Below are 57,671 nucleotides of genomic sequence, written 5' to 3' on the forward strand. Positions count from 1 at the left end.
CTCAGTTGGTAGAGCACCTGACTTTTAATCAGGGTGTCGAAGGTTCGAGTCCTTCATGGCTCATCAGAAGTCATCAACTATAGGTTGATGGCTTTTTTTGTATTATTTTAAGTTATGTTTTTATATAGCTTTTTTATTTTACGGTATCGACAGGTTATAATGAGTTCATTATGTTCGCTTAGTGCCTATTCTATATTCTAAAAAAAGTGAAGTGGTGATCGCGTGACTCTGGATACAGAATGGATTCAGCAACAGCTTCAGAATATTATTCAAGCGCCTTTTACCATAGTGCCTTGGTGCCCGGAAATGATGGCAGAAGGAGAGACAGCCGATTCAGTTATTCCGGATAGATCGTTTGTACGTGACAACAAGTTATATTTTCCGTTTCGTGCGTCAGCAGGTGAACTGGCTGCCTTTGTGGTAGAGGCCAGATATTTGACGGATCGAGAACGGAAACTGGTAGAAGCGCTATTGGGGAACATGGAGCAGGTCTGGCAGAACGGTCCACAATTGTCAGATAACCCGGTTTATAGCGAGGAAGAGCGGATGAATCGTTTTGGACAATGGCTCATACAGCAGGCTGCCAATCTAAACAGGGAAGAAGAGGTTCCTGATGAATTGCAGCTTCGTGATTCGCTATCAGCGTGTATGGTTCCGATTTTACTGAATGGAGAGGGAACACAGGAGGGGGCTATTACTTATACGCAGCTCCATCGATTGTTCGCGAGCTATTTTGGAGGGGATGTGTTACTTACTCCATTGGACGAACAGTCTTGGCTGATTATGGCTAAAAAGGAGCTTTTATTAGGAGCGGACGATGAACGGGATAAAGACACTGAGTCCAGGGATGCAGATTTTACGGAATCGCTGGAAGAGGTTCTTACGGCTTTTAGCTTGGGCCTATATGAGCTTATTGCGAATGAGTGGGTGGGTGTATTCCATTTGGCGGTTTCTAAGCCTTCGATCCCTTTGCAAAGTCTTCCCCAAGAGCTGAATTTGTTATGGGAGACGATACATCTGGGCAAGATTTTTCATGTAACAGAGCACATCCACTTTTCATGGGAGCTTCATTTGGAAAGGCTGTTAAACCGCATTCCCAAGGAACAACGTGTACTATTTTTAGAGCAGGTAATGAAATCATCTGTCATACTGGAAGACTCAGAAACGATGGCTACATTAGATATCTTTTTTCAACTGGATTGTAATGTGAGTGAGACAGCTAAGCGTCTCTATGTGCATCGAAATACATTGATTTACCGTTTGGACAAGATCAAACAGGAGACCGGATTGGACGTGCGGACGTTTAATGATGCAGTTTTGGTCAAGCTCTATCTGCTATTGTACAAAGTGACAAAAAGGAAATAGCATCTTTGTGCAGTTTGCGAATAGCCACGCTACGTGGACTAGGGTAAGATACAAGTAAGAAATGTATTCGATTTCATAACTTGATCTTAGGGAGGCAGAAGCTATGGCTGGTGTACGTTTAGAGCATATTTTCAAAAAATATCCGGGTGCAGATAAAGCTACGGTTGTTGATGTCAATTTGGACATTCGAGATAAAGAATTCCTCGTATTGGTTGGTCCCTCCGGTTGCGGGAAGTCTACTACACTTCGTATGATTGCTGGTCTGGAGGAAATTTCAGATGGTAAATTGTACATTGGGGATCGTGTTGTGAATGACGTGGCTCCAAAGGACCGCGATATCGCGATGGTATTCCAATCCTACGCCCTGTATCCGCACATGAGCGTGTACCAGAACATGGCGTTCGGTCTGAAACTGCGCAAAGTGAAGAAAGAAGAAATCGACAAGAAAGTACGCGAAGCTGCCAAAATCCTCGATATCGAGCACTTGCTGGAACGTAAACCTAAGGCGCTGTCCGGTGGTCAACGCCAACGTGTCGCTCTGGGCCGTGCGATCGTCCGCGATCCTCAAGTCTTCCTGATGGATGAGCCGCTCTCCAACTTGGATGCTAAACTTCGTGGTCAAATGCGTGCTGAAATCACTAAACTGGTTAAACGCCTTGAAACCACTTGTATCTATGTAACACATGACCAGATTGAAGCCATGACGATGGGTGATCGGATTGTCGTTATGAAGGATGGTATTATCCAACAAGCTGCATCCCCAGATGAACTGTACAACCGTCCAGTGAATCTGTTCGTAGCTGGTTTTATCGGCTCTCCTACGATGAACTTTATCACAGGTAAGCTGGTTGAAAAAGAAGGTGCATTGCACTTTAATGCGCCAGGTCTGGATCTGTTCGTACCAGAAGGTAAAGGACAGATTTTAAAAGCGAAGGGCTATATCGGCAAAGAAGTGATCTTGGGTATCCGTCCTGAGGATATTCATGAAGAGCCTGTATTCTTGGAGGCTTCTCCGAATACGATCTTTACATCCACTGTGGATGTAACGGAAAATCTCGGTCATGAAATGCTGTTGTACCTGAGCGGTGCTGGAAACGATACGATTATTGCCCGTGTAGACGGACGCTCCAATACTCGTGATGGTGTTAAAGCGAAGTTGGCTGTTGATATGAACAAGGTTCATATTTTTGATAAAGAATCGGAATTGAGTATTCTGGTTGGCGAATAAGATTTGCCTCTGGAAGAGAGTCGCAGTTTCCCCCAAGCGGAGAACTGCGACTCTTTTTGTATATCGCATACGGCTACTAGCTTCGGCATTGCATTCATTGGAAAATTCCGATACGATGGGTACAATGGTACAGGTCTAGATGCAGCAGGGTTCGTTGGCAGGAGTCCTAGATGGGATCAACCCAGCTGTCGGAATAGAGTTAGCCTGGAACCATAGTGTTAAATCAAGTAGAGTGTGGATTGGTGCAGTGCAGCATAGACTGGCGTTGGGCTGTATGGTTAATAGGGTAAAGCTACATAAATCAAATGACGTATAGAATCCGGTTTTGCAGATGAAGGGGAGAATACAATGGCTAAACAGGTAAAGGTATCCGAGCTTGTACAGCAGTTTCAAATGGAAGTTATTTCCGGTGAAAAAGGTCTGCGAAGACTGATCACAGTGGACGATTTGAATCGCCCAGGTCTGGAGATGGCCGGGTATTTTGAATATCATACACAGGAGCGGGTACAGCTTCTGGGAAGGTCTGAGTTGGCTTTTCTGGGGATGCTGCCACCTGAGGAGCGACGGGATCGGATGGAGCGTCTGTGTACAGAGCTGACTCCATGCATTATCATCACACGTGGTCTGGAGGTACCGGCTGAGTTAGTGGAGGCGAGCGCAGAGCGAGATATTCCTGTACTGCGTACTAATATGGCGACGACGATTTTATCAAGCCGCATCACAGGCTTTCTCGAAAGAAAGCTGGCTCCTACGGCGACTATTCATGGTGTACTGTGTGACGTGTATGGCGTGGGAATGCTTATCACAGGAAGTAGTGGAATTGGTAAAAGTGAAACGGCACTGGAACTGGTTAAACGTGGACATCGCTTGGTAGCAGATGATGCGGTAGAAATTCGGCAAACGTCCGATTTTCAGCTGCATGGTACAGCACCTGAGCTGATCCGTCACCTGTTGGAAATTCGTGGCGTGGGCATTATTAATGTGATGACGCTATTTGGTGCTGGTGCAGTTCGTAATAATAAACGGATTACATTGGTTGTCCGTCTGGAGGCATGGCAGCAGGACAAACAGTATGACCGTCTTGGTCTCGATGAGGAAACGACACGCATTATTGATACAGATGTTCCACTGGTTACGATCCCAGTTCGTCCGGGCCGAAACTTGGCTGTTATTATCGAGGTTGCGGCGATGAACTATCGTTTGAAACAAATGGGTGTTAATGCAGCCCTACAATTTACAAACAAGCTGACTGCTACGATTTCTGAAGATATGGAAGAGATGGATTAAGGTTTGTTCGTTTGCAAGGAAGAACGAGGAGTGAGAGAAACATATGTCAACGGCAACATTACTGCTGAATCCGATCGCTTTTTCAATCGGGGCAATCAAGGTCCACTGGTATGGGCTTATTTTGGGGCTGGCGGCGCTTGTGGGTTTATATCTCGCCATCCGTGAAGGAAAAAGATTCGGTATTCCGCAGGACTTTTTTATGGATATGCTGCTTCTGGGTGTTCCATCAGCAATTATTGGAGCGCGTATTTATTATGTAGCCTTCAAATGGGAAGACTACCGAGATAATCTATGGGATGTTTTTAAAATTTGGAATGGCGGTATTGCGATATACGGTGCCTTGATCGGGGCCATTATATGTGCGGTCATTTATTTCCGGTATAAAGGGTATAATTTCTGGCGTATCGCTGATATTTGCGCACCAGGTCTACTAATCGGTCAAGCGATTGGACGCTGGGGTAATTTTGTCAATCAGGAAGCCTACGGTGGACCGACGGAAGAGACTTTTTTGCGAAATCAACTGCATCTGCCGGACTTCATTGTGAATCAGATGAACGTTAACGGGGTGTTCCATCACCCTACATTTTTATATGAATCACTGTGGAGTATTGTAGGTGTGATTTTGCTGCTTGTCATTCGTCGTATGAAATTTGTACGTGCAGGCGAAATGTTTGCTTTTTACTTCATTTGGTACTCGATTGGTCGTTTTTTCATCGAGCGTGTACGGACGGACAGTTTGGCTTTTCAGGGACCGGATTGGCTCGCTTCCTTTGTAAATGCCCTGTGGTCTCCTATGGTATGGTTAGGGTTTGAACCAGGGCATCTGGACCCAAGTTACGGTAACGTACGGATATCACAATTGCTGCCTATTTTCATTGTGGTGGCTGCCGTGATTTTCATTTTGGTTCGTCGCCGGAAGGGCACATCTATTGCTCGGTATAGTGATCCGATTATCTCTAGCAAAGCAGGGATTGATCAGGTACCTGACGTGACGCCAGAACAGGTATCCCGTCCAGGACAAGATGCGGTTCCTCCAACAGCTACGGCGGATAAGCTACCTAAGGAAGACACGGACGAGGACAAGAAGGAGCATCTATGATAAATACGATTTTGTTTGATTTAGACGGCACCATCATGGATACGAATGAGTTGATTATCAGCACATTTCTACACATTTTGAATCATCCGGATGCTGATCCGCTGACGCGGGAGCATATTATTCCTCATATGGGTGGAACGCTGGACGATCAACTCCGTACTTTTTCGGGATTAACGGATGTATCTGGGCTAGTTAAGGACTACCGTGCTTATAATCAGATTCATCATGATCAAATGGTGAAGCCATTTCCATATGTCATTGAGGTTATTCAGGAGTTGCGTGCGAGAGGAATTAAGCTAGGGGTTGTGACCACTAAAATACGACCATCCACGATACGTGTACTTAATCTGTTCAATCTGACTTCCTCTATGGATTATATTGTGACGGTGGACGATGTAGAGCATCCTAAGCCACACGCTGAGCCAGTCCTTAAGGCCTTAGCAGGCTTGAATGCTGAAGCAAAGCATACATTGATGGTCGGAGACAGTTCTTTTGATATTTTGTCAGCTCAGGCAGCAGGTGTGAAATCGGCTGGTGTAGCTTGGTCGCTCAAGGGCGAGGAAACTCTGCGCGGATATGGGCCTGACTACATGTTGCATGATATGCGGGATTTGCTGAAGCTGGAGCTTCAAGGTGTCAACGTATCGTGAGAAAGGTGAACCGCTATCCTGTAGAAGGTCCCAATGCGTTGTGGCAGATTTATCGGACGGTGAGCCGCTGGAAAGGCGTTAAGAACTTTATTTTTATACAGATTGCCCGGTATTGTCCTGTGCTTTCTCTGAAAAACGTCATTTACCGCAGAATGCTGGGAATGAAGGTGGGGCAACATGCGGCCTTCGGCCTGATGGTGATGGTGGATGTTTTTTTTCCGGAGCATATTACGATAGGGAACAATTCGGTCATTGGATATAACACGACGATACTGGCTCACGAATACCTCATTGAGGAGTATCGTATCGGTAAAGTGGTGATTGGTGATCATGTGCTGATCGGCGCCAACACAACCATTCTGCCGGGTGTCACCATTGGTGACGGAGCTATCGTAGCGGCTGGAGCGGTCGTGCATAAAGACGTGCCCGCAGGTGCATTTGTGGGTGGCAATCCGTTGCGTGATTTAAGACGCTCTGGTGTGGATGAGTAGTAAATAGCACAATAAGAAAGACCCCTTATGTATTAAGGGGTCTTTCTTGTGTTGTTTTTCTGTATAATAAGTGGGGTAATGCATGTTGATTATGTTTAAAAATTGATAAAAGACATATTTGCAAGGCGATATGGGAGCGTGTTGATTTGGTCAAAAAAGAACGTATACCAGAGCTTGATATCTACCGGGGAATATTAATTGCAGCCGTTGTTACCATTCATGCGACTTCAATGGCTTTAATTGATGCGCGTCATTCTCTATTGTTTTATCCTTTTTTATTTTTAAATGTGTTTAGTAGCTTTGCAGTGCCCGTATTTATTTTTGTGAGCGGGTTTGTTTTATTTTACAATTATGTCGATAGGCCGCTTCGTGGTAAGAATATGCTTATATTTTTCCGAAAAAGACTGATGTTTATTGTGTTACCGTACGTTTTGTTTTCTCTTGTGTATTATTTGACCTTGGTAACACGCGGGTTGATGCCGCTCAGTGATCTTCCGCTCGTGCTGTTAACGGGAAAGGCGTACACACATTTGTATTATGTCATCATCATCATCCAATTTTATTTGGTCTTCCCGCTGTTGTTGTGGGGAGTGCAGCGCTTATGTCATTGGATATCGAGTCCACGGAGAGCAGCCTGTATCATTTTGGCAGTAGGGTTAGTCATTCAATGGGGGTTTGTATTGCTGAACAAATACGTTTGGCAAGAGGAAAGAGGAAGTCTTGCGATTACGTATATCAGTTATTTTGCCTTGGGCGCAGCTGTAGCGATTGGATATGAAGGGTTTAAAAAGTGGCTTTTTCCAGTGTCAGGTACAGTAATTAGACGTGGTCAGTTGATCAGTTGGTGGGGGTTGTGGGCGGCTTGGTTACTCCTGGGTATAGCTTATGTACAAATATGGTTTGTAGCATATCGCAAAGACATCTATGCAGATTCACTGATCTATGAACTACTCCGTAATGCACATGCCCTCGTATCTGCGTTAGTGTTGTTTCAGTGCTCGGTTTTATTATATCGTCATACTAACGATAGACTGCGAATGTTAATCAGTTGGTTGGGGGCATGTTCTTTCGGTATTTATTTACTTCACCCGGCGTTACTGCGGGTGTATCGCAAGTTGGATTTGCATGGATCACCGATAGAATATATCTTCTCCGCTGCCGGTGGATGGTTGTTGGCACTGTTTGGCTCATGGCTGATTGTGACGTTGTGTTTTCGATATGTACCATTTGCATGGATCGGTTTGGGCACGGTTCCGAAGTTTCCTTCCCGGAGTAAAGATGAACAGGTGAATAGCTAAATATTTTGAATTTGGACTGTTAGCTTAAGCTAGCAGTCTTTTTTTTAGAGTATAGAATTTATAAATTTTTAGTGGAGCTGAACAACTCTATATGCACAAGAAAAATTAACGTAAGCGCGGTCTTGCTCCGTGAAAATACGTTGATAGATGTTTTTCATATAGGATTCATGTATTTTGCATTGGATAAAATATAGAGAGGGGCAGCTGCTTGGCGAATCTGTAAAAAAGGGCTGCGCCGTTCGGTTGACGTTCACAAGTAGGGCATGATAATATATCGAATATACTTTAGTTTGTTAGCACTTTACCATGATAAAGATATTGTGAAATCATGAGGTGATAGAGATGTCTAAGCCAAAAGGATTCGAGATCCCTGTAGGGGTTCGAGATTATCTTCCGCGTGCAGTGTCGAAGCTGCGGGCCATTGAACTGAATGTACTCGAATGCATGGAGCGTTGGGGCTACCGCCAGATTATGACGCCTACGATGGAATACTACGATACGGTGGGAGTGGCTAGTTCTACTTCCGATCGGAAGCTGTTTAAATTGCTCAATAACCGGGGGACCACGTTGGTGCTGCGATCGGATATGACCGCTCCAATTGCACGGGTGGTATCTTCGTTGCTAAAGGAAGAGGAAGTACCGCTCCGACTTTCCTATCACGCAAATGTATTTCGGGCGATTGAGGAAGAGGCAGGAAGAGAAGCGGAGTTTTTTCAAACAGGTGTGGAGCTGGTGGGTGATGATTCGCCTGAGGCTGATGCAGAAGTTGTAGCATTGGCAATTGCATCATTACAGGCAGCAGGGGTGGCCTCTTTTAAAATTGCCATGGGACATGTGGGATTCCTGAACGGCTTATTTGAGGAAATCATTCCAGGCCGTCAGGCTGAACAACAAGCGCTAAAGGAACTGTTGCTCAGTCGTGATGTAGTGGGCTACCGAACAGCGATTGAAGCTTTGGGCTTGGCTCCCGAACATCGGGATAAACTTGAGGCTATTCTGCGGCTGCGCGGTGGAAAAGAAATTTGCGAACAGGCTACCCGTCTTAGTGTGGAGCAGCAGACGATTCAATCCATTGCACATTTGTGCGAGGTATGGGAAGTGCTGGAGGCTTACGGCGTATCTGAGCATGTGTTAATCGACCTTACCATGATTGGGGATTTCTCATATTATACAGGAATGACTTTTGAGGGCTATGCGGCGGAGATTGGGTTTCCCGTATGCAACGGAGGTCGCTATGACAATCTGCTTCAGCAGTTTGGTCGATCCGTACCTGCAACGGGATTTGCATTGAAGACAAACCGGATCGTCGATGGTGTGGATGGTATCCAAATGGAGACGAAGCTTCCTGTACTTATCCGTTATGACGAACAGGGACGCCAAGAGGCGTTATCCGTAGCGGCACAGCTACGCGCAACAGGTCTTACTGTGGTGACAGGGCTTACGGGCGGACCGGAAGACCGACGTCGTGAGCAGCAGGGCCTGTATGCAGAGGTATACAGCTATACAGCTGAAGGAAGACAGCCAGTACAAAGGGGGGAATTGCCATGACGGAAACATTGAAGGTAGCCATGCCAAAGGGACGGATTTATAAGCAGGCTTCTGAGCTGTTTCGCCGAGCAGGGGTTCCCATTCCGCTGGATGTGGACGAAACGCGCAAGCTGGTCATTCCACTGCCCGAGCTGGGAATGGAATTTATCATGGCGAAGCCCGTTGATGTTCCTACGTATGTGGAGTACGGAGCGGCGGACATCGGCATTGTGGGCAAGGATGTTTTGCTGGAAGAAAACAAGGATGTGTATGAACTGCTGGATCTCGGGATTGCTCGTTGCCGGATGTCGGTGATTGCTTTACCAGATTGGCAGCCAGGTATTCGTCAGCGGGTCGCTACAAAATATCCGAATGTGGCTTCCCAGTATTTTCGGGAGCAAGGCCAGCAGGTGGAGGTTATTAAGCTGAATGGCTCCATTGAGCTGGCGCCGTTAATTGGTCTGGCAGACCGCATCGTTGATATGGTGGAAACGGGGCAGACCTTGCGGGAGAATGGATTGGTCGAGCAGATCAGCATACTGGATATTACCAGTCGTCTGATTGCCAATCGGGTCAGCTACCGGATGAAAAACAGCTCGATTCAGGCATTGTGTGATCGATTGCATCAGGTGATTCCAAATGCGGTGGCACCCCAGGAGTAAATGAACTAAAGGAATAAGCCAATGGTAAAGGTGCATTCTGCAAGCTGCAAGTAAGGGGGAATGGACAAATGAAGATCGTATCAGCCCGTGATTTCAGTCTCCAACGGGAGGTGGATTACGGCACACCTGAGCAAAATGAGGCTGTGCGTACCATTATTCAGTCGGTACGCCAAGAGGGGGATGAGGCTGTCCTGCGGTATACGCAATCGTTTGATGGTGTATCGCTGATAGCAGAGCAACTTCGTGTGACGGAGGAAGAATTGAAGGCGGCATATGACAAGGTAGAGCCTTCTTTTTTACAGGCGATTCGAGAGGCGGCGGATAATATCCGTGCTTTTCACATGAAGCAAAAACGTAATTCGTGGATGGATTTACAGCCGGATGGTAGCTTGCTCGGCCAAATTATCCGACCGTTGAAACGTGTAGGCGTGTATGTTCCGGGTGGTAAAGCAGCCTATCCATCCTCGGTGCTGATGAATGTCATTCCCGCTCAGGTGGCTGGTGTACCGGAGATTGTCATGGTGACACCCCCGGCGACAGGCGGCAAGGCAGGGATAGATCCATATACACTGGTAGCTGCAGCAGAGGCTGGTGTAACGGAAATATATAGGGTTGGCGGAGCGCAGGCGATTGCCTCTCTCGCTTACGGAACACATAGCATTGAGCCAGTCGATAAAATTTGCGGTCCCGGCAACATTTACGTAGCGCTAGCGAAGCGCGAGGTGTACGGCGCGGTGGATATCGACAGTATAGCGGGACCAAGTGAAATTGTTGTGTTGGCTGACGACACGGCGAATGCCTCTTATGTAGCGGCTGACCTGCTTTCACAGGCGGAACATGACGAAATGGCCTCAGCCATACTGGTTACGCCCTCGCAACGCTTGGCCGAAGAAGTATCAGCTGAAGTACAACGCCAATTGGCGGAGCTGCCGCGCAGAGATATTGCTGCTGCATCGGTGGAGGCATATGGGGCTATCATTGTCGTCGACACTTTGGAAGAGGGTATCCATATTGTAAACCGACTGGCGCCAGAACATTTGGAAATTATGACAGAGCAGCCGATGGAGCATGTGGGTCTGATCGAAAACGCGGGAGCTATTTTCCTGGGAGCGTACAGCTCGGAGCCGGTAGGCGATTATTTTGCTGGACCTAACCACATTATCCCGACGAATGGAACGGCGCGGTTTTCTTCGCCAGTGGATATTGATGATTTTATCAAGAAGTCGAGTATGATCTATTACAGCAAGGAAGCGCTACTGCGCAATGGAGAGACGATTATGCAGCTTGCCCGCCATGAAGGACTGGAAGGTCACGCACGGGCGATACAAGTTCGATTGGACAATGAAAAGAAGGCGGTGGATGGCGATGGGGAACGAAAATAACGTAACAGAACGTACAGGCAGCGTCAGCCGAAAGACGAACGAAACGGATATTCAGCTATCTTTTGCAGTAGACGGCACAGGGCAAGCTGAGATTGAAACGGATGTTCCTTTTCTGAATCACATGCTGGATTTGTTCACCAAGCACGGACACTTTGACCTGAATGTACAGGCCAGAGGGGATGTTGATATCGACGATCATCATACCGTAGAGGATATTGGTATTTGTCTGGGACAAACCTTGCTGGAAGCGTTGGGTGATAAAAAAGGAATCAAGCGCTATGCCAGCGTCTTTGTACCGATGGATGAGGCGCTCGCGCAGGTTGTCATTGATCTGAGTAACCGCCCTCACTTTGAGTATCGTGCGGAGTATCCGTCACAGCAGGTAGGGAGCTTTTCGACGGAGCTGGTGCATGAATTTCTGTGGAAATTTGCGTTGGAGGCTCGCATGACGCTACACGTCATCGTTCACTACGGGCAAAATACCCACCATATGATTGAGGCGGTGTTCAAGGCACTGGGACGTGCACTGGATGAAGCAACATCCATTGATCCGCGGGTGACGGGAGTGCCTTCAACGAAGGGAGTGCTGTAGCCCATGTCTATTGCCATTGTGGATTACGGCAGAGGCAATCTGCATAGTGTGAGCAAGGCAGTTGAACGTCTTGGCTATGAGGCTGTAGTAACGGGAGATGCCCAAGTGATTCGTTCCTCCAGCGGTGTGATTTTGCCGGGTGTAGGGGCATTCGGGGACGCTATGGAGCATTTGCGTTCCAGCGGATTGGATCGGGTGATTCAGGAGGTTGCCAGCGCTGGACAACCACTGCTCGGTGTTTGTCTAGGAATGCAACTGTTGTTCACTCGTGGTGAAGAATACGGCAGTCACGAAGGGCTTAATATTTTGCCAGGCGAGGTCGTTCGGTTTGCTCCTGATCTGGGGGTTAAAGTGCCGCATATGGGCTGGAATCGTCTGCGTATGACTCAGCCGGATCACCCGTTGTTACAGGGCTTGGAGGAAGGACATGTGTATTTTGTGCATTCCTATCATGCGAAGCCGGAGGTCGAAAGTGACCTGCTGGCGGTGACCGACTACGGTGGGCCCGTAACGGCTATCGTGGGCAGAGGCCATGTATATGGCATGCAGTTCCACCCAGAGAAAAGCGGGGAAATGGGGATGCGCCTGCTTCGTCAATTTTTGGAACTAGCAGAAGCGGAAAAGCGAGCGTAACGATTCGTGAGTATGCAGTTGGTGGTACGCCAACTTTGGTCGTTGATTGATGTAAAGGCATATAGATGTTGAATAGCTCACAAGGGGGTCATACTTTGTTCACGATATACCCGGCGATTGATATTCGCGATGGCAAATGTGTACGACTGGTACAAGGAGATTATAACCAGGAGACGATATACAACGAAAACCCGGTGGAGGTTGCCCAAGAATGGGAGCGTTTGGGCGGCTCCTACATTCACTTGGTTGATTTGGACGGTGCTAAAGCAGGTCAACCGGTGAACGATGAACTCATTGGGCGCATCGCTTCTGCGGTGCAAGTGCCTGTACAAGTGGGTGGCGGCTTGCGTACACGTGAACATGTGGAGCGGCTGTTGTCGCTGGGCGTGAGCCGTGTGATCTTGGGTACGGCAGCGATTGAGGATCGTGCTTTTACGGAAGCGGTATTGGGTACCTACGGTGATCGGATCGCCATTGGTCTGGATGCACGGAATGGCTATGTGGCCACGCGCGGATGGCTTGAAACCTCGGATGTTCGAGCGGATGAATTGGCTGCTGAGTTGGCCTCCAAGGGAGCGGAAATGTTCATTTTTACAGACATTTCCCGCGACGGAATGATGCAAGGCCCGAATGTGGAGGCGATCGTAGCGCTTGCGAAAAGCAGTGGACGAACCGTGATCGCTTCCGGCGGTGTCAGCAAGATGGACGATCTAATCACGCTGAGCACCTATGCGAAAGAGGGTGTAGGCGGTGCTATTGTGGGTAAGGCATTGTATACGGGCAGCATTGATTTACAGGTCGCCGTACAAGCTGTAGCAAAGGCATAGGGGGAGTAGGCATGCTGGCTAAACGTATTATTCCCTGCTTGGATGTAAAGGATGGCAGGGTGGTTAAGGGCGTTAATTTTGTGAACTTACGCGATGCAGGCGATCCGGTGGAATTGGCGGCACTTTATGATCGGGAAGGGGCGGACGAAATCGTATTTCTGGATATTTCTGCTTCTGTTGAAGGGCGTGCCACCATGGAAGAAGTAGTTCGTCAGACAGCCGGGGAAATTGCCATTCCTTTCACCGTAGGTGGCGGGATATCTCATGTCGATGATATGAAACGCATTTTGCGTGCCGGAGCTGATAAAATCGGCGTAAATACGGCGGCTGTCCGTAACCCTCAGCTGATTGCGGAGGGTGCGCGCAGCTTTGGCTCACAATGTATCGTTGTTGCCATTGATGCCAAGTACAACGAGGCGTGGGGCGAATGGGAAGTGTATACACACGGAGGCCGCACGCCATCTGGTATCCGCGCCTTGGCCTGGGCCAAGGAAGCTGAACAGTTGGGAGCCGGTGAGATTCTGCTGACCAGCATGAATGCGGACGGAACCAAGGACGGCTTTGACCTGCCACTGACTTCCGCGGTATCGGATACCGTCGGGATTCCAGTTATCGCTTCTGGCGGAGCAGGCAAACAGGAGCATTTCTATGACGTGTTTACGGCGGGCAAAGCGGATGCTGGATTAGCAGCAACGATTTTTCACTATAAAGAAATAGGAATCCCTGAGCTAAAACGGGATTTGAAGCGCAGAGGAGTGGAGATACGATGAGCAACGAATTGAACCAACAGCTATCTCTGGAGCAGATACTGGATAATGTACGCTGGAATGAGGCAGGACTTGTCTCGGCGATTGTGCAGGATGATGCTACGCTTCAGGTGCTTACGCTGGCCTATATGAACCGCGAGTCGCTGAAACTATCTTTGGAGTCGGGAGAGACCTGGTTCTGGTCACGTTCCAGACAGGAGCTGTGGCACAAGGGGGCTACTTCGGGGAATACGCAAAAAATCACCTCCATCCAGCTGGATTGTGACGGTGATGCCCTGTTGGTACGTGTCATTCCGAGCGGTCCTGCCTGTCATACAGGAGCAACGAGCTGCTTTTTTCGTGATATTTCCGCGCCAGGAACGGCTGTAGCACCTGTTGCAGGAAATGCAGGAGACCACATGTTGGTAAATAAAACCGATCATATTTCCAGTGCTTCAGCAGACCGCTTTGAGGTACTTGCCCAGCTGGAGGCGATTATTAGGGAACGTGAAGAGACACGTCCTGAAGGGGCCTACACGACTTACCTTTTTGATAAAGGTGTAGATAAAATCTTGAAAAAGGTTGGCGAAGAAGCATCCGAGACAATCATTGCCGCCAAAAATAAAGATAATGACGAACTACGCCTGGAGGTCAGCGATTTGATTTATCACCTGCTGGTGCTGTTGCAGGAGCGCAAGCTACCGCTCGATGACGTGCTGGCTGAGCTGAATCGCCGCCATGAACGTCCTCGTCGTGATTAGTACGGTTTGTTGTAGTGTTGAAAGGGGGAGGGTCGCATGAAAATTGACTATCATACGCATCACGCCCGCTGCGGGCATGCCATAGGGAGTTTGGAAGAGTATGTACAGCAGGGAATTCGGCTAGGTCTAGGTCAGCTCGGCTTGTCCGATCACATGCCACTACTGCATGTAAAACCGGCTGACTATTACCCGGAAATGGCAATGCCTATGGAGGAGCTGCCCCGATACGTGGAAGAATGTTTGGAACTGAAGGAACGTTTTAAAGGGCAAATTGATATTCGTGTTGGCTTGGAAGGTGACTACATCGAGGGCTGGGAACGAGAAATCGAAGACATCATCACCGCGTATCCCTGGGATTATGTGATTGGTTCCGTCCACTTTCTCGGTGAATGGGATGTCACGGACTTCCGTCAGGTACACCATTGGGAAGGCAAAAATGTGCTTGAGGTGTACCGCACGTATTATGATGCGATTTCCAAGGCGGCAGCTACCGGTTTGTATGATATCATGGGTCATTTGGATGTCATTAAGCGCTTCGGCTATCATCCGAGGCCGGAGGAAATGGAGGAGCTGCGTGAACTGGAGCGCGCCGCAATCTCAGCCGTTGCCCGTAGCGGTCGGGCGATGGAACTGAATGCATCAGGGCTTTCGAAGCCCTGTGCCGAGATGTTCCCGAGCCGCCGCATGCTGGAAGAAGCTTTTTCGCTAGGCATCCCGCTGACCGTAGGATCGGATGCTCATGATCCGGCGAAGCTGTCCGAGCACTTGGAGAAGGCACGCGCGCTTCTATATGAAGTCGGCTATCGCGAGCTTGCCGTATTTCAGCATCGCGAGCGTTCGCTGGTGCCGCTGAGACTTTAATTATTACGTTTATTGGGTCTAAGTATCGTATCCAGTGGTTAGCCGAACGCTCCCTATTTATACAGGGAAAAAGCGCTCGGCTATTTAGCGTATTCTTATATACATATCTATAGGTATACAAGAGTGTATCCGTTTTTTGGAATGAGGCAGGATCGACTGTCAAGTCGTTTTGAAGTTGTGGTATACTGAAGGGTATGAACATGCCAGTTACTTTTAAAGGAGGTGCCTTGGTTATTTATGAAAGGGAAACATCTGCGAGTATCGGAACCTAGCCCTAAAATTATTGCTTTGCGTTTCGACGCATCTTTCTTTTTTGAGAAAGCTGTGCGCTCGCTTGATCGCAATCATTATGACAAGGCATTGAAATATTTTCGCAAAGCCGTTGAATATGAACCGGATAATCCGGTGAATCATTGCAATATGGCGGGTATATTATCAGAGATGGGGGATTATGCAGGTTCGAATGAGATCCTGTCCTCTGTTCTGAGTGACGTAGACTCGTCGATGACAGAGTGTTATTTCTATATGGCGAATAATTACGCTAATATGGAGCAGTTTGAAGAAGCGGAGAAAGCATTGGTCACGTACCTGGAGGAGGACGAAGAAGGCCAGTTTCTTGATGAAGCGGAGGAAATGATGGAGCTGCTCTATTATGAGCTGGACCGTCCAACGAAGCTGAACCGCATTAAGGCCCGGCAGGGAGTAGTAGAGCATGATCAGGCTCGTGTCCTGCTGGAGGAGGGGAAATTTGCTCAGGCAGCCCAGTTGCTCAAGCAAATTTCAGAGGAACAACCGGATATGTTCGCTGCGCGGAATAATCTGGCGCTGGCGTATTACTACATGGGATTGTTCCAAAATGCTAAGGCTACCATTATTCAAGTGCTGGAAGATGAGCCGGGTAATTTACACGCATTGTGCAACTTGGCGATCTTTTATCAGCACGAGGGCGGCGGCCCGGAATTGGATCGTCTGGTGCAGACTTTGGCGGTTACTATACCGTTTCAGGAGGAGCAGGTATTCAAGCTGGCGACCACTATGGGGATTCTCGGACTCCATGAGGAGGCCTACAGACATTTCCGCAGGTTGCTTCATGGCGATGGAGAGAACAATGCGGATGCTTCTTTGTACCATTACACGGCGGTAGCTGCTAGCAATACCGGAAGATATGCGGAAGCTCGGCGGTTGTGGAGTCATTTGCAAAAGCAGGATGCTTCCTCGGAAGTTCCGCGGTTTTTCCTGTCCCGACTGGAGGAACTCCAGCAGGAGGGTACACCGCTGCAAGTGCTCAGCTATCATTATCATCTCCCGTTTGAGGAGCAATTCCGCATGTGGGAGAAGTTTGGTGCTGACCAGGTGCCTGACAGTATGAAGAAGGACCCGCTAATCCGGTCATCCTTCTTCTGGGCCTTGCGCCACGGGGATCGGGCGACTCAGCTTCAGGTCATTCAGGCGTTAAGCTTGATCGGTGATGATGAGGTGCGTCAGGCACTGGAGTCCTTCGTAGAAGACCCGGACCAGGAGGATGAGCTGAAACGCCGTGCCTTGCAAGTATTGCAAGAACTGGCGGAGCAGGGTGAGCAGGAAATGTACCCGGAAACGGAACATTCTGATCAGTTGGAGGTTGAGAACGATCCGCATACAATTGAAGGTGGTGTATCTGCTTCCCCGGTCGATCCACAATGGCAGGCAGTGCTGGATAAGGTACTGACCGTCATGAGCAAGCCATCAGATCCGGCCATGCAGCACGATTTGAGATCGCTTTGGCTGGAGTATTTGGATCGGCTTGCTCCGGAAGTTCCGATGGTTCAGCATACTGAGGGATGGGCAGCGGCGCTGGAATATTTGACAGCTAAAATGCATCATCATTCAGTCACCTATCAGGAAGTAGCCGATCGTTATGGTATTTCCGTATCGACCGTAAGCCGCTATGCACGCCAGATTGACAGCGTGTGTGGTATCAAACAGAAGCTGAAGCAACCGCTCTCCACGTTTAAAAAGCAGGTCTGAGACCTGCTCCAAACATCACTTAAAGGAGGCAACAAACGTATGTATAAATCCATAATTATTGGTACAGGTCCTGCAGGCTACACAGCCGCTATTTATTTGGCACGCGCTAACATGAATCCGCTAATCATTGAAGGAATGCAGCCCGGTGGACAGCTTACTACAACGACCGAAATTGAAAATTTCCCGGGTTTTGAGCAAGGTATCCTCGGGCCTGAACTGATGGATAATATGCGCAAGCAGGCTGAACGTTTTGGCGCTGAATTTACTTCCGGTTGGGTTGAGGAAGTGGATTTCAGCAAACGTCCTTTTAAAGTGAAGGTAGAGGGTAAAGGCATCATTGAGGCGGAGTCGGTCATTATTGCTACAGGTGCGTCCGCCAAATATCTAGGCATTCCGGGTGAGCAAGACAATGTAGGTCGCGGAGTCAGCACGTGCGCAACTTGCGATGGCTTCTTTTTCCGCGGGAAAAAGATTGTCGTGGTTGGTGGTGGCGATTCAGCCATGGAGGAAGCGAGCTTCTTGACCCGTTTTGCTTCCAGCGTAACCTTGGTCCATCGTCGCGATGAGTTGCGAGCATCCAAAATTATGCAGGATCGCGCGCGTGAGAACGAAAAAGTACATTGGGCATTAAACCGGACTCCTCTGGAAGTTGTGACGGGAGAAGCTGGCTTAAAGGGTTTGAAGGTACACAATAATGAGACCAATCAGGATGAGCTGATTGAGGTAGATGGCGTATTCGTAGCCATCGGGCATACACCGAACACAGGTTTCCTGAACGGACAAATCCATACCGATGAACACGGCTATATTGTGGTGAAGCCAGGCACAACAGAAACGAACATCCCCGGAGTTTTTGCCTGTGGGGATGTACAGGATAACCGTTACCGGCAAGCTATTACGGCTGCGGGAACGGGCTGTATGGCGGCTATGGACTGCGAGAAGTATCTCGAAGGCAGTGCTGTTCACGACTGGAGCGAAACACTGGATCAATAAAAGCGTGTCTATAGTACACAAAAAGGTAACGGGAGAGCGAAGGAAGCCTCTGTTATGCCGTATCTTTTGTTCAGGAAGAGAAAGCCTGCTGCGTTTGCACAGGCTTTCTCCTTTTTATGGGTGCATGAGGTGAAAAGTTCCGCTAATCGTACACTTTTCGACAAGGAAGTGTCCTTGACCGTAACGGGGGCTTCAATTATAGTTGGAACGTAGGATTACTATTATGAAGTAGGAATTGTAAGCATATATTTCATACCAGGTTTTTAAGTAAACATAAAGGTGGCTTGGAACATGTCTGAAAGTATCTATGTAGGTGTCGATTTGGGCGGTACCGCGATTAAAGTCGGCATTTGTAATGAAAACGGACAGCTTTTGCACACATATGAGGGACCAACCGAAACCGATAAAGGTGTAGACGTTGTCATCGGTAATATCGAAAAATATGTGCGGCATATTGTTGAGCAATCTCCTTATGAGTGGGATCAACTAAAGGGTGTCGGTGCAGGCGTTGCAGGTTTTACGAATGTTCGTGATGGTATTATTGTCCTCGCTCCTAATATTGGCTTTCGTGACGTACCGATCCGTGCGCTCCTAGAGAACCGGATTGGCAAGCCTGTGAAAATAGACAATGATGCGAATGTTGCTGCGCTGGGTGAGGCTTGGGCTGGTGCAGGCAAAGGCATCGAAAACTGCGTATGCTATACCCTGGGAACAGGAGTAGGTGGCGGTATTATTATAAACGGTAAAATATACCAAGGCTCTTCGGGCATGGCCGGAGAAATTGGCCATATCAGTGTCGTACCTGATCTGGAGGCTATTCAGTGTGGGTGTGGCAAAATGGGTTGCTTGGAAACTGTATCTTCCGCAACAGGCATCATTCGTATGGCCAAGGACGCTGTGGAACGTGGCGACCGGACCTCTCTGGCGCTGGAAGATCAAATTGCTGCCAAGGAAGTATTTGATGCTGCTAAAGCTGGAGATGAGGTTGCGCTGCGTATCGTGAACCGGGCTGCCTTTTATTTGGGGAAATCCATGGCAGCGGTTGCCGCTGTGCTTAATCCAGAGTTGTTTATTATAGGTGGCGGTGTTTCCAAAGCAGGCGACTTTTTGTTTGAAGAGATGCGTCGCGTGTACACCAAGCTGGCACCTGAGCCCCTTCAAAAAGGGGTATCGATTGTTCCAGCTGTGCTGGGCAATGACGCAGGTATCGTAGGGGCAGCTGGTTTGTTGCTACGCTCCTGATCCACAGGTTACTGATAATACGGGTACTGGTATAGAGCGAAGAAGCAAAAGGAGAGGGAAGTCCATATGACAGACAACCTAAAAAATGCTGCGCCGTGGGCAACGCTCATTATTATTACGGGGATGTCAGGCGCAGGGAAGACCATTGCGGTTCAGAGCCTGGAAGACTTGGGCTTCTTCTGCGTTGATAATTTGCCCCCTGTACTGATTCCGAAATTTGCCGAGTTGATTGAGCAGTCGAACGGTAAAATAGGCAAGGTGGCACTCGTAATTGATTTACGCGGACGAGAATTTTTCACTGCCTTGTCGGAATCTTTGAATTATATTAAAGATCATTTTACGATTCATTGTGAAATTTTATTCTTAAATGCGAATGATGGCGTTCTCGTACAGCGGTATAAGGAAAGCCGTAGACGTCATCCGTTGGCTCCAGACGGCATGCCTTTGGATGGGATTCGGTTGGAGCGTAAGATGTTAGAAGAACTAAAAAGCTCAGCTACACAGGTTATTGATACAAGTGTGATGAAGCCTGCAACCTTAAAGGCGAGGATTATTTCACGATTTTCTCATCTGGAGAGCAGTATGCTTTCCGTGAACATTACTTCTTTTGGCTTCAAGTATGGTATTCCCATTGATGCCGATCTTATATTCGATGTGCGCTTCCTGCCTAATCCCCACTATGTGGACCAACTACGTCCTCACACGGGACAGGATAGCGATGTATATGATTATGTCATGAAATGGCCCGAGACTCAGGCATTCTTGACTAAGTTGCTGGATATGTTACACTTTTTGATTCCGCAATATCGCAAAGAAGGCAAAAGCCAGGTCATTATCGGCATTGGCTGTACTGGCGGTAAGCATCGTTCTGTTGCAATATCGGAGTATTTAGGAAAAATGCTGGGTGCCAGCGAGACAGAATCTGTTTCTGTTTCGCATCGGGATGCTGATCGGGACCGGCATTAATGAGGTGAAATCATGAAAGAGACCGGATCACAACGGGAGCGCCCACGTATTGTTGTTATGGGCGGCGGAACCGGCTTGTCCGTCATGCTGCGGGGCTTAAAGCAAAAGCCGCTAGATATTACGGCTATTGTTACAGTCGCTGACGATGGCGGAAGTTCCGGGATTTTGCGCAGTGAGCTGCAGATGCCCCCTCCAGGGGATATTCGCAATGTGCTGACTGCCTTGGCTGACGTGGAACCAGTGATGTCAGATATGCTGAAATACCGTTTCGGTGCGGGATCAGGATTGTCAGGCCATAGCCTAGGTAATCTGATTTTAGCAGCGATGACCGATATATCGGGAGATTTCGTAACGGCGGTGCGTGAGCTTAGCCGTGTATTTGCTGTCCGGGGACGTGTGCTACCGGCAGCCGAGGAAGGCGTTGTGTTAAGCGCTGAGATGGAAGATGGCACGGTGATTACCGGGGAGTCCAAGATCCCGGAAGCGGGCGGACGAATCAAACGCGTCTTTCTTGAACCGACTCACGTGGAGCCGTTGCCTGAGGCTGTAGAGGCCATTAATGAAGCCGATGCGATTTTGATTGGCCCTGGTAGTCTATATACCAGCATATTACCAAATTTGCTTGTACCTAAACTCGCTGAAGCTGTAGTAAAATCAGACGCTATCAAAATATTTGTCTGTAACGTTATGACCCAGCCTGGGGAAACCGATGGTTATACGGTAGGAGATCACCTGCAAGCTATTTTTGAGCATGTAGGGCATCATCTCTTCGACTATGTCATTGTAAATAACGGAGAAATTCCACCCCAAGTACAGGAAATGTATGCTGAGCAGGGAGCAAAGCCAGTTCAAGTAGACATGGGCGAGCTGACCGACCGGGGATATAAAGTGGTGGCAGATACATTAGTTCTGTTCCGCACGTATTTACGGCATGATGCCGACAAATTGAGCCAGCATATTTACCAATTGGTACAAAACTGGATATTAAGAAGGAGGTGAGTCCCTTGTCCTTTGCGGCACAAACGAAAAAAGAGCTTACGATGATTGAAAGCCAGTCCTGCTGTGAGAAAGCGGAACTATCTGCGCTCATACGTATGCTCGGATCCGTACAACTGTCGAATAAAAGGGTGATATTGGACGTGTCCACAGAAAATGCCGCGATTGCAAGGCGGATTTACTCCTTGATCAAGAAGCATTTTCAACTTCATATCGAACTGCTTGTACGGAAAAAAATGCGCTTGAAAAAAAATAATGTGTACATTGTCCGTATTCCCAATGGTGTGCAGCAACTGCTAAAGGATCTTTATATCGTCTCAGAAGGTTTCTTGTTCACTGACGGGATTAATAGGGATATCGTTCGGAAAAACTGTTGTAAGAGGGCTTATTTGCGGGGCGCCTTTATGGCAGGTGGATCTGTCAACAATCCTGAAGGGTCGTCTTACCATCTTGAAATTTCTTCGATGTATGAGGAGCATTGTCAGGCACTCGTTGATCTTGCGAATGAATTTCATCTAAATGCTCGCTGTATTGAGCGAAAAAAAGGTTTTATTCTCTACATCAAGGAAGGCGAGAAGATCATTGAGTTGCTTAGCATCATTGGGGCGCATCAAGCCTTGTTCAAATTTGAAGATGTACGCATTATGCGAGATATGCGTAATTCCGTAAATCGCATTGTCAATTGTGAAACGGCTAATTTGAACAAGACGATCGGAGCTGCTGTCCGGCAAATTGAGAATATTAAGTTGCTGGAGAGGGAAGTTGGTTTGGAGACCTTGCCTGATAAACTGCGTGAAGTGGCAGAAATTCGGCTCGCTCATCCCGATTTGAATTTAAAAGAAGTCGGGGAAATGCTCAAAGGGGTCGTGAGTAAATCGGGTGTAAATCATCGACTTCGCAAAATTGATGAGATGGCTGACAAAATTAGGGGCGAAAATGGCCTGATTCCGTAAAAAGAGTGTCCATGGGGCTTTTAGCCCCGGTTTTTTTAGTTTTTTTTCTAGTGTCTGTCCCGGGTTAATGTTATAATGTGATAAATAAAATGGAGTAAGTAGTGTCCAGATTTATTTGATGAGGGGGTAAGCTGACATGTCAAAACATCCGGTAGTCGTACGCTTGAAAACAGGACTGCACGCCAGACCTGCTGCGTTGTTCGTACAGGAAGCGAATAAATATTCATCTGAGATTTTTGTGGAAAAAGAAGACAAAAAGGTTAATGCCAAAAGCATCATGGGTATTATGAGTCTTGCCATCAGTACAGGTACTGAAATCAATATTAGTGCTGAAGGTGCGGACGCCGAACAGGCTGTAAACGCTTTAGTAAGTCTGGTTAGTAAGGTAGAGCTGGAAAATCAATAAACAAAGATTTACTTTGTAATATGGTGTATGCTCTTAGTGAAAAGCCCCTTCGGGGCTTTTTTTTGTATACAGAAAAAAGTCTTCGAACGCTCCTCCGTTAACTGTTCTATGTGTGGATTTGTTGAATATAGAGACCGTATTAAGTTCAAGTTATAGATAATTAAAATTCCTGTGGTCATGCTCTGTTTCGGAAATTTGTATGCTTGGCTGCAACCTTTTTCCGTCATTCCCGTCTGGAAGGTACAAACATTTACAAGAAAGAGGTTGAATTCAATGAGACTTTGGACAAAAACAGTAGCCACAGCAGTTCTCGCAGGAGCATTAATGGCAGGGGGAGTAGCAGGAGGATTATGGACAGGGGCAGATCGTGCTTATGCTGCGTCAACAGCTTCGACGGTAAACGGTGTAATTAATGTGACTGGAAGCGGGGAAGTATTGGCGAAGCCCGATATTGCTTATCTCTCTATCGGTGTACAATCGGAAGGGAATACGGCAGCCGCTGCTCAAAAAGCCAATGCTACAAAATTGAACAAGGTTACACAACTGCTGAAAGAAAAGTGGAGCATCAGCGCAGATGACATTCAGACCAGCCAGTTTTATGTACAGCCTAACTACACCTATAACGAAAAAGAAGGGCAGAAGCTCAAAGGCTACACTGCCAACCATACACTTTCCGTCAAATACCGCGATTTGGATAAAATCGGTCAGTTGTTGGATGAGGCGACCAAGTCCGGAGCCAATAACGTAGATAATGTACGTTTTTCCGTGGAAAATCCTTCGACTTATGAAGAAGAAGCCATTACTAAGGCATTGGGAAGCGCACAATCTAAAGCCAGTGCTGTAGCTAAAGCAGCCAAACGCGGGTTAGGTGCCCTTGTGAGTGTGACGGTAGATGGCGGAGAAGCACAAATCTTTACACAACGTGAAAGTGCCATGTCAAAATCGCTCTTGGACGTAGCAGGTGGCGGGACAGAGATACAATCAGGGCAAGTAACAGTGAAAGTACAGGTGTCGGCTCAATACGAAATGAACTAATATAGATCATCAAACGAAGCCACAAGCGGTCTGCATCATGTGCAGGCTGGCTTGCTGGCTTTTTTTGTATACCGAAACCTTTTTGTAATGAGTCTGTCATAGCTAAGGGTTATTAGGTGTACATATTGAAATCGGAGAGTGTACAGATTGTAAACTACATACAATAGGGTATAGATATAATAGGAAAAGTGGTTATCACACATAGACAATACAGATCATTAACAGGAGGAATACTTAATATGAGTAAGTATGCAAAAAAATGGGGTTCAGCACTGCTGGCAGCAGGGATTTTAGCAGGAGTCGCAGCTGTTCCCGTTTCCTATATCCAGGCAGCATCGACGAAGCAGCAGCAAGCGACAACACAGCAACCAGGAATCACCATCCAATGGAATGGTAAAACGTTGCCCGCTAAAGGTGTTCAAGTGAACGGGAGTACAATGATTCCGATGGCCGCACTGCGTGACAGCCTGGGGATTCCAGTAAGCTATGATGCGAAAACAGCGACATATACTGTAGGTAGCGGGTACAATAAACTTTACATTATGGCTTCTTCCTCGGATGCCTACGTCAACGTCAATGGAATCAATACACGTAGCATGGATGCCAAACAGATCGCTGGGAAGCTATACATTCCTATGAGTCTGCTGAAAGACTATCTAGGCATAGATGCTCAATGGAGTGCAGCTCAGAAAACAGTAACGCTGAGTAAAAGCCAGCTAAATCCGATCACAATTGCGTCTCAAACCCTTCCAGCTTCGAGTAATGCGAAGGTGTCCTACAAGATTAAGTACCCGCAAATCAGCGGCAGCAAGCTTAATCCGGAGGCTCAACAGGCCATTAACCATGTGCTTAAAAAGCATGCAGAGGGTATATTGGCAGCAGGTAAAAAGATAATGGCTGAGGGAGAGGCTACAACAGAAAGACCGTATGAGTTCGGAAATGATTTTGCGATTGCCTATAACAAAGATGGTATTCTGAGTGTGATTATGCAGGATTACTCGTATACGGGTGGCGCACATGGCATGACGGCACGTAAAGGATATACGTTCTCGCTCGCTGATGGTAAACTGCTGCAATTGTCTGACGTATTGAAGGCAAATCCGGACTACAAAAAGTTCCTCAATGCTGATTTGAAGAAAAAAATCGATGCGCTTCAGGCTGGTGAAGGATTCGGTAAATTTAAAGAGCTGGCGGCAGATCAGAATTTTTATGTAACTAACAGTGGAGTAACAATCGTGTTTGATTTGTATGATTATGCGCCATACGCGTATGGAATTCCGGAGTTTACCTACTCGTTCGGTCAACTGCTGCCTCAAGGCGGAAAGCCTTTTGCGGGACAGAATGAATAGTAGAAATAAACAAGTTCAATTGTCTATAACCTAAAAAAACAACAAAGCAAAAAGCTGCCTACCGGATAAGAACATCCGGAGCAGCTTTTTTCATTTACCAGCTATCGAGAGGTGAATTTTTTCTCTTATACACCTTCTGGAGAGGAGCTAGTTAGCACTTTATCAATAATACCGTATTCCTTGGCATCATCAGCGGACATGAAGTAGTCACGGTCTGTATCTTTTTCAATGCGTTCCAGTGGTTGGCCTGTGCGATCTGCGAGAATGCGGTTCAGTTTATCACGCATTTTCAGAATGCGGCGTGCGCGGATTTCAATATCCGTTGCCTGGCCTTGTGCACCGCCCAGTGGTTGGTGAATCATAATTTCACTGTTTGGCAAAGCGAAACGTTTACCTTTGGCGCCTGCATTCAGCAAGAACGCGCCCATGGAAGCCGCCATACCTACGCAAATCGTAGATACGTCAGGTTTAATGTATTGCATCGTATCGAAAATGGCCATACCAGCTGTAATGGAACCGCCAGGGCTGTTAATATACAAGTGAATATCTTTTTCAGGATCTTCGGCAGCCAAAAACAGCATTTGCGCAATAATAGAGTTGGCTACAACGTCATTGACGTCCGAGCCTAACAAAATAATGCGATCCTTCAACAGTCTGGAATAAATGTCATAGGCGCGTTCGCCGCGGTTACTTTGTTCTACTACCATAGGAACATAGCTCACGTCAAAAAACCTCCCTTAAATATCGTTAGTGGATTTGGTGGACATGCCGATTACACGTCCCTTATTTATAAACTGTTACCGTATTAACCACATGATAAACAATTTCAAACAAAAAGTCAAAGAAAGTCAAACTAATGATTAAAAAAAAGAGCCCTCAGCGCTCTTATTGGTTAAAACATTATGTAGAAGTATTTAAACGTTCATTTATTTAAACGTTCATTTAAAATGGCGCGCCCGCGAGGAATCGAACCTCGATCTCAGGCTCCGGAGGCCTACGTCATATCCGTTGGACCACGGGCGCATAGTTCAATCAATGCAAACAACTAACTAATTAAACAGCTAATTGGAAACAAAGATGATTATATGATATACAGCAGTGAATTGCAAGCTTTTATTAAATGCGCATATTCAGGCAAATGGTTGAGAAATATAGGTTCAGATAGACTTGCATGTGGAGCAAATATTGGTTAAGATATACGTGGGACTTAAAAAGTTATCCCGGGACGTTTTAAGACCAGTTAGAGATAGAGCATTAGAGACAGAACTTAGAAGTGTGCGGGAGTGGAAAGCATGCGAAAGATATTAGAAATACAGAAGCAGCTTCTGCCCGACCTCATGGATGTTTTGAAAAAAAGGTACACGATCCTGCATCAGATTATGCTGTCCGATGTTGTTGGACGCAGAACACTGGCAGCTTCACTGAACATGACTGAGCGCGTGTTGCGCGCCGAAACCGATCTTCTTAAAGCTCAAGGGCTAATTGAGATTGAGAGTGTAGGCATGAAGGTGAGCAAAGCAGGACTGGATCTGCTGGAACAGCTGGAGCCGATTGCGAACAACTTGTTCGGCCTGTCCCAATTGGAGGACCAGATTCGTCAAGCCTATGGTTTGAGGAAGGTGGTTGTCGTTCCAGGGGATTCGGATGCTTCTCCGTTAACAAAGCAGGAGCTGGGGCGCGCTGGAGCAAAAGCGTTGCTGAGTGTTATGGACGACGAGGATGTGGTCGCTGTAACAGGTGGCACGACGATTGCCGACGTGGCGGAACAACTGGCACTACCTTCTAATGGCCCACTTAAGGGTGGGTGGTTTGTACCGGCACGCGGGGGTTTGGGAGAAAGCATGGAAATGCAGGCCAACACAATTGCTTCCACAATGGCTCGCAAGGTAGGCGCTCAATACCGTCTGCTCCATGTACCGGATTTGCTCAGCAATCATGCTTACAACTCCTTGCTTGAAGATACGAACATTCAGGATATATTGAACCTGATTCGCGAGAGTCGTATCATCATTCACGGGATAGGCAACGCCATAGCGATGGCACATAGACGTAAACTTGATCCCGAAACCTTTGCTCAGATCAGCAGTGAGGGGGCCGTTGCCGAATCGTTTGGTTATTACTTTAACGAAGATGGCGTCGTTGTTCACAGAATGCTGACGCTTGGACTTCGATTAGAGGACATCAGGCGTACCGATACGGTTCTAGGTGTAGCTGGAGGCAAGAGCAAGGCGGCCGCTATTCATGCGGTACTGCGTTTCGGACAAGAAGACATTCTAGTCACCGACGAAGGCGCTGCTGCCGAGATTGTAAGTCATTATTTAAATGGTTAAGATGGATTTATGAATGGTGTTGTCTTGACGGGCTTTCGGGTCTGTCTTGAATATATAAAACTAAACTAAACGAACTTTGGGAGGAACTCACTCATGACAGTTAAAGTTGGTATTAACGGTTTCGGACGTATTGGACGCCTTGCTTTCCGCCGGATTCAAAACGTGGAAGGTATTGAAGTAGTAGCAATCAATGACTTGACAGATTCCAAAATGTTGGCACATTTGTTGAAATATGATACAACACAAGGTACTTTCCAAGGAGAAGTAGAAGTACATGACGGCTTCTTCAAAGTAAACGGTAAAGAAGTTAAAGTTTTGGCTAACCGCAACCCTGAAGAACTGCCTTGGGGAGACCTGGGTGTAGATATCGTTCTGGAATGCACAGGTTTCTTCACAACTAAAGAAGCTGCTGAGAAACATTTGAAAGGCGGCGCTAAAAAAGTTGTTATTTCCGCTCCAGCTACTGGCGACATGAAAACTGTCGTTTATAACGTAAACCATGAAATTCTGGACGGTACTGAAACTGTAATCTCCGGTGCTTCTTGCACAACAAACTGCTTGGCTCCTATGGCTAAAACACTGCAAGACAAATTCGGTATCATCGAAGGTTTGATGACTACAATTCACGCTTACACTGGCGACCAAAACACTTTGGATGCTCCGCATGCTAAAGGTGACTTCCGTCGTGCTCGCGCAGCAGCTGAAAACATTATTCCTAACACAACTGGTGCTGCAAAAGCCATCGGTCTGGTAATTCCTGAACTGAAAGGTAAACTGGATGGCGCGGCTCAACGTGTTCCAGTAGCAACTGGTTCCCTGACTGAGTTGGTAACAGTTCTGGAGAAAAACGTAACTGCTGAAGAAATCAACGCAGCGATGAAAGAAGCTTCCGATCCTGATACTTTTGGATACACTGAAGATCAAATCGTTTCTTCCGACATCAAGGGTATCACTTTCGGTTCTTTGTTTGATGCAACTCAAACTAAAGTTCTGACTGTTGGCGACAAACAACTGGTGAAAACTGTAGCTTGGTATGACAACGAAATGTCCTACACTGCACAATTGATCCGCACGTTGGAATACTTCGCAAAACTGGCTAAATAAGAACAGTCTTATTGAGCAATAACATAGAGCGGAAACAGGTTATTGTTTCCGCTCTTTATATATCAAATGTGCCTTAAATTCCTGTTTCGTAAAATTATAAGGGTGCGGAGGAATATGGAGATGAATAAAAAGAGCGTACGTGATATAGAACTGAATGGAAAACGGGTGTTTGTTCGTGTAGATTTTAACGTTCCGGTTGAGGACGGTAAAATTACGGATGACAAGCGTATTCGTGAAACCTTGCCAACCATTAACTACCTGATTGAAAAAGGTGCAAAAGTTGTTTTGGCGAGTCACTTTGGACGTCCAAAAGGTCAGGTTGTTGAATCCATGCGTCTGACTCCTGTCGGCGTACGTTTGTCTGAACTGCTGAAAAAGCCAGTAGTTAAAGTGGACGAATCGGTAGGCGAAGCTGTTAAAGCGAAAGTGGCTGAACTGCAAAACGGCGACGTGCTGTTGCTTGAAAATGTACGTTTTTATGCAGGAGAAGAAAAGAATGATCCTGAATTGGCGAAGCAATTTGCTGAACTGGCCGACGTTTTCGTGAATGACGCATTTGGTGCAGCACACCGTGCTCATGCTTCCACTGAAGGTATCGCTCATATTCTTCCAGCTGTTTCCGGCCTGCTGATGGAAAAAGAATTGTCTGTCATTGGTAAAGCTCTGTCGAATCCAGATCGTCCTTTTACAGCCATTATCGGCGGTTCCAAAGTAAAAGACAAAATCGACGTGATCGACAACCTGCTGAACATTGCAGATAACGTAATCATTGGTGGCGGTTTGACTTATACATTCTTCAAAGCTCAAGGTCATGAAGTGGGTCAATCTTTGCTGGATGAATCCAAACTGGACGTAGCTCTTGGTTTTATCGAAAAAGCGAAGAAGCTCGGCAAAAACTTCTATCTTCCGGTTGATATTGTTGTGTCTGACGATTTCAGCGCTACGGCGAACACAGACATTGTGGATATCGACGGCATTCCTGCAGATTGGGAAGGTGTGGACATCGGACCGAAAACACGTAAAATCTATGCAGATGTGATCAAAAACTCCAAACTGGTTGTATGGAACGGACCAATGGGCGTATTTGAAATCGAGCCTTTCGCTGGTGGTACTCGTGAAGTAGCGGAAGCTTGCGCAACAACTGAAGCATACACCATCATTGGTGGCGGTGATTCTGCGGCTGCGGCTGAAAAATTCCACTTGGCTGACAAAATGGATCATATCTCTACTGGCGGCGGCGCATCACTTGAATTTATGGAAGGCAAAGCACTTCCGGGTGTTGTTGCACTGAACGATAAATAATCAAACGCACTATGCGTGAATAAAGCTTTAGGGCACCTAATAGTTAGGAGTTGAAACCATTGAGAACACCGATTATCGCGGGTAACTGGAAGATGTTTAAAACCGTACCAGAAGCTAAAACTTTCATCGAAGAGATCAAAGGCAAAGCAGAGGTTGCAGGAGTGGAAAGCGTGATTTGCGCACCATTTACGAATCTTCCTGCTCTGGTTGAAGCAGTAAAAGGCACGTCTATTAAAATTGGCGCACAAAACCTGCATTTTGCAGAAGATGGTGCATTTACAGGTGAAATTAGCGGTGGAATGCTGAAAGATCTGGGCGTAGACTACGTTGTGATCGGACACTCCGAACGTCGTGAATATTTTAATGAAACAGACGAAACCGTGAACAAAAAGGTTCATGCGGCATTCCGTCATGACCTGACTCCAATCGTGTGTGTAGGCGAAAAGCTGGAAGATCGTGAAGCTGGACAAACCAAAGAGGTTGTAAAAGTGCAAACTGTAGCAGCTTTTGCTGGTTTGGCTAAGGATCAGGCTGCACAAGTAGTTGTTGCTTATGAACCAATCTGGGCCATCGGAACAGGCAAATCCTCCACTTCGCAGGATGCGAATGAAGTGATTTCCTATATCCGCAGTCTGATTAAAGAGCTGTATGATGAAAATACAGCAAATGCTGTACGTATTCAGTATGGTGGCAGTGTAAAACCTGAAAATGTTACTGAGTACCTGGGTCAAAGCGATATCGACGGCGCGCTCGTGGGCGGTGCCAGTCTTCAACCGGCGTCGTACATCGCGCTTGTTGAGGGGGCGAAGTAAGATGACAGCACCAAAACCGGTAGCTTTAATTATTATGGACGGGTTCGGACTGCGTGACACCGTGGAAGGCAATGCGGTTGCACAGGCCAACAAACCGAATTACGACCGGTATTTACAGCAATATCCTCATACAACGCTGACGGCTTCTGGCGAAGCAGTAGGTTTGCCGGAAGGACAAATGGGTAACTCTGAAGTGGGTCACTTGAACATCGGCGCAGGCCGAATCGTATATCAAGACTTGACTCGTATTTCGAAGTCCATCCGTGAAGGTGAATTCTACGACAATGAAACACTGGTTAAAGCAGTGCAACATGCCAAGAAGAACAACACGAAACTTCACCTGTACGGACTTCTGTCCGACGGCGGCGTGCATAGCCATATCAGCCATCTGTTCGCTATGCTGGATTTGGCGAAAAAAGAAGGCTTAACAGAAGTGTACATTCATGCTTTCATGGATGGACGCGACGTTATGCCTGACAGCGGTGTAGGCTTCATGCAGCAGCTGATCGCTAAAATTCAAGAAGTGGGCGTAGGCAAAATTGCGACTGTACAAGGACGCTATTATGCTATGGACCGCGACAAACGTTGGGAACGTGTAGAGAAATCCTACCGTGCAATCGTATACGGAGAAGGTCCTCAATACACAGATCCAATGGAAGCATTGAAAGAATCGTATGAAAAATCAGTGTTCGACGAATTTGTGGAGCCAACGGTTATTGTGAAGGCTGACGGAAGTCCTGTAGGGCTGGTCGAAAGCAATGACTCTGTTATCTTCCTCAATTTCCGTCCTGACCGTGCGATTCAACTGTCTCAGGTATTTACAAACGCGGACTTCCGTGGTTTTGACCGTGGCCCGAAATGGCCTAAAGATCTGCACTTTGTTTGCCTGACGTTGTTCAGCGAAACGGTTGAAGGCTTTGTAGCTTACGAACCGAAAAACCTGGATAACACGTTTGGTGAAGTGTTGGTTCAAAACAACAAAAAGCAATTGCGTATTGCTGAGACTGAAAAATATCCGCACGTTACTTTCTTTTTCAGTGGCGGACGCGATGTGGAGCTTCCTGGCGAAACTCGTATTTTGATCAACTCGCCTAAAGTGGCTACATATGACTTGCAGCCGGAAATGAGTGCGTATGAAGTAGCGGATGCTGCTGTTAAGGAAATCGAAGCCGACAAGCATGATGCGATTATCCTGAACTTTGCCAATCCGGATATGGTTGGACACTCCGGTATGCTGGAGCCAACGATTAAGGCGGTAGAGACGACGGATGAATGTGTTGGACGTGTTGTAGATGCGGTTAAAGCCAAAGGCGGCGTGGTTATTATCATTGCTGACCATGGTAACGCGGATATGGAAATTGATGAGCAGGGACGTCCGTTCACAGCTCACACAACTAATCCGGTTCCGTTCATTTTGACTGATGAAAATATCGTTTTGCGTGAGCATGGAATACTGGCTGACGTAGCTCCAACGCTTCTGGATTTGATGCAACTTCCGCAACCTGCGGAAATGACAGGAAAATCTATGATTGCATCCCGCAAGTAAGCTTGATTTAATAAGTATAGGCTTGACCAATAAATCATGATTCACAAAGGAGATTAAGTACAAATGACTATTATTTCTGACGTGTACGCTCGCGAAGTCCTCGACTCCCGTGGTAACCCTACGGTTGAAGTTGAAGTATATCTGGAATCCGGTGCTATCGGTAGTGCTATCGTTCCTTCCGGTGCCTCCACAGGCGCTCACGAAGCTGTAGAGCTTCGTGATAACGATAAATCCCGTTACCTGGGTAAAGGCGTTCTGCAAGCTGTTAAAAACGTGAACGAAATTATTGCTCCTGAAGTAATCGGCTTGGATGCTGTGAACCAAGTAGAAATCGACACGCTGATGATCAAATTGGATGGTACACATAACAAAGGTAAATTGGGTGCAAACGCAATTCTGGCTGTATCCATGGCTGTAGCTCGCGCTGCTGCTGAAGCTCTGGGCTTGCCACTGTACACTTACCTGGGCGGATTCAATGCTAAACAATTGCCAGTGCCAATGATGAACATCGTTAACGGTGGCGCTCATGCCGACAATAACGTTGACGTACAAGAGTTCATGGTTCTGCCTGTAGGCGCTCCTACATTCAAAGAAGCTCTGCGTGTAGGCGCAGAAATCTTCCACAACCTGAAATCCGTACTGAACTCCAAAGGTTTGAACACAGCTGTTGGTGATGAAGGTGGTTTTGCTCCTAACTTCAAATCTAACGAAGAAGCTCTGTCCACTATTATCGAAGCGATCGAAAAGGCTGGTTACAAACCAGGTGTTGACGTATTCCTCGGTATGGACGTTGCCTCCACTGAGTTCTTCAAAGATGGAAAATATACTTTGGAAGGCGAAGGCAAATCCTTCACTTCTGCTGAGTTCGTTGACCTGCTTGCTTCTTGGGTTGATAAATACCCAATCATCACTATTGAAGATGGTTGCTCCGAAGATGACTGGGAAGGTTGGAAATTGCTCACTGAAAAATTGGGCAACAAAATCCAATTGGTTGGTGACGACCTGTTCGTAACAAACACAGAGCGTTTGGCTAAAGGTATCGATGAAAACATCGGTAACTCCATCCTGATCAAAGTAAACCAAATCGGTACGCTGACTGAAACATTTGATGCTATCGAATTGGCTAAACGTGCAGGATACACAGCTGTTATCTCTCACCGTTCCGGTGAATCCGAAGACAGCACAATCGCTGATATCGCTGTTGCAACAAATGCAGGCCAAATTAAAACAGGTGCTCCTTCCCGTACTGACCGTATTGCGAAGTACAACCAATTGCTCCGCATTGAGGATCAACTGGGTGAACTGGCTCAATACCACGGCCTGAAATCTTTCTACAACCTGAAAAAATAATATTGCGCAAAAATGCTGATGGCGTCTCTTGACTCATGGTTTATGATCATGAAGTCTGAACGCTCAAAGCTTATACGCATGAATAAAACAGGCCTACTCGCCACCGCGAGCAGGTCTGTTTTTTGTTATTATGGATGTGTATGAGAATTTATAACTTTGTAAAGGCTTAATGGCTGAGTGACTTGCTATAGCTGTTGTTATCTACTGGAAGCTGTGGTAGAATAGAAATAGTGTTTTGCGTTAATTTCCGGCTATTTATAACATGATATGTACATGTTTTCATAAAAGAGGCTGTGTTGTTTTGCAAAACAGATGTATAAGCTCAGGAGGTGGGATTTTTCATGGAAATCTTTTTGAAAGTGCTGCTCGTTGTGTTCTCGATTGCTGTTATTGCGGTTGTTTTACTGCAAAAGGGGAAAAGCGCAGGTTTGTCCGGTGCCATCTCTGGCGGTGCTGAGCATCTGTTCGGCAAGACAAAAGCTCGCGGTATGGATTTGATTTTACAACGCGCAACTGCTGTTTTGGGTGCGGGTTTCATGATCATTTCTGTTTTAGTTGCATTTTTTGCAAAATAAGATAAATATGTACCTTAAGCCTTCGTTTCGCGGGAAACGGGGGCTTTTTTTAGATTTTGGACAGGCAGGGATGCCGTCGATTAAATTCGTGTATACTAGGGTATGAGTATATTAAGAGCCTTGTATCAGGAGCAAGGAACAAGGACATGCGGATTTTATTACTGAAAATTAAAGGTCACCCGAGGTGGACAATATTATGATAACAGAGCAACAACTACTCGATTTTATGCGCGAGACCGCATACAAACCCATGACTTACCAGGAGCTGGAGCAGCACTTTGATATTAAGGATGCCGAAGATTTCCGTGAATTTCTTAAGCTCTTGAATGCCTTGGAGGAAGAGGGGAAAATTCTGCTGACCCGCACAAACCGTTATGGCGTGCCGGAACGGATGGATTTGCAGCGTGGGCGTTTGCAGGCTCATGCCAAGGGATTTGCTTTTTTGATTCCAGAGGACCGGGAGCACCCGGATGTATATATTCATGCTAACGACTTAAAGAGTGCGATGAATGGAGATACGGTACTGGTAAGAGTGACGTCGAAGGGACCTGCGGGTGGCCGATTAGAAGGCGAAGTTGTGCGGATCGTGAAGCGCGCAGTGCTTCAAGTAGTAGGCGTGTTTCAGAGCCACGAAGCATACGGTTTTGTTTTGCCGGATGATAAGCGTATTAACCGGGATATTTTCATTCCAAAGGATAGCTTCAACGGAGCTGTGAACGGCCAAAAGGTCGTTGTGCGCATTGTGAGCTATCCAGAAGGACGAGCTGCGGCGGAAGGCGAAGTGTTGGAGGTTTTGGGTCATAAGGATGATCCAGGCGTTGACATTTTGTCCGTTATTCGCAAGCATCAGCTTCCGGAAGCTTTTCCAGATGAAGTGACAGCGGAAGCGGAGAATGCTCCCGACGCGATTACGGAAGAAGAGATTGTACGTCAGGGACGGCGCGATCTGCGTGATAAGATCATTGTTACCATTGATGGTGAGGATGCCAAGGACCTGGATGATGCTGTCAATGTAGAGCGCATGCCGAACGGAAACTACCGTCTGGGCGTTCATATTGCCGACGTAGGGTATTATGTGCGTGAGAACTCCAAGCTGGATCAGGAGGCATATAACCGCGGTTGTAGCGTGTATTTGGTTGACCGTGTCATTCCTATGCTTCCACATCGACTTTCGAACGGAATATGTTCTTTGAATCCACAGGTGGATCGACTGACTTTATCCTGTGAGATGGAATTCAATGAGCATATGAAGGTTGTAAAGCATGATATTTTCACCAGTGTGATTAAAACAAAGGAACGGATGACGTACACTAACGTTCGCAAAATCCTCGAAGAGGAAGATGCTGAACTGATGGAACGGTACAAGGATCTCGTTGAAGTATTCGGCACGATGAAGGAATTGGCATTGAAGCTGCGTGCTAATCGAATGCGCCGAGGCGCGGTTGATTTTGACTTTGATGAAGCCAAAGTAATTGTGGATGATGAAGGCAAGGCCGTCGATATTGTGAAGCGGGATCGTACGATAGCTGAACAAATTATTGAAGAGTTTATGCTGGCGGCCAATGAAACGGTAGCCGAACATTTCCATTGGCTCAAAGTACCTTTCTTGTACCGGATTCATGAGGACCCAGATCCAGAGAAGCTGCAAAACTTTATGGCTTTCGCAGCTAATTTTGGGCATCAGATCAAAGGTAGAGGAAATTCCATTCATCCGCGTGCTCTGCAAACGTTGCTAGAAGACATTCAGGGTACGAAGGAGCAAACCGTGCTTAGCACGATGATGCTGCGTTCGATGAAGCAGGCAAAGTATGATGCGGAGTCGACAGGACATTTTGGATTGGCAGCGGAGTATTACTCTCATTTTACATCGCCGATCCGTCGTTACCCTGACTTGGTGATTCACCGTGTCATTCGTGAGGTATTGGAGAATGGCGGGGCTTTAACAGCCGAGCGTCAGGAATATTTGACTGCACGTATGCCTGATATTGCGCAGCAATCTTCCGAGCGTGAACGTGTAGCTGTGGATGCAGAGCGTGATACAGAGCAGATGAAAAAGGCTGAATACATGCTGGACAAGGTCGGCGAGGAATTCGAGGGGATCATCAGCAGTGTAACCAGCTTTGGGATGTTCATTGAGCTGGACAATACAGTGGAGGGTCTGACGCGTCTGAGTGCGCTTACGGACGACTATTACCACTTTGACGAGCAGCATATGGCTTTGATTGGCGAACGCACCTCCAAGGTGTTCCGTATTGGGGATGAGGTTAAGGTTCGGGTCGCGCGCGTGAATATGGAAGATTACACAATTGACTTTGAACTCGTCGATATGAAGCAACGGCAACGCCGTGAACGGACGGGCGGTACAGGACAGGGCGGAGACTTTGCGCGTGGCGAGAGCCGTGGTAAAGGCAAAGGCCGCGAAGGGCGTGACCGCAAGGGCGGCAAGGACAAGACTGGCAAAGAGCGTAAAGGCGGTCGTGATGTTACCGGGAAGCCAAAAGAGGCTGGCGCTGGTAACGGAGGGATTAGCACCGCAGGTCGTTCCGGGCGCGGCGGCGGAAACGGAGCTGGAGCCGGCTCAGCTAGCAACTTCGGCTTTGGCAGTGGCAAGGGCGGGTATAACTCGCCAGCATCTGGGGCAAGCAAGCGACGGAAGAAGACGTCTGCCAGCGGTATTTTCATCGGCGGTGCAGCTACACCAGGTAGTGATGCCAGACCAAATGGTGAAGGCGCAGCACGTCGCAAGCGGAAGAATAAGGGGGGCAGTGGCGGCAATAGCACCGCGGGCTTTGTGCGGAAAAAGAAGAAGTAGGTAGCTAGAGCTTACTTACTTTGAAGGCTGGAGCTTCCATTGCAGTGAATGAAGCTGACTTGAAGCATAAGTTATACGGGCGGTTTCTGTCTGCTGTATTGGATGGAAGCCGCTTTGTTTTAAGTGTGATGTAAGTGTAAGTTAGCTTGACCTTTCTTGCTTTTACCATCTGAAATTTGTTACAATATATTTCTAGGCGGCTCTTTGTAGCCAGATTTTGATGCCTGAATTTCAAGAGTGAATTACGTTATTCATAAGGAGTGGTATTCATGGGTAAGAAGGCAGACGGGAAAGTGCTCGCCCAGAACAAAAAAGCTTCCCATGACTATTTTATTGAGGACACCTACGAGGCGGGCATGGTGCTAACGGGAACAGAAATTAAGTCTCTACGGAATGGTCGCTCCAATATAAGTGATGCATTTGCTACGATTCGTAATGGCGAAATTCATATTCACAATATGCATATCAGTCCTTTCGAGCAAGGCAATCGTAATAATCCTACCGATCCGACGCGTACACGTAAGCTGCTGTTGCATAAAGAGCAGATTCGCAAGCTTATCGGTTTGTCCAAGCAGGAAGGCTACACGATTGTACCGCTCAAGATTTATGTTCGCAATGGCTATGCCAAGCTTTTGCTCGGATTGGGCAGAGGTAAAAAGCAGTATGATAAACGTGATGCTGCGGCTAAACGCGATGCACAACGTGATATCCAACGCGCTTTGCGTGAGAAGCAGAAAATTGCAAGATAAGTTGCTGTATTATTGGGTATGGTACAAATTACGTGGAGAAGTTACTTGTTCCTGTAATGGTGCTATTTTATAAGGCTTAAATAGCTTCATTTCGTTTCGTAATGACCTGTAATATGGTATACTAACGAAGTAGTCAGTTTTAAAGCTTTTAACTTTGTTCGAGTGTTGAATCCTAGGATTCAGCTTTTGATATTATGCATGCTTATGCTCCGGTATTTCCGGTTTTATCCGTGGAGCCCTTTTATAATAAGGGGGCGTTTATGGATTCGACGGGGATAGTTCGAGCATGGGTAGCGGGTAGTGGGGACGCGTCCGCTTCATCAACGCTAAAGCCTATTAAACGGCAAACAACAAAACAACTACGCTTTCGCAGCCTAAGAAACTGTGTGCGTGCTTCTACTCTGCATCGCCCATGTGACAGGGATAGGGGCTAACAAATAGTGGGATACGCTGTCTCATCTCCGCCTGTGGTGAGCTGAAGAAGATAATCAGGCTGACCCGAAGGGAATCCGGTGACAGGGAGTTTCTAGGGTGACATCAAAACTGTCACTACACCCGTAGAAGCTTATGTGTCGTTATCTTCGGACAGGGGTTCGACTCCCCTCGCCTCCATATGCAGTACCAGTGACGGACACCGAATGGTGTCCGTTTTTGTTTGCTCGTGTAAGCCGCTTCTGCTCTATACCCATAATCAGCCCTAACATTGGATGACACTCCTTCATCCAGTAGCTGGTATACCTCATCCACATCATACGACCTGTTTGAGCGTTGCTAAGCAACGCAACAATGGCGGCGGAACTTATAAACCGTCTGCTACAAAGCCAACATCTAACTTCTGGTTGCGTGAAGTTATGGTGTGCGACAAATGCGGATCAAGAATGGTAAGCAACTCTACGTCTACACGTACTAAGAGTGGCAGTTAATAATATCATGTGTGCGGTGGCTACACGGAAAAAATGGAATTCACATTGCGTTTCATAGTAACCAGATGATTTTTTGTACGAGAAGCACATTGTAATAAATCCTAGATGTGGAGTAGCCAACAATGTAATAAGAGTATTGTCTTTGAGTAGAAACAAGGAAGAGGAATTTGTAGGTTTTTGTTGAAGAAGTAAACATTGGTACGTAAATTGGATACAGAAAGAGGAGGAGTTCATACATGGTAGATAGCGGGGTAGCATCTGATAATATAATTGGGAGAATGTATAATTTAATTTATGCACTTAAAAATGCCGGTGGATCAAACTCTGAGAATGCATTTTGTAAGGTTTTTTCATTAGAGGAAAACGATAGAGCGTCGATCCTCAATAATTATGCTGAGCTATTCAAGATGTGTACTATTGGAATCAACGAAATTGAACAATTAAATCCTAAAAGATTGCAAAAATATAAAGACACGCTTAGTGATGTTCTTGACGGTCTATCTAAAATATATTTTAATGCAAACCCGAATGCCCGCAATAATGGTATGGATAAGTTTAATGATCATTTCTCCAACAATTTAATGCTATCATTAGAGCATTGTGCAGACTATTTGTCTGAAAACAGTAATGGAGCAGTTATTGAGGATGGTAAAATTGTTGATTTACTTAAAGAAATTAATGAACTTGAACAATTCATTATAAGTAGTAAATTACATAATGAATTAGAGAAAATAATTATTTATCAACTAAACAATCTTAGAGAATCTTTATTGAAGTACAAATTATATGGATCACAAGGCATCATTGATAGTGTTGCAACTACATTGGGAAAATTAATTCTGAATCAAGAGAAGTTTGAAGTCAACAAAGATAAAGGTACAATTGAACGGATTTTTGGGGTTATTGTAAAAATCAATTCAATATTTACTTTTAAGAATAACAGTACGAAATTAGTAGGCGATATCATAAAAAAATTAACTGGTGGGGAATAAGTAATTTCTCTAATGTTATATTGGAGTGAGCTCATATTCTTTAGAGTTAAACATATATTGTGCTTGACTGGGTGACATCAAAACTGTAACTACACCCGTAGAAGCTTATGTGTCGTTATCTTCGGACAGGGGTTCGACTCCCCTCGCCTCCATATGTTAAATCCACACCTGAAATAGGTGTGGATTTTTTAATATGCACTTACGTCTTCTTTTCTAGTCTCTGCACGTGGGTGTCTTGGATTGATTTTAGCTCTTATTTTTTGTTGGTATAACACTTATAATTGTATGTAGTAACGAAATGTAAAGAATTCATTAAAGCGATTTATTTTTTATTGAGCTTTTTTACATATAAAATACTCTAAATTGCTCAATATACTTCAATTAAATATATCATTCAAAAAATTCAATATTTTTAACCAGTTGAGGAGATTACACATGATCAATTTTCAAGATAAAGTAAGTTTTATTTGGTCAGTCGCAGAGATTTTGCGTGGACCATATAAACCAGAGGACTATGGGAAAATTGTTTTACCGTTAGCTGTATTACGCCGTTTTGACTGCGTGCTAGAAAGCACAAAAGAGGAAGTATTAGCGAAAGCAGAACAATTTGCTAGCATGTCTGAAGAAGCTCGTGAGCCGATTTTAAATCGTGTATCGAAGCAAAACTTCCACAACACAAGTAAATATGATTTTAACAAGTTATTAACGGACTCAGATAACATCGCTGATAACTTACGTGATTATATTAACGGTTTCTCGAAGGTTGCTCGTGATATTATGGAGCACTTCGACTTTGACCGCCAGATTGATAAGCTAGATCAGAACAACTTGTTGTACTTGACGATTAAACGTTTCAGTGAAATTGATCTACATCCACAGACAGTTTCCAACATTGAAATGGGTTATGTATTTGAAGAATTAATCCGTCGTTTCAATGAGAACGCTGAGGCAGGGGATCACTACACACCACGTGAAGTCATTCGCCTTATGACGCATTTATTATTCCTACATGACGATGCGAGCATTTTAACAAAGCCAGGTTTAACACAAACGTTATATGACTGTGCAGCTGGTACTGGGGGCATGGGTTCTGTAGCACAAGAATATTTGCTTAGCCAAAACCCAACAGCACATTTAGAGTTTTTCGGTCAAGAAATTAACCCTGAATCATATGCGATTTGTAAGGCAGACTTACTGATCAAAGGTGAGGATGCACGCAATATTCGTTTAGGAAACACTTTATCCAACGATCAATTTCCACATGATAAATTTGATTACTTAATCACAAATCCACCATACGGAGTGGACTGGAAATCATTTGAGAAGCCAATTAAAGATGAGTATGATAAATTAGGTTTTGACGGTCGTTTCGGCCCAGGTACTCCTCGTACAAGTGACGGTCAGCTATTATTCATGATGCACTTATTGTCAAAAATGAAACCAGTAACAGCAGAAAATCCACAAGGCTCTCGTTTGGCAATTATCATGAACGGTTCACCATTGTTTACAGGGGATGCAGGTTCTGGAGAAAGTGAAATTCGTAAATATGTACTTGAGAATGACTTAGTAGAAGGTATCGTCGCATTACCAAACGATTTATTCTACAACACAGGTATTGCAACGTATATTTGGATCTTAACGAACAATAAAGCTCCACTTCATAAAGGCAAAGTGCGTTTAATCAATGCAGTAGATTTCTGGAAAAAGATGAAAAAGAGCATGGGGAGTAAGCGAAACGAAATTACGGAAGAGCAAATTAACGAAATCGTTCGTTTATATGGTGATGCACAGCCAAATGAATACGTAAAAATCTTTGATAATGAAGACTTTGGCTTCGCAAAAATTACGGTTGAGCGCCCGTTACGTTTAAACTTCCAAGTAAATGAAGAACGCCTTGCATGTGTTGTAGAAAAAAAAGGTTTTGCCGACTTAGCGACATCGAAGAAAAAAGGCGATACAGGTCATTTTGAAATTGAGGAAGGTAAAAAGCTTCAATCACAAATTTTATATGTTTTACGTAAGTTAGCAAGCGATAAAGTATATAAAAATCGTGATGAGTTCACTAAAGTACTAAAAGATGCATTGAAACAAGCAGGTATTACAATTGGTGCGCCTGTATTAAAAGCGATTTTAGCGGGGCTGTCTGAAAAAGACGAAACTGCTGATGTATGTATGAAAAATAAAACAGACATTGAGCCAGATACAGATTTACGTGATACAGAAAATGTACCGTTAAAAGAAAGTATATATGACTATTTCACCCGTGAAGTACTACCACACGTACCAGACGCATGGATTGATGAGACGAAAACTAAAATTGGATACGAAATTCCGTTTACTCGTCAGTTCTACAAGTACACAGCATTACGTAGCTCGGCAGAAATTATGGATGAGATCCGTGCGTTGGAGGCGGAGATTGCTGAGCAGTTGAAGAGGGTGATGGGATGAGTTTAGGCTTTAAAAAGAGTAAATTAAAATATCATTTAAAAGTGAAAAGTGGTAGGGAGATTACTAATGAAGTAAACTGTGATGATAATGCTATTGATGTTTATGGTTCGGGCGGAGTTTTTAAGTATACCGATAAAAAACTTTTTACTGGTCCCTCTGTATTATTTGGTAGAAAAGGGACAATAGGTACACCTTTATATGTTCAAGGTGATTTTTGGACTGTGGACACTATGTATTATACAGATATTTATTCAGGTAATTCTCCACGTTTTTTTTATTACCTTTTAGAGGTATTTCCATGGAATCAAATAGTGACTCAAACAGCTCTACCTAGTATTGTAGGATCAGAGGTAGAAAATTATGAAACAAATATTCCTTGTGAAGAAGTGCAAAATATTATAGCAAATTATTTAGATGGTAAATGTGCTGAAATAGAAAGCTTATTAAAGCGTAAAAAAAATCTAATATTACTATTAGAACAACAACGCCAATCAATTATCACAGAAGCTGTTACAAAAGGTTTAAATCCGAATGTGAAAATGAAAGATTCAAGTGTTGAGTGGATTGGTGAGATTCCTGAAGGTTGGAATACAATTAAATTAAAGTTTGTTTGTGAGATGAAAAGTGGTACTAGCATTGATTCAGTTAATATAAATGAATCTGGTGAATACAGAGTTTATGGTGGCGGCGAATTACGAGGTTATACTGAAGACTATACTCATGATGGTGAATATGTGATAGTTGGTCGTCAAGGGGCTAACTGTGGGCAAGCAACATATGTTTCAGGAAAGTTTTGGGCAACTGAACATGCAGTGGTGGTATCTACCAAAAAAGTAGAAGTAAATTGGCTGTATTATATATTGAAAAGTATGAATTTAAATCAATATTCTATATCAGCAGCACAGCCTGGAATAGCAGTGTCTACTATTTTAAAGCTGATTATACCCCATCCCCCAATGGAGGAACAAAAGGAGTTATTGAGCTATTTAATAAAATATGATGAAGAAATTTCGCATCTGATAAACAATACAGCTTTACAAATTCAAAAACTAAAAGAATACCGCCAATCTCTAATCTACGAAGCAGTAACGGGCAAAATTGATGTGCGTGATATGGAACTTGATGAAGTGAGGTGAGTTATGATGGCAGTGGATACTTCAGAAAAAGGCTTTGAAACGAATATTGAAGCGGCGTTAATTGCGAATGGCTATAACAAGCGTGTGTTAGAAGGAGAAGCAACTACTTCTTTCAAACAACATGCCATTGACGTAGAAGAGCTATTTGCATTTTTAGAAGATACACAGGAAAAACGTATGCGCACACTTGAGAAATCGTACGGTCCTTCTTATAAAGACGAAGTATTAAAACGTATTAAAGACCAACTACACCGTCAGGGCATAGTTGAATGTTTACGCAAAGGGATTAAAGACCGTGGTGTGACGTTACATCTTGCTTATAACAAGCCACCTACGGATATGAATAAGACATTAAATGAGCAATATACGAAAAATCGTTTTAACGTTGCTCGTCAAGTATATTATAGCGATAAGCATAACAACAGCTTGGATATGGTGTTGTTTTTAAACGGTTTACCTCTTGTTGTCATGGAGCTAAAAAACCTGCTTACCAATCAAACGGTTGAGCATGCGATGAAGCAGTTAAAGTTTGATCGTGATCCACGTGAGCAATTGTTTAAATTTAACGAACGTGTAGTTGTCTACTTTGCAGTAGACCCAGACGAAGTATTTATGACAACGGAGCTTAAAAAAGGAAAAACATACTTCTTACCATTTAACAAAGGTAACAATGGTGGAAAGGGTAATCCGTTAGTATATGGTGACAATTATCGTACGCATTATTTATGGGATGAGATTTTGGCACCGGATAGCTTGCTGGATATTCTGTATCGTTTCATTTTTATTAAGAAAGATGACATTAAAGATTCAAATGGTGACACGATTGGGGAGCGTCAAATGTTGATTTCCCCCCGTTTCCACCAGTTGGATGTTGTACGTAAATTAGAAGCTGATGTTACACAAAAGCTTATCGGTCATAACTATTTAATTCAGCATTCTGCAGGCTCTGGAAAAACGAACTCGATTTCGTGGTTAGCGCATCGTTTAGCGAAGTTGCATGATGAAGATAATAATCCGATTTTTAGTAGTGTTATCGTCATTACGGACCGTCGAGTGTTAGATAAGCAGTTGCAAGATGCTGTGTATCAGTTAGAACATAAGGCCGGGATGGTAGAACGAATTAATCAAGATTCAGACCAATTAGCACGTGCTATTAATAATGAGACACGTATCGTCATTACAACGCTGCAGAAGTTCCCGTACATTTTAGAGAAAGTTGCTGGCCTAGAACGTAAAAAGTATGCGGTAATCATCGATGAAGCGCACTCATCTCAAGGTGGTAAAGCTTCGACTGCGTTAACAAACGTATTATCGGACAAAACGTTAGAGGCCGCTTATGAGGAGGACCGTCTTGCTGAGGAAAACTTAGATGATGTCGATGAGAAAATTGTCGAGGCAATTGTAAAAAGTGGTAAGCAGGATAACGTTTCGTTCTTTGCGTTTACAGCAACACCTAAACCAAAAACATTAGAAAAGTTCGGTACAGTTGGGGCAGATGGCAAGCCACGTGCATTCCATCAATACACAATGCGACAGGCTATTGAAGAAGGTTTTATTTTGAATGTGTTAGAAAACTACACAACTTATAAAACGTTCTGGAAAATTGCAAAGACGGTTGAGGATGATCCAGAGGTATCGAAAAAACAAGCGACGAAAAAGCTTGCACAATATGTGTCGCTGCATCCTCATAGCATTGCTCAAAAAACAGAGATTATTATTGAGCATTATCGCCATTTCGTAAAGCGTAAAATTGGCGGACGTGCAAAAGCGATGGTTGTCACAGCAAGCCGTTTACACGCAGTCCGTTATAAACTGGCGTTTGACAAGTATATTGAAGAAATGGGTTATAATGATTTAAGAACGGTTGTCGCATTTTCTGGTACTGTTAAAGACGGTGAAATTAGTTATACAGAACCGGACATGAACGGTTTTTCTGAAAGAGAGTTACCCGAAAAATTCAATTCAGATGAGTACAAAGTGCTGCTTGTAGCCGAGAAATATCAAACAGGGTTTGATGAGCCACTGTTGCACACGATGTACGTAGATAAACCATTAAGTGGAATTAAAGCAGTACAAACATTATCTCGTTTAAATCGCACATGCCCTGGTAAGGAAGATACATTTGTATTAGATTTCATTAACGATCCAGAAGAAATCCAAGCATCGTTCCAGCCGTATTATGAATTGACAAGCCTATCTGAAATTACTGACCCGAACATTCTGTATGATATGCAGTCTGAAATTGAGCCGTATCAAGTGTTTACTGAGGAAGAAATACAAAAGGTAAATGAGATTGAAGTTACGGGCGGTGTGACGAAGTCGACAAAGGCCCAAACACAACTAAATGCTGTTTTGGATAAAGGTGTAGAACGCTACAAAAAACTTTCGGTAGAAGAACAGCTTGTATTTAAACAAGTTGCAACAAAGTTTACACGTACATATAGCTTTGTGCTGCAAGTTGTAACGTTTATCGATTTAGACTTACACAAGCTGTATATTTACTTAACTTATTTGCTACGCAAATTACCACGTGGCGCTGGTGATAAAGATGTTTATTTAGCGGATGATGTGGCACTTGAATACTACCGTAATCAAAAAGCATTCGAAGGCAGCATTGTACTTGAGGAAACGGGTGGATATGACTTAGAGCCACAGAAGCATGGTGCTGGTGGTGTACCTGAAGATGAGAAAGTACGCCTGTCGAGTGTTTTAGATAAGTTAAATGAGCGATTTGGTACGAACTTCACTGAAACAGATTACTTGTCACGTGAACAAGTGAAAGAAGACATGTTAAATAGTGAAGACATTCGCCAAAAAGCATTAAACAACACAAAGGAGAACTTCAAATTCGCATTCGAAAAATCATTTATGGATTTTGTCCTCGATCGTATGGGCAGTAATCAGGAGTTTTTTATGAAAATACTGGAGAATGAAGAGTTTAAGACTGTCATTATGGAAGATATGATGAATGAGGTTTATGGGGAAGTGAATAGTTAATAAAATCGACCTGTGCTGAGTTGTAGCGCTAACTATGTGAACTGAAAACTTATAAGAGAGTTACTTTTACGAATTATCCAATTAAGTTATAAAGCAATTACTGTTTGATGGACAACAATTTGTCCCCTCCTGGCATTTACCATCTACAAAACATTTACGATATTTTTTTAAAAGCAGATATTATCCCCAAAGGGCACTACTCATATCGCAAAGACGTTAGATACCCTCTTTGGAATTACTACATACATTCGGTGTGGCCGATATCAATCGCATTTGTATGTTGATCAGCAAAAATATCGCTTTATTTAGGATGCTGCTACGTTTGATTTAAATATGAAGGGACTTCCTTAGGAAAGTGAGGAGGCTGTACGCTACCTTCTCGAACTATCTCAGCATCAACCGTCGGGGAATTACAGTTTTGAACATCTATGATTCGCCGACTTCCCCCCTCTCTTTCATTTCGCTCTATATGATGATACGGAGACCTTAGAATCATCCTCACTCTGGGCAACTATTCCGAACAGTCTCAACAAGATTCGTCGGCGAATTGTGGATTTGAACAGCCACGGTTCGCCTCCATCTAAAAAACCCGCTCACTGAGCGGGTTTTTGCTTTTTATTGAGTTAAAATGTAGACCGAATGTAGACATGAAATTATTAAGGATCAAATTGTACTCGGATTTGTAGACATGATGTCTACAACCCTGTTTTGTAAAAAAATTATGCTTTGGATGCGACGATGATCAGCGATTTGGTATTAAAGTGGACCGATTGAGATTTAAAGGAAGCCAATAGCAGGAAACTATAGCCCCAGTCAGCTATACGTCCCTCTGCCGAATGTCTAGCTTAACATTTGTTTTAGGAGAATTGGAGCAATCGTAGCAGATTTACACAAGACACGCTTTTACTCTTGTAAATGATATATGGGTATCTGGCAAAAGGGAGGCGAGACAAATGCATGTCCATCTGCTCTATAATTTTGCTGCTTTAGATGTGCAACACGATTGCATTAAGTGGCTGTAGCCATAGTAAAAGGCTAGAGGTTGTTTTGACTTTTTATTATGTAAATTCTCATCTGTGTTGTTAAGCGTTTCATCATATTCTGACTTGGCACATGCATACAGAAGTTCAGTCAACCTAAGAAGTCTTTCCCAGCCTTCTGATGTTAACACATCTTAACGAAACGCACTATTGCGTCTAAAACTTTTACACTAAACAGGTGTTTTCAATTTCAGCCATTCCTAAATCCTCCTTTTTTGATTTACCTCATACACACACGACATTTCATTATTTACCATTTATCAATAACATATGTACGGTACAATAGACAGTCTGATTACGCACTTGTGTTTTAAGAAGTATAGGGATAACCAAAGAGCCGGAGGGACTGTGGTTTTTAGGTAGACCATATCAAAAAAAGAGGGGAGAATTATGAAGATAAGAACATTATGCCTATATAAAGAGTTTTTTAGATGTGCATATGAAAATATTCCAATAGATGGTATACTAATTCCAGTAATGCTGATATGCATTTGATTGTGAGAATTGTGTTTTAAAATGAATGATATCCTAGTTGATCTAAAAGGAGTGGTTTATTTTGTCCAACACAACTACGATACTCGCAGAACTGCTGAGCTATATGAAAGACAAAGAATTAAGTGTAAGCGATTTAGCTAGGGTTACCGATATGAATCCCGGTACAATTAGTGGTTTCGTCAATGGAAATCGCAAGCTCTCAGTTTATCAATTGGATAGATTCACCGACGCAATGGGGCATCCCGTGGGTTATTATTACGATTGGTATATTTCTGAGTACTTGGTCGATACCGAACCTAACTGGCGAAGAATGAGTCCCTTTTTGGAAAATTGTGCAAAATTGAATAAATTGGATTGCATACGGAAAGTTGTAGATATGTTGTTGGATAAATTAGGATATGCTATTCCGTTATTCGAATTAGCTGAACATTTTTTTGAAGAACGCTTGTATGAAGCGGCGGCTATACTGTATGAAAACGTGGCACTAACTGAGAAAAAACAGTATTCAGAGCGCTTGTCCATTTGCCATTACCGATTATTTCTCACTAGGCAAGGAGAAGACCAACAAAAGAACTACGAAGCAGCCATTCAATTTGAATGTTACGTGGATCGTCTAGATGAGGCTAACCAATTGGATGCATTAAAGGCTTTAGTGAATACATATCGTTCGTTGCGCAAATGGGATAAGGCTGACAAATTCGCTAAAGTGCTAGGATACAAAGCTGAAGTACAACACAAATTTAGTAAGAACAATAATGTTGATCGTGATGAAAACAATAAAAGATCATTCTATCCTGCATTTGTGTACTGGGCATTTGCGCATTTAATTCAAGCAGAAGTCTGTGATGCTAAAAAAGACTATGCGATGGGCTTTAAGCATATCCAATTATATGCTGATTTAAGTTGGGTACAGGAAACGGACGAAACGACGGTGAAATGGAAGAATCAATTTAAGGAGTGGGCAGGCGCTAATACATTTGTAAATAGGATTCTCGCGGGTGAAGTAAGCGTACTTCCCGATTATGTATCTTACTTTTCTGAAAGAAAAGACGAAATTCTTCCTGCCCTTGATATCATAATAGAAGCCGCTAACCAATATAATATTAATGTAGATGAAGTGCTTCAGAAATTTGATTCTGAAATAACATCATACATGGAACAACAGGTAAATGAAGGCAGATATAGTCAGCGATTCATTAACGGTCGTTTTATACATTTTTCAAAGGAATTATCAGTTTATTATTTGACCAAAGGAAGATTTACTGATGGCTTTAAATTTTTATTAAGTTGTTTGGAAAAATCTACATTAATCAATAATAAATCGTATATAATTAAAATTGTAAAATTGTTTGAGGAGTATGGGAAACATGCTTCCTCAGAGATAAATGAAGCTTACAAAAATTTAATTAAAGAGGTGGACGAAGATGAAGAGTAAAAAGATTTTGGCACTGATGGTAGCAAGTATCATAGCAGTAGCTATTGTGATTGTTCCTATACCTCCAGGCAGTGGTAATGGAGAAATTTCTCCAGCGCATCACGGCGAAATTTAATAAATCCAGCTTGAAAATAAGACCTACTCTAAGAGTGGGTCTTTTTCTTTTTAATATAGTTTTTACCAAACATATACTTTTCAATGGTTACCACATGACTCCCTAAAATAAGAGTACAAGGGAGGAATTGTGATGCAAACCGACAACATTTTGAGTCACCATGTAGAAACAGCTAGAAAAAAACTGCATGATCTTCAAAATAAATATGGCTTTGGTCACGCTAGCGTACTCAAACAATCAATGGTTCTGGACGAACTTATCAATCAATATCAATATACTTATTATAACCGTAAAAAAAATCCGACTGTTTGAATGCAGCGGATTTAGGCGAGTAATCTTTGGGGGCTCTACTCGCCTTTTATGTAGTACATTATTTAAGTGATGACATTACTCCTCCGACTTATTTTTAAGAAAATATGCATAAGTTGGTGAGATTTTTAGCAATTTGGCATAGGTTTTCATAGAGGCACGAGGATACTGTTTCATAAGATCTAGCAATAACTTAACCATATGTGCATCAGATAAATTTTGAATATCTTCTGTCGTAGAAGGTAGCTGATTTTCTGGGATTGGACTACCTTTGAGGCTATTTGCACAGTAGATACATACATAAGAATTTTTATGCTGAATCAATTGCTTGGTTTCCCCACATAGAAGACATGATTCGTTACCTACTCGACACATGATGATGGAATCCTCCGTAATGAAAAACTCCATTGGCGTGTCCTTGTTAATACCAAGTCTCCTTCTTATTTCTATAGGGATCACAATTCTCCCCAAACTGTCTAAATTTCTTGCCATTAACGCATCGCTCAACGTGTTCACTCCTTCAAATTATATGATCCTTATTTTATTAAATATAGGAAAATATGCCTTGGGTGAGTGAAAATTTATAAGCGAAAGGATAAATGTGGTAGTATGATACTTTAGTATAAATTTACATTTTATTCAAAAAAACATACAAAAGATACCTTATATATGATACGTTTGTAAGGTAGTAAAACAAATATAAGGGATGGTGATACGAATGCTGACAAGGTGATATTCTTCTGTTGAATAAAGAAGAAACTAGAAAATTGGAACTGTTGCAATCTGCGTGTCGTATTTTTCATTTTTTGTCCTACATCGATATGTTGGCCGTATGCCCAAGCTGTTCCCTGTTACTATAATTTCGAAACATGTAAGAGTTTTCAAAAAATTCAAGGAGGATTAATCATTGAATAAAAAAAGTGTATTTTCGGGATTATTGTCGCTATTTATGTTTTTTAGTTTATTAACGTCAGTGGGCGCTCAAGCAAGCAATGAAGTAGATCAAGGGATTATTCCTGCATTATCCGATGCCTCATCTGTTAGCGAGAGTACACTTGATGAGCACTTGCAAGAAATGGGATTTGAAACAACCGAAATTTCTACTTTGCCAATTGAGATGAAAAGAGATATTTCTTCTAAAGACGGCAAAAAGGTAGCTGCTCAAGAAGTGGACACTACTGTTACCATTACTGATGAAGAGGGAAATGTAGTAACTGACCAAGCTGCTACTAATCAGCTTGCTGCAAGTGCGACTCCTAATATTTCCGGTTATGCTGTGTACTCAGGCACATCTAACAACGGAAGAGAAAGAATTTATCAAGTTTATGCTACTTATAGATGGACTAGCAGTCCGTTTAATTTTTACACAGATAATTTAGCGATGGCTTGGCAGTCCAATGCCACTCCTACAGGTACTCCAAATGGACAACATACTGCGGGAGGGAATACTTATTCGAGTCCAGTTGATAAAGAAGAAGTCAGCGGTACTGCTTGGTTTGTAGATATGAAAGCTGGCGGAAGTACTACAGTTCAAAGTGGCTGGGGACGTCAAGAATTAAGATATGCAACTTCTTCCCAAGGGATTAATACCGCAATTGCAGTAGGATATTCACATAGAAACCTGCCTGGAAACGATACAGAGGTTAATTTAGGCTTTGGAGTTGTCTCCTTTGGCGGAATTGGCAAAACCGACTATACTGGTCGATTTAATTTTACAATTTAAATGTTTTTAGAATCATAGCGAATAAATCCCCCAATCATTCATAGAATGGTTGGAGGATTTATTATTACGAGCTAAACATATCTTCATCCTTTAATTTGTTTTATTATATAAGGATAATCATGAATTGAAGGGAGAACGATTATGATTGCATTCTATATTATTGGCACCTTCGTTGCTGTATGGGTACTGTCTTGGATTTTTGGAGCAATGGGTATTAATATTTTTGAAGGACCAAACGCTAGTGCGCTTTACTTCTATGGATCGATAATAATAGGAATTCTTCTTAATTTGAATAGTGAATTAAGAAATAATAAAAACAAGCAGCAGTAGATAGGAAACAAATGTCACAACTTCAACCTCTTTCGCTTTTCGAATTTTCATGTCGAATATCTGTTCCATCTCCATGGCCTTTTCTTTAATTCAGCAATATTCCTCTATTTTTTCCTTGCAATTCTTCAAGAATTTGCTTAATGATAACTAATGATATTTTATTCATTTCTCTACATTCTATTAATATAATATCTAAGGATAAATTAAGTATATTTATAAAATATAAAAGAACTAACATGGGAATAAAGGATGGGCGGGCGGAGGAGATAATAGAAATAGAGAAGCGAGAGCGAAGGGGGACGCCGGAAGGCCAAAAGATCCACCCGTCCCGGAAGGGGCAACACACAGACAAGAAAGGGGTTAAAAAGGGGTTGATCGGAGCGAGAGACGAGAGCGACAGAGGACGGATAGAAGAGAAGTAGAGAGGGCAAGGGGAAAGAAGATGGCCCCGAAGAGGGGACCAACCCGGTAGGGGAATGCCCCCCTACATTATAGCCTGATATTAATGGGAGCTAATCATTTGGAAATCCAACTTATTTGGAAAGCACCGAAAGGCATGAATTATTATAAAGATTCAGGAAACCATTCGTGTATCTAAAGTAATTGAAATGACACAAAGAGATTATGAAAATATCTATGAATTTAGGAACATTATAATACCTCGTTTTAAAGAGATATATAAGACATTGCCTATTAATATACATAAGGATATTTAATCCATATCTTTAGTACTTCAATTTTACATAAAGAAGAAAAGGAAAAAGGCATTATACATTATTCAGAGTATGGAGAACGTTATGGTATTATGATTACGAATTCCATGGATTGATTAAAGATGCATTATCAAGGTATGAAACAGCGTATTATAATTCTGTTAAGTAAAGACAGTGGTTGCAGAATAACATGGGGGATTATACTTGGGACAGGCTAAAACGTACAATATTTTGACCAAATACCCTGTTTTTTTGGGGGGTAGACTGTAGACGAGTTCAAAATATACAACAATTTTAGATAATAAGAATGGCACTTCATAGCAACTAACTCCCGAAAAGCCTTGTAGAATAAGGTTTTGGGGAAACCGTAACAGGGGTTCGACTCCCCTCGCCTCCATTTGAGTAAGACAAGAAAGCCATCAGCCAGTGATTCTGGTTGGTGGCTTTTTATTATGGCTCTAGTAATTGAGTTGAAGAGGTTTTACACAACTTGTAGCTTGAAGGTGTCTCTAAGTGTTTCGGCTGTTTTTTCTTTCACCTTTAAAAGCAACTCAAGCATTCAGCTTCTTTTCTTTTCGAAAAAGTATTGACACGGATAGAAAAGTATTATATCTTTATATCAAGATAAATAAATTAAAGATAAAAACAATCAGAAAATTTTGAATAGGGAGGTATACACATGATCACCATTTTAGAAAGAATTAATCAGCTCGCAAAAAAAGCAAAGGAAGTCGGATTAACTGAAATTGAAAAAACGGAACAAACGGATCTTCGCAAAGAATACCTTCAAATCTTTCGGGGTTCTGTACAAAGCATTCTCTTGAATGCTACGATTTATGATCCGAATGGAGATGATGTTACTCCTGAAAAACTTAGAAAAGAACAGGCCCGAATCGCTAAACAATAGATTTGGTTTCATCTAATATCTCTAATTTGATAATCTTTAAACAAAAATATAATATGGAGAGTGATTTTTATGTTGGCAAGTGGATTGTTACTGATACGTTTGGTGGTTGGATTGTTATTGGTGGGGCACGGAGCACAGAAACTTTTTGGCTGGTTTGGTGGCTATGGTCCAAAAGGTACTGGCGGTTGGATGGAATCGATAGGCATTAAGCCTGGAGTATTCATGGCAGTGTCTGCTGGGTTGATGGAATTGTTGGGAGGAGCTCTATTTGCTGTAGGACTACTCACTCCACTGGCTGCATTGTTGATTACGGTGACTATGCTCGGAGCAATTTTCAAAGTACATGGCCCAAACGGGATCTGGGCAACAGCTAATGGCTATGAATATCTGTTAGTTCTTATTGCAGTTGTAATCGGTATTGCGTTGACAGGGGCAGGTTCATATTCCATCGATGCATTACTTAGATAAAACATGATATTTAGGTCATTAAAAATCATCAACGACAAAAAACAAAGGTTCCTACGATTAAAGGAGGGTTTCATATGTCACTGCAAACTACAGGTATCCATCATATTACAGCTTTTGCCGGTAATCCGCAAAAAAATGTCGACTTCTATGCCGGCGTCCTGGGGCTTCGGTTAGTGAAGAAAACAATCAACTTCGATGCTCCTGAGGTTTACCACTTGTACTTTGGTAACGAGGCAGGAAGTCCTGGAACGATCATTACATTTTTCCCTGCACCAGGAACGCCCAAAGGACGAATCGGAGGAGGCCAGGTGGGCATAACCTCGTATGTGGTACCCCCAGGTTCACTTGATTTTTGGCAGCATCGTTTGGAAAGCTTTGATATTCAAGTTACAAAAACGAGCCGTTTTTCTGAACAATATCTTCAATTCGAGGATAATGAGGGTTTACGCCTTGAGCTTGTCGAACGTGAAGAGGGAGCGAATAGTACTTGGTCTTACGGTGGTATTCCGGCTGATAAAGCAATTAAGGGATTTGGAGGTGCCGTGCTATTTAGCGTCAATCCACAGAGGACGATGGATGCATTGGAGAGCATACTCGGATTTACGAAAATCGCTGAAGACGCAGAATATGCCCGTTATCAGTCCGTAGGAGAAATCGGCAACATCGTAGATGTTCCGCTCGCCAAAATGGGTTTAGGCTTTGGTGGAGCAGGCACGGTACATCACATTGCGTGGCGTGCAAAAGATTTTGAACAACATGAAGAATGGAGAAGCGCAGTCCAGCATTATGGATATCAGCCGACTCCAATCATAGACCGCCAATATTTTAATGCGATATATTTCAGAGAAGCGGGCGGCATCCTATTTGAAATTGCTACAGATCCACCGGGATTTGCTAATAATGAACCTGCTGAATCTTTGGGGCAGAAATTAATGCTGCCAGAGTGGTATGAACCGCAGCGGGCTCAAATCGAGGCGAATCTGCATCCTATTAAAGTGAGAACATTAACGGAAAAACAAAAGTAAGAAAAAGTTGCATATGACTCTTCCATAAGACAGCTTGCCGAGTTTGGCCTGCTCTCAGATGGAGGAGTCTTTTTATTACGGGAAAAATTCATGTGTTTCGTGGCCTTCCGCCTTTTGCTACTCCACCAGCTTTTCAGACTTCACTAGCATTTCTCGTAACACATGAGCGACTCGACTTTTCCGGTTCGCTGCTTTCTTTTTTATCAAGTGTAATGATTTTTTGTATGCATGAGTATGGCTTTGATCGTAGAACTGCTTGGCTGCAATGCGTAGTGTTCTTCTTAATAACAGTGCTGATGAGCGTGTTAACTTTGAACGGAATCCCCTGCGCAATACCCGCAATGTATTTTTGTAGGTCTCAAAATCCTCGGATGGAGGGATAAGGGCGAATAAATTTAACGAGGAGTCATTGAATCCGTAGGTTTCATACATGATTCTCAGATTTTCCGTATTTAACACGTTACCTCTGAGATAGGTTGGATGTTCCTGATGATATCCGACTACCTCTTTGATGCAATAAAAAGGGATTTTCAAGCGATGCAGTCTATAGCCAAGGTCCCAGTCCTCGAGTCCATACAGCACAAACCGTTCATTAAAACCTCCAATACGAATCAAGTGACTGCGTCTGATGGCTACACAACGAGTAACCAGCAGCATCCAGGGGGCTACGTCCGTTGAGGCAAATTGTTTCTGCGTATGGGGAGGAACCCTTGTGGGACTAACTACTTTAGACAGTGCACCCGTTTGGTGAAGGATATCTTCTGGGGTTATGATCGGAGTAATTTCGTTCGCTGCTTCATAGTCAGCATTCCATAAGTTGGACTGCGTAAGTATGTTGCGACATTGTTCTTTTTCTTCAGGAGAAAAGTCAGGGTAATAATGGGTAAAAGCATCGTCCCACGAGTGAGGAATGCCTGAAAGCACGGACTTGGGATATTTACGGTGATAACGGCTCACGATCCTAATAAATTCCGGTAATACTACAAAGTCAGCGTCGCAGAAGATGATGTATAGCCCTTTTGCACGGCGCAGTCCCAAATTTCGAACGGCAGATCGACCGCGTTGTTCCTGATGTGACACATAGATAAGAGGATAGGATGCTTTGAAGCCTTCGACCATTTCTTTCGTTCCATCTGTAGAACCGTCATCAGCTACAATGACTTCGAATAGTTGCTTTGGATAGGTTTGTGTCTCAAATGAAGCGAGTGTAAGCAACAATTGCTGGACTCGATTATAGGTTGGAATGATGACGCTGTAGCGGATAGCCAATATGATCTCCCCCCCACCATTCTTATTAGTGAACGTATGAACAAGATAAATAATAACAATGTATTCAAGGATTTTAGCCTGGTCTAGTCAAACATCCCTCAAGGTTCGAAACAGGCTTGGTCTTATTACCGATGTTATTAAGGTGGGGGGGCTGTATTTTCTGCTGTTTTGTAGATACGTTCCGTGGTGTTATGTATGTGTAATCATGGTATTATGCATAGAGATGTAAAGTAAAAGCGAGGACGCTTCCTATTCGGTTGAAAGTCCACTCAGCATACAGAAACAAACACGAGATGAAATGGGCAAGTTATGGTAAACTATATGGAGTTATAGAAGACCTGAAAGAGGAGTACTATATGACACAATTTGTCTATAAGCAAATTATTGACGATCTCAAGATGAAAATCTTTGCGGGAAAGTTTGCAGATATGAGATTGCCAGATGAACGTAGTCTTAGTGAGACTTACCAGGTTAGTCGTAGTTCAATTAAACGTGCTCTGACTAAAATGGAGAATGTCGGAATTATTTTCAAAAAACAAGGTTCCGGGACATTTATTAATCCATTATACATAAGAAATGAATCTATCTTTAACTACGAAGGCTCTAATCTAGGGGTCACTGATAATTTTCAAATGCATGGTAAAAAGCCTAAAATCAAAGTATTAAGTTTTGAGGTCATTCCGCCAACCGAAGAATTACAGCGTGATTTGTTCTTGGAGACTCATGATTTTGTTTACAAAATTGTCCGCTTACGTCTATTTGATGATGATCCTTTTATGATTGAAACAGGCTATATCCCCATTAAAATCGTCCAGAATTTAAATCAGACCATTATCGAGGGATCTATTTTTAATTATTTGGAAGACTCGCGGAACTTGGCCGTCACCAAATCTTTTTTATCCATTTTTGCAGAACCGTCTCAAGAGAATGATCAAAAGCTACTACATTTAAATGAAAATGAGCCTGTAGGTATTATGGAAGGTGTGTTCTTTTTAGATAACGGTACGCCATTTGAGTTTTCTCATATGCGATTTCATTACAAATATTTAAAATTTAATACCTTTGTATCGGTTCACTAATGATAAGACTGGAGAATTCTCCAGTCTTTTTTTTATGGTTTTTAGAAAAGGGTTGGAGCCTGCGATAGCTTCGTTTATAACAAATTTTATTGGTTTATACTTCTATATATATTAATGTAAGAGCTTTTTTACTGTCTTTTTAATTTATATTTCATAGTATGTTCAAAATTTCACAAAATTGGACCGTATCACTTGTGAAAAAGGTTGAATTAAATTGGCGTAGCGTTATGATGGACATGTAGATGAAATTTCCGGAAATAAATTACAAACAAAACTACTTAGGGAGTGGACACCATGTCGTTATCACCCGTGTTAGCAGATTATTCATCTA

Annotated in this window: 52 protein-coding genes, 2 tRNA genes and 1 other RNA gene (1 of these 55 only partly in view); 50 read left to right on the forward strand and 5 right to left on the reverse strand. The window is 44.0% G+C overall.

Annotated elements, in window-relative coordinates:
* From C1T21_RS11545 to C1T21_RS11670, 26 genes are all read left to right on the forward strand, one after another.
* A tRNA-Lys gene (locus tag C1T21_RS11545) sits at nucleotides 1-60 on the forward strand.
* A 162-nt stretch (nucleotides 61-222) separates the two neighbouring features.
* A complete protein-coding gene (locus tag C1T21_RS11550) occupies nucleotides 223-1,365 on the forward strand; it encodes a PucR family transcriptional regulator (protein WP_103048356.1) in 1,143 nt (380 codons plus the stop codon).
* Nucleotides 1,366-1,468: 103 nt separating this feature from the next.
* Nucleotides 1,469-2,593: an ABC transporter ATP-binding protein gene (locus C1T21_RS11555; RefSeq protein WP_103048357.1), complete on the forward strand. Its 1,125-nt coding sequence runs from the start codon at nucleotides 1,469-1,471 to the stop codon at nucleotides 2,591-2,593.
* A 348-nt stretch (nucleotides 2,594-2,941) separates the two neighbouring features.
* Nucleotides 2,942-3,880 (forward strand): HPr(Ser) kinase/phosphatase, encoded by a 939-nt coding sequence (gene hprK, locus C1T21_RS11560; protein WP_013308232.1) that lies wholly within the window; start codon nucleotides 2,942-2,944, stop codon nucleotides 3,878-3,880.
* A 43-nt stretch (nucleotides 3,881-3,923) separates the two neighbouring features.
* Nucleotides 3,924-4,979 (forward strand): prolipoprotein diacylglyceryl transferase, encoded by a 1,056-nt coding sequence (lgt, locus tag C1T21_RS11565; RefSeq protein ID WP_103048358.1) that lies wholly within the window; start codon nucleotides 3,924-3,926, stop codon nucleotides 4,977-4,979.
* On the forward strand, nucleotides 4,976-5,629 hold the full coding sequence (gene ppaX / locus C1T21_RS11570; protein WP_061830201.1) for a pyrophosphatase PpaX: 654 nt from the start codon (nucleotides 4,976-4,978) through the stop codon (nucleotides 5,627-5,629). Before lgt ends, ppaX begins: the two co-directional genes overlap by 4 nt.
* A complete protein-coding gene (locus C1T21_RS11575; RefSeq protein WP_103048359.1) occupies nucleotides 5,626-6,120 on the forward strand; it encodes an acyltransferase in 495 nt (164 codons plus the stop codon). Before ppaX ends, C1T21_RS11575 begins: the two co-directional genes overlap by 4 nt.
* Nucleotides 6,121-6,266: 146 nt before the next feature.
* The gene (locus C1T21_RS11580) at nucleotides 6,267-7,418 is read left to right on the forward strand and encodes an acyltransferase (protein WP_103048360.1); all 1,152 of its coding nucleotides are present in this window, start codon (nucleotides 6,267-6,269) and stop codon (nucleotides 7,416-7,418) included.
* Between the two features lie 342 nt (nucleotides 7,419-7,760).
* Nucleotides 7,761-8,966: an ATP phosphoribosyltransferase regulatory subunit gene (locus C1T21_RS11585; protein ID WP_103048361.1), complete on the forward strand. Its 1,206-nt coding sequence runs from the start codon at nucleotides 7,761-7,763 to the stop codon at nucleotides 8,964-8,966.
* Nucleotides 8,963-9,607 (forward strand): ATP phosphoribosyltransferase, encoded by a 645-nt coding sequence (hisG, locus tag C1T21_RS11590; RefSeq protein WP_103048362.1) that lies wholly within the window; start codon nucleotides 8,963-8,965, stop codon nucleotides 9,605-9,607. The genes C1T21_RS11585 and hisG overlap by 4 nt, the downstream gene beginning before the upstream one ends.
* 68 nt (nucleotides 9,608-9,675) lie before the next feature.
* Entirely contained in the window at nucleotides 9,676-10,989 is a 1,314-nt protein-coding gene (gene hisD / locus C1T21_RS11595; RefSeq protein WP_103048363.1) for a histidinol dehydrogenase, read from the forward strand.
* Nucleotides 10,973-11,581, forward strand: a complete 609-nt coding sequence (gene hisB, locus C1T21_RS11600) for an imidazoleglycerol-phosphate dehydratase HisB (RefSeq protein ID WP_061830248.1) — start codon at nucleotides 10,973-10,975, stop codon at nucleotides 11,579-11,581. Before hisD ends, hisB begins: the two co-directional genes overlap by 17 nt.
* 3 nt (nucleotides 11,582-11,584) lie before the next feature.
* Complete coding sequence (hisH, locus tag C1T21_RS11605) at nucleotides 11,585-12,214, forward strand: imidazole glycerol phosphate synthase subunit HisH (protein ID WP_103048364.1); 630 nt, start codon at nucleotides 11,585-11,587, stop codon at nucleotides 12,212-12,214.
* 95 nt (nucleotides 12,215-12,309) lie between these two features.
* Nucleotides 12,310-13,041 (forward strand): 1-(5-phosphoribosyl)-5-[(5-phosphoribosylamino)methylideneamino]imidazole-4-carboxamide isomerase, encoded by a 732-nt coding sequence (hisA, locus tag C1T21_RS11610; RefSeq protein WP_103048365.1) that lies wholly within the window; start codon nucleotides 12,310-12,312, stop codon nucleotides 13,039-13,041.
* Nucleotides 13,042-13,052: 11 nt separating this feature from the next.
* Entirely contained in the window at nucleotides 13,053-13,811 is a 759-nt protein-coding gene (hisF, locus tag C1T21_RS11615; protein WP_013308248.1) for an imidazole glycerol phosphate synthase subunit HisF, read from the forward strand.
* Complete coding sequence (hisIE, locus tag C1T21_RS11620) at nucleotides 13,808-14,548, forward strand: bifunctional phosphoribosyl-AMP cyclohydrolase/phosphoribosyl-ATP diphosphatase HisIE (RefSeq protein WP_103048366.1); 741 nt, start codon at nucleotides 13,808-13,810, stop codon at nucleotides 14,546-14,548. The genes hisF and hisIE overlap by 4 nt, the downstream gene beginning before the upstream one ends.
* Nucleotides 14,549-14,584: 36 nt before the next feature.
* Nucleotides 14,585-15,409 carry a histidinol-phosphatase HisJ gene (gene hisJ / locus C1T21_RS11625; RefSeq protein ID WP_103048367.1) on the forward strand — a complete coding sequence of 275 codons (825 nt, stop codon included), beginning with the start codon at nucleotides 14,585-14,587 and terminating at the stop codon, nucleotides 15,407-15,409.
* 237 nt (nucleotides 15,410-15,646) lie between these two features.
* Nucleotides 15,647-17,416, forward strand: coding sequence for a tetratricopeptide repeat protein (locus tag C1T21_RS11630; protein ID WP_103048368.1), 1,770 nt, complete (start codon nucleotides 15,647-15,649; stop codon nucleotides 17,414-17,416).
* A 39-nt stretch (nucleotides 17,417-17,455) separates the two neighbouring features.
* Nucleotides 17,456-18,409, forward strand: coding sequence for a thioredoxin-disulfide reductase (trxB, locus tag C1T21_RS11635; protein ID WP_013308252.1), 954 nt, complete (start codon nucleotides 17,456-17,458; stop codon nucleotides 18,407-18,409).
* Nucleotides 18,410-18,700: 291 nt separating this feature from the next.
* On the forward strand, nucleotides 18,701-19,651 hold the full coding sequence (locus C1T21_RS11640; protein WP_023986484.1) for an ROK family glucokinase: 951 nt from the start codon (nucleotides 18,701-18,703) through the stop codon (nucleotides 19,649-19,651).
* 66 nt (nucleotides 19,652-19,717) lie between these two features.
* Nucleotides 19,718-20,617 (forward strand): RNase adapter RapZ, encoded by a 900-nt coding sequence (gene rapZ, locus C1T21_RS11645; protein WP_013308254.1) that lies wholly within the window; start codon nucleotides 19,718-19,720, stop codon nucleotides 20,615-20,617.
* 12 nt (nucleotides 20,618-20,629) lie between these two features.
* Complete coding sequence (locus tag C1T21_RS11650) at nucleotides 20,630-21,616, forward strand: gluconeogenesis factor YvcK family protein (RefSeq protein WP_023986485.1); 987 nt, start codon at nucleotides 20,630-20,632, stop codon at nucleotides 21,614-21,616.
* A gap of 5 nt (nucleotides 21,617-21,621) precedes the next feature.
* Entirely contained in the window at nucleotides 21,622-22,566 is a 945-nt protein-coding gene (gene whiA / locus C1T21_RS11655) for a DNA-binding protein WhiA (protein WP_013308256.1), read from the forward strand.
* A 136-nt stretch (nucleotides 22,567-22,702) separates the two neighbouring features.
* Nucleotides 22,703-22,972: an HPr family phosphocarrier protein gene (locus tag C1T21_RS11660; RefSeq protein ID WP_013368811.1), complete on the forward strand. Its 270-nt coding sequence runs from the start codon at nucleotides 22,703-22,705 to the stop codon at nucleotides 22,970-22,972.
* Nucleotides 22,973-23,245: 273 nt separating this feature from the next.
* Nucleotides 23,246-24,007, forward strand: coding sequence for an SIMPL domain-containing protein (locus tag C1T21_RS11665; RefSeq protein ID WP_103048369.1), 762 nt, complete (start codon nucleotides 23,246-23,248; stop codon nucleotides 24,005-24,007).
* A gap of 239 nt (nucleotides 24,008-24,246) precedes the next feature.
* The gene (locus C1T21_RS11670; RefSeq protein ID WP_103048370.1) at nucleotides 24,247-25,356 is read left to right on the forward strand and encodes a PdaC/SigV domain-containing protein; all 1,110 of its coding nucleotides are present in this window, start codon (nucleotides 24,247-24,249) and stop codon (nucleotides 25,354-25,356) included.
* 125 nt (nucleotides 25,357-25,481) lie between these two features.
* Here the strand turns inward: C1T21_RS11670 and clpP are convergent, their stop codons facing one another.
* Nucleotides 25,482-26,078 (reverse strand): ATP-dependent Clp endopeptidase proteolytic subunit ClpP, encoded by a 597-nt coding sequence (gene clpP / locus C1T21_RS11675; RefSeq protein WP_013368815.1) that lies wholly within the window; start codon nucleotides 26,076-26,078, stop codon nucleotides 25,482-25,484.
* A gap of 226 nt (nucleotides 26,079-26,304) precedes the next feature.
* Nucleotides 26,305-26,379 (reverse strand) — tRNA-Arg (locus C1T21_RS11680).
* Nucleotides 26,380-26,648: 269 nt separating this feature from the next.
* Between C1T21_RS11680 and C1T21_RS11685 the strand changes: the two genes are divergently transcribed.
* From C1T21_RS11685 to ssrA, 10 genes are all read left to right on the forward strand, one after another.
* Nucleotides 26,649-27,686 carry a sugar-binding transcriptional regulator gene (locus C1T21_RS11685; protein WP_013308261.1) on the forward strand — a complete coding sequence of 346 codons (1,038 nt, stop codon included), beginning with the start codon at nucleotides 26,649-26,651 and terminating at the stop codon, nucleotides 27,684-27,686.
* A 93-nt stretch (nucleotides 27,687-27,779) separates the two neighbouring features.
* On the forward strand, nucleotides 27,780-28,790 hold the full coding sequence (gene gap, locus C1T21_RS11690) for a type I glyceraldehyde-3-phosphate dehydrogenase (RefSeq protein ID WP_013308262.1): 1,011 nt from the start codon (nucleotides 27,780-27,782) through the stop codon (nucleotides 28,788-28,790).
* Between the two features lie 120 nt (nucleotides 28,791-28,910).
* Nucleotides 28,911-30,092: a phosphoglycerate kinase gene (locus C1T21_RS11695; RefSeq protein WP_103048371.1), complete on the forward strand. Its 1,182-nt coding sequence runs from the start codon at nucleotides 28,911-28,913 to the stop codon at nucleotides 30,090-30,092.
* Nucleotides 30,093-30,151: 59 nt separating this feature from the next.
* Nucleotides 30,152-30,904, forward strand: a complete 753-nt coding sequence (gene tpiA / locus C1T21_RS11700; RefSeq protein WP_023986490.1) for a triose-phosphate isomerase — start codon at nucleotides 30,152-30,154, stop codon at nucleotides 30,902-30,904.
* Nucleotide 30,905: 1 nt separating this feature from the next.
* Nucleotides 30,906-32,450 carry a 2,3-bisphosphoglycerate-independent phosphoglycerate mutase gene (gpmI, locus tag C1T21_RS11705; protein ID WP_013308265.1) on the forward strand — a complete coding sequence of 515 codons (1,545 nt, stop codon included), beginning with the start codon at nucleotides 30,906-30,908 and terminating at the stop codon, nucleotides 32,448-32,450.
* 63 nt (nucleotides 32,451-32,513) lie between these two features.
* Nucleotides 32,514-33,800 (forward strand): phosphopyruvate hydratase, encoded by a 1,287-nt coding sequence (gene eno / locus C1T21_RS11710; protein ID WP_013308266.1) that lies wholly within the window; start codon nucleotides 32,514-32,516, stop codon nucleotides 33,798-33,800.
* A 341-nt stretch (nucleotides 33,801-34,141) separates the two neighbouring features.
* The gene (gene secG, locus C1T21_RS11715; protein WP_103048372.1) at nucleotides 34,142-34,375 is read left to right on the forward strand and encodes a preprotein translocase subunit SecG; all 234 of its coding nucleotides are present in this window, start codon (nucleotides 34,142-34,144) and stop codon (nucleotides 34,373-34,375) included.
* Nucleotides 34,376-34,571: 196 nt separating this feature from the next.
* Entirely contained in the window at nucleotides 34,572-37,187 is a 2,616-nt protein-coding gene (gene rnr / locus C1T21_RS11720) for a ribonuclease R (RefSeq protein ID WP_103048373.1), read from the forward strand.
* Nucleotides 37,188-37,456: 269 nt separating this feature from the next.
* Nucleotides 37,457-37,936 (forward strand): SsrA-binding protein SmpB, encoded by a 480-nt coding sequence (gene smpB, locus C1T21_RS11725; RefSeq protein ID WP_013308270.1) that lies wholly within the window; start codon nucleotides 37,457-37,459, stop codon nucleotides 37,934-37,936.
* A 250-nt stretch (nucleotides 37,937-38,186) separates the two neighbouring features.
* Nucleotides 38,187-38,551: a transfer-messenger RNA gene (gene ssrA, locus C1T21_RS11730) on the forward strand.
* On the opposite strand, the gene C1T21_RS27940 is transcribed toward ssrA, so the two are convergent.
* The gene (locus C1T21_RS27940; protein WP_258012434.1) at nucleotides 38,512-38,640 is read right to left on the reverse strand and encodes a hypothetical protein; all 129 of its coding nucleotides are present in this window, start codon (nucleotides 38,638-38,640) and stop codon (nucleotides 38,512-38,514) included. The genes ssrA and C1T21_RS27940 overlap by 40 nt on opposite strands.
* Nucleotides 38,641-39,095: 455 nt before the next feature.
* Here C1T21_RS27940 and C1T21_RS11735 point away from each other — a divergent pair, with 455 nt between their 5' ends.
* The 7 genes from C1T21_RS11735 to C1T21_RS11760 all read left to right on the forward strand — a co-directional run bounded on the left by C1T21_RS11735 (nucleotide 39,096) and on the right by C1T21_RS11760 (nucleotide 49,829).
* Nucleotides 39,096-39,851: a hypothetical protein gene (locus C1T21_RS11735; RefSeq protein WP_103048374.1), complete on the forward strand. Its 756-nt coding sequence runs from the start codon at nucleotides 39,096-39,098 to the stop codon at nucleotides 39,849-39,851.
* 435 nt (nucleotides 39,852-40,286) lie between these two features.
* Nucleotides 40,287-42,299: a type I restriction-modification system subunit M gene (locus C1T21_RS11740; RefSeq protein WP_103048375.1), complete on the forward strand. Its 2,013-nt coding sequence runs from the start codon at nucleotides 40,287-40,289 to the stop codon at nucleotides 42,297-42,299.
* Nucleotides 42,296-43,435, forward strand: coding sequence for a restriction endonuclease subunit S (locus C1T21_RS11745; protein ID WP_103048376.1), 1,140 nt, complete (start codon nucleotides 42,296-42,298; stop codon nucleotides 43,433-43,435). Before C1T21_RS11740 ends, C1T21_RS11745 begins: the two co-directional genes overlap by 4 nt.
* A gap of 6 nt (nucleotides 43,436-43,441) precedes the next feature.
* On the forward strand, nucleotides 43,442-46,432 hold the full coding sequence (locus C1T21_RS11750) for a type I restriction endonuclease subunit R (RefSeq protein WP_103048377.1): 2,991 nt from the start codon (nucleotides 43,442-43,444) through the stop codon (nucleotides 46,430-46,432).
* A gap of 1,596 nt (nucleotides 46,433-48,028) precedes the next feature.
* Nucleotides 48,029-49,402 (forward strand): helix-turn-helix domain-containing protein, encoded by a 1,374-nt coding sequence (locus tag C1T21_RS11755; protein WP_258012435.1) that lies wholly within the window; start codon nucleotides 48,029-48,031, stop codon nucleotides 49,400-49,402.
* Nucleotides 49,392-49,517: a hypothetical protein gene (locus tag C1T21_RS27945; RefSeq protein ID WP_258012436.1), complete on the forward strand. Its 126-nt coding sequence runs from the start codon at nucleotides 49,392-49,394 to the stop codon at nucleotides 49,515-49,517. Before C1T21_RS11755 ends, C1T21_RS27945 begins: the two co-directional genes overlap by 11 nt.
* Nucleotides 49,518-49,649: 132 nt before the next feature.
* Nucleotides 49,650-49,829 (forward strand): aspartyl-phosphate phosphatase Spo0E family protein, encoded by a 180-nt coding sequence (locus tag C1T21_RS11760; protein ID WP_180984582.1) that lies wholly within the window; start codon nucleotides 49,650-49,652, stop codon nucleotides 49,827-49,829.
* Nucleotides 49,830-49,904: 75 nt separating this feature from the next.
* On the opposite strand, the gene C1T21_RS11765 is transcribed toward C1T21_RS11760, so the two are convergent.
* Complete coding sequence (locus tag C1T21_RS11765) at nucleotides 49,905-50,333, reverse strand: AbrB/MazE/SpoVT family DNA-binding domain-containing protein (RefSeq protein ID WP_103048378.1); 429 nt, start codon at nucleotides 50,331-50,333, stop codon at nucleotides 49,905-49,907.
* A gap of 400 nt (nucleotides 50,334-50,733) precedes the next feature.
* Between C1T21_RS11765 and C1T21_RS11770 the strand changes: the two genes are divergently transcribed.
* The 5 genes from C1T21_RS11770 (at nucleotide 50,734) to C1T21_RS11795 (ending at nucleotide 54,992) form a co-directional block, all read left to right on the forward strand.
* Nucleotides 50,734-51,549: a hypothetical protein gene (locus C1T21_RS11770; protein WP_103048379.1), complete on the forward strand. Its 816-nt coding sequence runs from the start codon at nucleotides 50,734-50,736 to the stop codon at nucleotides 51,547-51,549.
* 141 nt (nucleotides 51,550-51,690) lie between these two features.
* Nucleotides 51,691-51,879, forward strand: coding sequence for a hypothetical protein (locus C1T21_RS11775; RefSeq protein WP_103048380.1), 189 nt, complete (start codon nucleotides 51,691-51,693; stop codon nucleotides 51,877-51,879).
* Nucleotides 51,880-53,271: 1,392 nt separating this feature from the next.
* Complete coding sequence (locus C1T21_RS11785) at nucleotides 53,272-53,499, forward strand: DUF896 domain-containing protein (protein ID WP_061830218.1); 228 nt, start codon at nucleotides 53,272-53,274, stop codon at nucleotides 53,497-53,499.
* Nucleotides 53,500-53,568: 69 nt separating this feature from the next.
* Entirely contained in the window at nucleotides 53,569-53,967 is a 399-nt protein-coding gene (locus C1T21_RS11790; protein WP_103048382.1) for a DoxX family protein, read from the forward strand.
* Nucleotides 53,968-54,041: 74 nt separating this feature from the next.
* Nucleotides 54,042-54,992: a ring-cleaving dioxygenase gene (locus C1T21_RS11795; protein WP_103048383.1), complete on the forward strand. Its 951-nt coding sequence runs from the start codon at nucleotides 54,042-54,044 to the stop codon at nucleotides 54,990-54,992.
* Between the two features lie 117 nt (nucleotides 54,993-55,109).
* On the opposite strand, the gene C1T21_RS11800 is transcribed toward C1T21_RS11795, so the two are convergent.
* Nucleotides 55,110-56,261, reverse strand: coding sequence for a glycosyltransferase (locus C1T21_RS11800; RefSeq protein ID WP_103048384.1), 1,152 nt, complete (start codon nucleotides 56,259-56,261; stop codon nucleotides 55,110-55,112).
* A 356-nt stretch (nucleotides 56,262-56,617) separates the two neighbouring features.
* On the opposite strand from C1T21_RS11800, the gene C1T21_RS11805 reads away from it, so the two are divergent.
* Both C1T21_RS11805 and C1T21_RS11810 read left to right on the forward strand, forming a co-directional pair.
* The gene (locus C1T21_RS11805) at nucleotides 56,618-57,340 is read left to right on the forward strand and encodes a GntR family transcriptional regulator (protein WP_023986502.1); all 723 of its coding nucleotides are present in this window, start codon (nucleotides 56,618-56,620) and stop codon (nucleotides 57,338-57,340) included.
* Between the two features lie 294 nt (nucleotides 57,341-57,634).
* Nucleotides 57,635-57,671 carry the 5' end (the start) of a phosphoketolase family protein gene (locus C1T21_RS11810; protein WP_103048385.1) on the forward strand. It continues 2,348 nt past the right edge of the window, so the window shows 37 of its 2,385 coding nt (coding positions 1-37); the start codon lies at nucleotides 57,635-57,637; the stop codon falls past the right edge of the window.

Source organism: Paenibacillus sp. F4 (assembly GCF_002894905.1).
Classification (GTDB): domain Bacteria; phylum Bacillota; class Bacilli; order Paenibacillales; family Paenibacillaceae; genus Paenibacillus; species Paenibacillus polymyxa_B.

Coding starts and splice junctions, on each gene's coding strand:
- C1T21_RS11630 (WP_103048368.1), top strand. CDS start 15,647: ATGAAAGGGAAACATCTGCGAGTATCGGAACCTAGCCCTAAAATTATT.
- ppaX (WP_061830201.1), top strand. CDS start 4,976: ATGATAAATACGATTTTGTTTGATTTAGACGGCACCATCATGGATACG.
- hisF (WP_013308248.1), top strand. CDS start 13,053: ATGCTGGCTAAACGTATTATTCCCTGCTTGGATGTAAAGGATGGCAGG.
- hisG (WP_103048362.1), top strand. CDS start 8,963: ATGACGGAAACATTGAAGGTAGCCATGCCAAAGGGACGGATTTATAAG.
- smpB (WP_013308270.1), top strand. CDS start 37,457: ATGGGTAAGAAGGCAGACGGGAAAGTGCTCGCCCAGAACAAAAAAGCT.
- secG (WP_103048372.1), top strand. CDS start 34,142: ATGGAAATCTTTTTGAAAGTGCTGCTCGTTGTGTTCTCGATTGCTGTT.
- hisD (WP_103048363.1), top strand. CDS start 9,676: ATGAAGATCGTATCAGCCCGTGATTTCAGTCTCCAACGGGAGGTGGAT.
- eno (WP_013308266.1), top strand. CDS start 32,514: ATGACTATTATTTCTGACGTGTACGCTCGCGAAGTCCTCGACTCCCGT.
- rnr (WP_103048373.1), top strand. CDS start 34,572: ATGATAACAGAGCAACAACTACTCGATTTTATGCGCGAGACCGCATAC.
- C1T21_RS11790 (WP_103048382.1), top strand. CDS start 53,569: ATGTTGGCAAGTGGATTGTTACTGATACGTTTGGTGGTTGGATTGTTA.
- C1T21_RS11760 (WP_180984582.1), top strand. CDS start 49,650: ATGCAAACCGACAACATTTTGAGTCACCATGTAGAAACAGCTAGAAAA.
- hisJ (WP_103048367.1), top strand. CDS start 14,585: ATGAAAATTGACTATCATACGCATCACGCCCGCTGCGGGCATGCCATA.
- C1T21_RS11555 (WP_103048357.1), top strand. CDS start 1,469: ATGGCTGGTGTACGTTTAGAGCATATTTTCAAAAAATATCCGGGTGCA.
- C1T21_RS11670 (WP_103048370.1), top strand. CDS start 24,247: ATGAGTAAGTATGCAAAAAAATGGGGTTCAGCACTGCTGGCAGCAGGG.
- C1T21_RS11585 (WP_103048361.1), top strand. CDS start 7,761: ATGTCTAAGCCAAAAGGATTCGAGATCCCTGTAGGGGTTCGAGATTAT.
- C1T21_RS11750 (WP_103048377.1), top strand. CDS start 43,442: ATGGCAGTGGATACTTCAGAAAAAGGCTTTGAAACGAATATTGAAGCG.
- C1T21_RS11735 (WP_103048374.1), top strand. CDS start 39,096: ATGGTAGATAGCGGGGTAGCATCTGATAATATAATTGGGAGAATGTAT.
- hisB (WP_061830248.1), top strand. CDS start 10,973: ATGGGGAACGAAAATAACGTAACAGAACGTACAGGCAGCGTCAGCCGA.
- C1T21_RS11650 (WP_023986485.1), top strand. CDS start 20,630: ATGAAAGAGACCGGATCACAACGGGAGCGCCCACGTATTGTTGTTATG.
- C1T21_RS11795 (WP_103048383.1), top strand. CDS start 54,042: ATGTCACTGCAAACTACAGGTATCCATCATATTACAGCTTTTGCCGGT.
- rapZ (WP_013308254.1), top strand. CDS start 19,718: ATGACAGACAACCTAAAAAATGCTGCGCCGTGGGCAACGCTCATTATT.
- C1T21_RS11740 (WP_103048375.1), top strand. CDS start 40,287: ATGATCAATTTTCAAGATAAAGTAAGTTTTATTTGGTCAGTCGCAGAG.
- C1T21_RS11695 (WP_103048371.1), top strand. CDS start 28,911: ATGAATAAAAAGAGCGTACGTGATATAGAACTGAATGGAAAACGGGTG.
- lgt (WP_103048358.1), top strand. CDS start 3,924: ATGTCAACGGCAACATTACTGCTGAATCCGATCGCTTTTTCAATCGGG.
- trxB (WP_013308252.1), top strand. CDS start 17,456: ATGTATAAATCCATAATTATTGGTACAGGTCCTGCAGGCTACACAGCC.
- gpmI (WP_013308265.1), top strand. CDS start 30,906: ATGACAGCACCAAAACCGGTAGCTTTAATTATTATGGACGGGTTCGGA.
- C1T21_RS27945 (WP_258012436.1), top strand. CDS start 49,392: ATGAAGAGTAAAAAGATTTTGGCACTGATGGTAGCAAGTATCATAGCA.
- C1T21_RS11665 (WP_103048369.1), top strand. CDS start 23,246: ATGAGACTTTGGACAAAAACAGTAGCCACAGCAGTTCTCGCAGGAGCA.
- gap (WP_013308262.1), top strand. CDS start 27,780: ATGACAGTTAAAGTTGGTATTAACGGTTTCGGACGTATTGGACGCCTT.
- C1T21_RS11785 (WP_061830218.1), top strand. CDS start 53,272: ATGATCACCATTTTAGAAAGAATTAATCAGCTCGCAAAAAAAGCAAAG.
- C1T21_RS11640 (WP_023986484.1), top strand. CDS start 18,701: ATGTCTGAAAGTATCTATGTAGGTGTCGATTTGGGCGGTACCGCGATT.
- C1T21_RS27940 (WP_258012434.1), bottom strand. CDS start 38,640: ATGTTAGGGCTGATTATGGGTATAGAGCAGAAGCGGCTTACACGAGCA.
- C1T21_RS11745 (WP_103048376.1), top strand. CDS start 42,296: ATGAGTTTAGGCTTTAAAAAGAGTAAATTAAAATATCATTTAAAAGTG.
- C1T21_RS11685 (WP_013308261.1), top strand. CDS start 26,649: ATGCGAAAGATATTAGAAATACAGAAGCAGCTTCTGCCCGACCTCATG.
- hprK (WP_013308232.1), top strand. CDS start 2,942: ATGGCTAAACAGGTAAAGGTATCCGAGCTTGTACAGCAGTTTCAAATG.
- C1T21_RS11660 (WP_013368811.1), top strand. CDS start 22,703: ATGTCAAAACATCCGGTAGTCGTACGCTTGAAAACAGGACTGCACGCC.
- hisIE (WP_103048366.1), top strand. CDS start 13,808: ATGAGCAACGAATTGAACCAACAGCTATCTCTGGAGCAGATACTGGAT.
- hisH (WP_103048364.1), top strand. CDS start 11,585: ATGTCTATTGCCATTGTGGATTACGGCAGAGGCAATCTGCATAGTGTG.
- C1T21_RS11805 (WP_023986502.1), top strand. CDS start 56,618: ATGACACAATTTGTCTATAAGCAAATTATTGACGATCTCAAGATGAAA.
- C1T21_RS11775 (WP_103048380.1), top strand. CDS start 51,691: ATGATTGCATTCTATATTATTGGCACCTTCGTTGCTGTATGGGTACTG.